Annotated in this window: 64 protein-coding genes (1 of these 64 running past the window's edge); 14 read left to right on the forward strand and 50 right to left on the reverse strand. The window is 48.6% G+C overall.

Annotated features, from left to right (window positions below; all coding sequences use genetic code 11):
• From KNO95_RS04755 to KNO95_RS04780, 6 genes are all read right to left on the reverse strand, one after another.
• Window positions 1–726, reverse strand: partial view of a pyrimidine-nucleoside phosphorylase gene (locus KNO95_RS04755; protein ID WP_214698869.1) — the 5' portion only. 576 nt of this gene lie to the left of the window's left edge; only the first 726 of its 1,302 coding nucleotides appear in the window; the start codon lies at window positions 724–726; its stop codon lies beyond the left edge, outside the window.
• 28 nt (window positions 727–754) lie between these two features.
• Complete coding sequence (locus KNO95_RS04760) at window positions 755–1,564, reverse strand: purine-nucleoside phosphorylase (protein ID WP_026825812.1); 810 nt, start codon at window positions 1,562–1,564, stop codon at window positions 755–757.
• A 13-nt stretch (window positions 1,565–1,577) separates the two neighbouring features.
• A complete protein-coding gene (gene deoB / locus KNO95_RS04765; RefSeq protein ID WP_026825811.1) occupies window positions 1,578–2,744 on the reverse strand; it encodes a phosphopentomutase in 1,167 nt (388 codons plus the stop codon).
• Window positions 2,745–2,767: 23 nt separating this feature from the next.
• Complete coding sequence (gene xerD, locus KNO95_RS04770) at window positions 2,768–3,652, reverse strand: site-specific tyrosine recombinase XerD (protein ID WP_026825810.1); 885 nt, start codon at window positions 3,650–3,652, stop codon at window positions 2,768–2,770.
• A 181-nt stretch (window positions 3,653–3,833) separates the two neighbouring features.
• Window positions 3,834–4,313, reverse strand: a complete 480-nt coding sequence (fur, locus tag KNO95_RS04775) for a ferric iron uptake transcriptional regulator (protein ID WP_012726507.1) — start codon at window positions 4,311–4,313, stop codon at window positions 3,834–3,836.
• A 112-nt stretch (window positions 4,314–4,425) separates the two neighbouring features.
• Entirely contained in the window at window positions 4,426–4,956 is a 531-nt protein-coding gene (locus KNO95_RS04780) for an NUDIX hydrolase (RefSeq protein WP_026825809.1), read from the reverse strand.
• Between the two features lie 72 nt (window positions 4,957–5,028).
• Between KNO95_RS04780 and KNO95_RS04785 the strand changes: the two genes are divergently transcribed.
• Window positions 5,029–5,859, forward strand: a complete 831-nt coding sequence (locus KNO95_RS04785) for an aldo/keto reductase (RefSeq protein WP_214701909.1) — start codon at window positions 5,029–5,031, stop codon at window positions 5,857–5,859.
• 5 nt (window positions 5,860–5,864) lie between these two features.
• Here KNO95_RS04785 and KNO95_RS04790 read toward each other — a convergent pair whose 3' ends face one another.
• Complete coding sequence (locus KNO95_RS04790) at window positions 5,865–6,407, reverse strand: PadR family transcriptional regulator (protein ID WP_026825807.1); 543 nt, start codon at window positions 6,405–6,407, stop codon at window positions 5,865–5,867.
• 129 nt (window positions 6,408–6,536) lie between these two features.
• Between KNO95_RS04790 and KNO95_RS04795 the strand changes: the two genes are divergently transcribed.
• On the forward strand, window positions 6,537–6,851 hold the full coding sequence (locus KNO95_RS04795; protein ID WP_026825806.1) for a thioredoxin family protein: 315 nt from the start codon (window positions 6,537–6,539) through the stop codon (window positions 6,849–6,851).
• A 36-nt stretch (window positions 6,852–6,887) separates the two neighbouring features.
• On the opposite strand, the gene KNO95_RS04800 is transcribed toward KNO95_RS04795, so the two are convergent.
• The 9 genes from KNO95_RS04800 to KNO95_RS04840 all read right to left on the reverse strand — a co-directional run bounded on the left by KNO95_RS04800 (window position 6,888) and on the right by KNO95_RS04840 (window position 15,182).
• The gene (locus KNO95_RS04800; protein ID WP_214701907.1) at window positions 6,888–7,814 is read right to left on the reverse strand and encodes an NAD(P)/FAD-dependent oxidoreductase; all 927 of its coding nucleotides are present in this window, start codon (window positions 7,812–7,814) and stop codon (window positions 6,888–6,890) included.
• On the reverse strand, window positions 7,811–8,392 hold the full coding sequence (locus tag KNO95_RS04805; protein ID WP_026825803.1) for a CDP-alcohol phosphatidyltransferase family protein: 582 nt from the start codon (window positions 8,390–8,392) through the stop codon (window positions 7,811–7,813). The genes KNO95_RS04800 and KNO95_RS04805 overlap by 4 nt, the downstream gene beginning before the upstream one ends.
• Before the next feature lies 1 nt (window position 8,393).
• Window positions 8,394–9,272 (reverse strand): ABC transporter ATP-binding protein, encoded by an 879-nt coding sequence (locus tag KNO95_RS04810; RefSeq protein WP_214701905.1) that lies wholly within the window; start codon window positions 9,270–9,272, stop codon window positions 8,394–8,396.
• On the reverse strand, window positions 9,269–9,976 hold the full coding sequence (locus KNO95_RS04815) for an ABC transporter permease subunit (protein ID WP_026825801.1): 708 nt from the start codon (window positions 9,974–9,976) through the stop codon (window positions 9,269–9,271). The genes KNO95_RS04810 and KNO95_RS04815 overlap by 4 nt, the downstream gene beginning before the upstream one ends.
• A complete protein-coding gene (locus KNO95_RS04820) occupies window positions 9,973–10,746 on the reverse strand; it encodes an ABC transporter permease (protein ID WP_214701903.1) in 774 nt (257 codons plus the stop codon). Before KNO95_RS04820 ends, KNO95_RS04815 begins: the two co-directional genes overlap by 4 nt.
• Entirely contained in the window at window positions 10,733–11,908 is a 1,176-nt protein-coding gene (locus KNO95_RS04825; protein ID WP_214878404.1) for an ABC transporter substrate-binding protein, read from the reverse strand. Before KNO95_RS04825 ends, KNO95_RS04820 begins: the two co-directional genes overlap by 14 nt.
• A gap of 14 nt (window positions 11,909–11,922) precedes the next feature.
• Window positions 11,923–12,666 (reverse strand): SDR family NAD(P)-dependent oxidoreductase, encoded by a 744-nt coding sequence (locus KNO95_RS04830; RefSeq protein WP_026825798.1) that lies wholly within the window; start codon window positions 12,664–12,666, stop codon window positions 11,923–11,925.
• On the reverse strand, window positions 12,663–13,637 hold the full coding sequence (locus KNO95_RS04835; RefSeq protein ID WP_214878406.1) for an MBL fold metallo-hydrolase: 975 nt from the start codon (window positions 13,635–13,637) through the stop codon (window positions 12,663–12,665). Before KNO95_RS04835 ends, KNO95_RS04830 begins: the two co-directional genes overlap by 4 nt.
• 108 nt (window positions 13,638–13,745) lie before the next feature.
• Window positions 13,746–15,182 carry an NADP-dependent glyceraldehyde-3-phosphate dehydrogenase gene (locus KNO95_RS04840; RefSeq protein WP_026825796.1) on the reverse strand — a complete coding sequence of 479 codons (1,437 nt, stop codon included), beginning with the start codon at window positions 15,180–15,182 and terminating at the stop codon, window positions 13,746–13,748.
• Window positions 15,183–15,404: 222 nt separating this feature from the next.
• On the opposite strand from KNO95_RS04840, the gene KNO95_RS04845 reads away from it, so the two are divergent.
• Window positions 15,405–16,286 (forward strand): chemotaxis protein CheV, encoded by an 882-nt coding sequence (locus KNO95_RS04845; protein WP_026825795.1) that lies wholly within the window; start codon window positions 15,405–15,407, stop codon window positions 16,284–16,286.
• Between the two features lie 38 nt (window positions 16,287–16,324).
• Here the strand turns inward: KNO95_RS04845 and KNO95_RS04850 are convergent, their stop codons facing one another.
• Entirely contained in the window at window positions 16,325–16,687 is a 363-nt protein-coding gene (locus KNO95_RS04850; protein WP_214702828.1) for an Hpt domain-containing protein, read from the reverse strand.
• A gap of 156 nt (window positions 16,688–16,843) precedes the next feature.
• On the opposite strand from KNO95_RS04850, the gene KNO95_RS04855 reads away from it, so the two are divergent.
• Complete coding sequence (locus KNO95_RS04855) at window positions 16,844–17,779, forward strand: magnesium transporter CorA family protein (protein WP_026825793.1); 936 nt, start codon at window positions 16,844–16,846, stop codon at window positions 17,777–17,779.
• A 37-nt stretch (window positions 17,780–17,816) separates the two neighbouring features.
• On the opposite strand, the gene KNO95_RS04860 is transcribed toward KNO95_RS04855, so the two are convergent.
• Window positions 17,817–18,929: a PP2C family protein-serine/threonine phosphatase gene (locus KNO95_RS04860; RefSeq protein ID WP_026825792.1), complete on the reverse strand. Its 1,113-nt coding sequence runs from the start codon at window positions 18,927–18,929 to the stop codon at window positions 17,817–17,819.
• A gap of 144 nt (window positions 18,930–19,073) precedes the next feature.
• Between KNO95_RS04860 and ytzI the strand changes: the two genes are divergently transcribed.
• Complete coding sequence (gene ytzI / locus KNO95_RS04865) at window positions 19,074–19,265, forward strand: YtzI protein (protein WP_214701900.1); 192 nt, start codon at window positions 19,074–19,076, stop codon at window positions 19,263–19,265.
• Window positions 19,266–19,331: 66 nt separating this feature from the next.
• Here ytzI and KNO95_RS04870 read toward each other — a convergent pair whose 3' ends face one another.
• The 3 genes from KNO95_RS04870 to KNO95_RS04880 form a co-directional block, all read right to left on the reverse strand.
• On the reverse strand, window positions 19,332–21,458 hold the full coding sequence (locus KNO95_RS04870) for a DNA topoisomerase III (protein WP_214701899.1): 2,127 nt from the start codon (window positions 21,456–21,458) through the stop codon (window positions 19,332–19,334).
• Window positions 21,459–21,769: 311 nt separating this feature from the next.
• Window positions 21,770–22,012, reverse strand: a complete 243-nt coding sequence (locus tag KNO95_RS04875) for a hypothetical protein (RefSeq protein WP_152538883.1) — start codon at window positions 22,010–22,012, stop codon at window positions 21,770–21,772.
• Window positions 22,013–22,078: 66 nt separating this feature from the next.
• A complete protein-coding gene (locus tag KNO95_RS04880; RefSeq protein WP_214878408.1) occupies window positions 22,079–22,780 on the reverse strand; it encodes a hypothetical protein in 702 nt (233 codons plus the stop codon).
• 196 nt (window positions 22,781–22,976) lie between these two features.
• Between KNO95_RS04880 and KNO95_RS04885 the strand changes: the two genes are divergently transcribed.
• Window positions 22,977–23,840, forward strand: coding sequence for a DMT family transporter (locus tag KNO95_RS04885; RefSeq protein WP_214701897.1), 864 nt, complete (start codon window positions 22,977–22,979; stop codon window positions 23,838–23,840).
• Here the strand turns inward: KNO95_RS04885 and KNO95_RS04890 are convergent, their stop codons facing one another.
• The 3 genes from KNO95_RS04890 to KNO95_RS04900 form a co-directional block, all read right to left on the reverse strand.
• On the reverse strand, window positions 23,841–25,238 hold the full coding sequence (locus tag KNO95_RS04890; protein ID WP_214698898.1) for an MATE family efflux transporter: 1,398 nt from the start codon (window positions 25,236–25,238) through the stop codon (window positions 23,841–23,843).
• A 78-nt stretch (window positions 25,239–25,316) separates the two neighbouring features.
• Entirely contained in the window at window positions 25,317–26,558 is a 1,242-nt protein-coding gene (locus tag KNO95_RS04895) for a peptidase U32 family protein (protein WP_214878409.1), read from the reverse strand.
• A 9-nt stretch (window positions 26,559–26,567) separates the two neighbouring features.
• Window positions 26,568–27,464, reverse strand: a complete 897-nt coding sequence (locus tag KNO95_RS04900) for a peptidase U32 family protein (RefSeq protein ID WP_353047581.1) — start codon at window positions 27,462–27,464, stop codon at window positions 26,568–26,570.
• Window positions 27,465–27,615: 151 nt separating this feature from the next.
• Here KNO95_RS04900 and KNO95_RS04905 point away from each other — a divergent pair, with 151 nt between their 5' ends.
• The gene (locus KNO95_RS04905; RefSeq protein ID WP_214701891.1) at window positions 27,616–28,410 is read left to right on the forward strand and encodes an SDR family NAD(P)-dependent oxidoreductase; all 795 of its coding nucleotides are present in this window, start codon (window positions 27,616–27,618) and stop codon (window positions 28,408–28,410) included.
• Window positions 28,411–28,440: 30 nt separating this feature from the next.
• On the opposite strand, the gene KNO95_RS04910 is transcribed toward KNO95_RS04905, so the two are convergent.
• From KNO95_RS04910 to rnz, 7 genes are read right to left on the reverse strand one after another with little or no spacing between them, the layout of a single operon-like run.
• Window positions 28,441–28,773 carry a hypothetical protein gene (locus KNO95_RS04910; RefSeq protein ID WP_026825782.1) on the reverse strand — a complete coding sequence of 111 codons (333 nt, stop codon included), beginning with the start codon at window positions 28,771–28,773 and terminating at the stop codon, window positions 28,441–28,443.
• A 41-nt stretch (window positions 28,774–28,814) separates the two neighbouring features.
• Window positions 28,815–29,360 (reverse strand): hypothetical protein, encoded by a 546-nt coding sequence (locus tag KNO95_RS04915; RefSeq protein ID WP_026825781.1) that lies wholly within the window; start codon window positions 29,358–29,360, stop codon window positions 28,815–28,817.
• On the reverse strand, window positions 29,333–30,289 hold the full coding sequence (locus KNO95_RS04920) for an ATP-binding cassette domain-containing protein (RefSeq protein WP_214701889.1): 957 nt from the start codon (window positions 30,287–30,289) through the stop codon (window positions 29,333–29,335). Before KNO95_RS04920 ends, KNO95_RS04915 begins: the two co-directional genes overlap by 28 nt.
• Window positions 30,267–30,953 carry a hypothetical protein gene (locus KNO95_RS04925; protein ID WP_251125028.1) on the reverse strand — a complete coding sequence of 229 codons (687 nt, stop codon included), beginning with the start codon at window positions 30,951–30,953 and terminating at the stop codon, window positions 30,267–30,269. The genes KNO95_RS04920 and KNO95_RS04925 overlap by 23 nt, the downstream gene beginning before the upstream one ends.
• Window positions 30,904–31,314 (reverse strand): DUF4430 domain-containing protein, encoded by a 411-nt coding sequence (locus KNO95_RS04930; RefSeq protein ID WP_026825778.1) that lies wholly within the window; start codon window positions 31,312–31,314, stop codon window positions 30,904–30,906. The genes KNO95_RS04925 and KNO95_RS04930 overlap by 50 nt, the downstream gene beginning before the upstream one ends.
• Window positions 31,311–32,195, reverse strand: coding sequence for a hypothetical protein (locus KNO95_RS04935; RefSeq protein WP_214878411.1), 885 nt, complete (start codon window positions 32,193–32,195; stop codon window positions 31,311–31,313). The genes KNO95_RS04930 and KNO95_RS04935 overlap by 4 nt, the downstream gene beginning before the upstream one ends.
• Before the next feature lies 1 nt (window position 32,196).
• Window positions 32,197–33,102 (reverse strand): ribonuclease Z, encoded by a 906-nt coding sequence (gene rnz / locus KNO95_RS04940; protein WP_214701887.1) that lies wholly within the window; start codon window positions 33,100–33,102, stop codon window positions 32,197–32,199.
• Window positions 33,103–33,174: 72 nt separating this feature from the next.
• On the opposite strand from rnz, the gene KNO95_RS04945 reads away from it, so the two are divergent.
• Window positions 33,175–33,348 carry a hypothetical protein gene (locus KNO95_RS04945; RefSeq protein ID WP_167330581.1) on the forward strand — a complete coding sequence of 58 codons (174 nt, stop codon included), beginning with the start codon at window positions 33,175–33,177 and terminating at the stop codon, window positions 33,346–33,348.
• Between the two features lie 46 nt (window positions 33,349–33,394).
• On the opposite strand, the gene KNO95_RS04950 is transcribed toward KNO95_RS04945, so the two are convergent.
• Window positions 33,395–34,522: a M20/M25/M40 family metallo-hydrolase gene (locus KNO95_RS04950; RefSeq protein ID WP_026825775.1), complete on the reverse strand. Its 1,128-nt coding sequence runs from the start codon at window positions 34,520–34,522 to the stop codon at window positions 33,395–33,397.
• 173 nt (window positions 34,523–34,695) lie between these two features.
• Window positions 34,696–35,694 carry an aromatic acid exporter family protein gene (locus KNO95_RS04955; protein ID WP_026825774.1) on the reverse strand — a complete coding sequence of 333 codons (999 nt, stop codon included), beginning with the start codon at window positions 35,692–35,694 and terminating at the stop codon, window positions 34,696–34,698.
• A gap of 77 nt (window positions 35,695–35,771) precedes the next feature.
• Between KNO95_RS04955 and KNO95_RS04960 the strand changes: the two genes are divergently transcribed.
• Window positions 35,772–36,842, forward strand: coding sequence for an N-acetylglucosaminidase (locus KNO95_RS04960; RefSeq protein WP_251125029.1), 1,071 nt, complete (start codon window positions 35,772–35,774; stop codon window positions 36,840–36,842).
• 47 nt (window positions 36,843–36,889) lie between these two features.
• On the opposite strand, the gene KNO95_RS04965 is transcribed toward KNO95_RS04960, so the two are convergent.
• Window positions 36,890–37,519: a hypothetical protein gene (locus tag KNO95_RS04965; protein WP_214701885.1), complete on the reverse strand. Its 630-nt coding sequence runs from the start codon at window positions 37,517–37,519 to the stop codon at window positions 36,890–36,892.
• A gap of 180 nt (window positions 37,520–37,699) precedes the next feature.
• Between KNO95_RS04965 and fadH the strand changes: the two genes are divergently transcribed.
• The gene (fadH, locus tag KNO95_RS04970; protein WP_214701884.1) at window positions 37,700–38,464 is read left to right on the forward strand and encodes a 2,4-dienoyl-CoA reductase; all 765 of its coding nucleotides are present in this window, start codon (window positions 37,700–37,702) and stop codon (window positions 38,462–38,464) included.
• Window positions 38,465–38,499: 35 nt separating this feature from the next.
• On the opposite strand, the gene KNO95_RS04975 is transcribed toward fadH, so the two are convergent.
• From KNO95_RS04975 to KNO95_RS05010, 8 genes are all read right to left on the reverse strand, one after another.
• The gene (locus KNO95_RS04975; protein ID WP_214878413.1) at window positions 38,500–39,075 is read right to left on the reverse strand and encodes an HD domain-containing protein; all 576 of its coding nucleotides are present in this window, start codon (window positions 39,073–39,075) and stop codon (window positions 38,500–38,502) included.
• 2 nt (window positions 39,076–39,077) lie between these two features.
• Window positions 39,078–39,752, reverse strand: coding sequence for a metal-dependent hydrolase (locus tag KNO95_RS04980; protein WP_214701882.1), 675 nt, complete (start codon window positions 39,750–39,752; stop codon window positions 39,078–39,080).
• 30 nt (window positions 39,753–39,782) lie between these two features.
• A complete protein-coding gene (locus KNO95_RS04985) occupies window positions 39,783–40,505 on the reverse strand; it encodes an amino acid ABC transporter ATP-binding protein (protein WP_026825768.1) in 723 nt (240 codons plus the stop codon).
• On the reverse strand, window positions 40,502–41,161 hold the full coding sequence (locus KNO95_RS04990; RefSeq protein ID WP_026825767.1) for an amino acid ABC transporter permease: 660 nt from the start codon (window positions 41,159–41,161) through the stop codon (window positions 40,502–40,504). The genes KNO95_RS04985 and KNO95_RS04990 overlap by 4 nt, the downstream gene beginning before the upstream one ends.
• 59 nt (window positions 41,162–41,220) lie before the next feature.
• Complete coding sequence (locus KNO95_RS04995) at window positions 41,221–42,012, reverse strand: transporter substrate-binding domain-containing protein (RefSeq protein WP_214878415.1); 792 nt, start codon at window positions 42,010–42,012, stop codon at window positions 41,221–41,223.
• A gap of 184 nt (window positions 42,013–42,196) precedes the next feature.
• Window positions 42,197–42,538 carry a DUF952 domain-containing protein gene (locus KNO95_RS05000; protein WP_026825765.1) on the reverse strand — a complete coding sequence of 114 codons (342 nt, stop codon included), beginning with the start codon at window positions 42,536–42,538 and terminating at the stop codon, window positions 42,197–42,199.
• Window positions 42,539–42,594: 56 nt separating this feature from the next.
• Entirely contained in the window at window positions 42,595–43,023 is a 429-nt protein-coding gene (locus tag KNO95_RS05005) for a BrxA/BrxB family bacilliredoxin (protein ID WP_026825764.1), read from the reverse strand.
• A gap of 34 nt (window positions 43,024–43,057) precedes the next feature.
• Window positions 43,058–44,242 carry a class I SAM-dependent methyltransferase gene (locus KNO95_RS05010; RefSeq protein WP_214701880.1) on the reverse strand — a complete coding sequence of 395 codons (1,185 nt, stop codon included), beginning with the start codon at window positions 44,240–44,242 and terminating at the stop codon, window positions 43,058–43,060.
• A 99-nt stretch (window positions 44,243–44,341) separates the two neighbouring features.
• Here KNO95_RS05010 and KNO95_RS05015 point away from each other — a divergent pair, with 99 nt between their 5' ends.
• From KNO95_RS05015 to KNO95_RS05025, 3 genes are all read left to right on the forward strand, one after another.
• On the forward strand, window positions 44,342–45,115 hold the full coding sequence (locus KNO95_RS05015) for a sporulation protein (protein WP_214878416.1): 774 nt from the start codon (window positions 44,342–44,344) through the stop codon (window positions 45,113–45,115).
• A 119-nt stretch (window positions 45,116–45,234) separates the two neighbouring features.
• A complete protein-coding gene (locus KNO95_RS05020) occupies window positions 45,235–45,603 on the forward strand; it encodes a hypothetical protein (RefSeq protein ID WP_214878417.1) in 369 nt (122 codons plus the stop codon).
• 28 nt (window positions 45,604–45,631) lie between these two features.
• Entirely contained in the window at window positions 45,632–45,847 is a 216-nt protein-coding gene (locus KNO95_RS05025) for a hypothetical protein (RefSeq protein WP_214701877.1), read from the forward strand.
• 37 nt (window positions 45,848–45,884) lie between these two features.
• On the opposite strand, the gene KNO95_RS05030 is transcribed toward KNO95_RS05025, so the two are convergent.
• From KNO95_RS05030 to KNO95_RS05065, 8 genes are all read right to left on the reverse strand, one after another.
• Window positions 45,885–47,201 carry a dihydrolipoamide acetyltransferase family protein gene (locus KNO95_RS05030; protein ID WP_214701876.1) on the reverse strand — a complete coding sequence of 439 codons (1,317 nt, stop codon included), beginning with the start codon at window positions 47,199–47,201 and terminating at the stop codon, window positions 45,885–45,887.
• A gap of 12 nt (window positions 47,202–47,213) precedes the next feature.
• Entirely contained in the window at window positions 47,214–48,191 is a 978-nt protein-coding gene (locus tag KNO95_RS05035) for an alpha-ketoacid dehydrogenase subunit beta (protein ID WP_214698947.1), read from the reverse strand.
• Window positions 48,191–49,198 (reverse strand): thiamine pyrophosphate-dependent dehydrogenase E1 component subunit alpha, encoded by a 1,008-nt coding sequence (locus KNO95_RS05040; protein ID WP_483297731.1) that lies wholly within the window; start codon window positions 49,196–49,198, stop codon window positions 48,191–48,193. The genes KNO95_RS05035 and KNO95_RS05040 overlap by 1 nt, the downstream gene beginning before the upstream one ends.
• 12 nt (window positions 49,199–49,210) lie before the next feature.
• Entirely contained in the window at window positions 49,211–50,620 is a 1,410-nt protein-coding gene (gene lpdA / locus KNO95_RS05045; RefSeq protein WP_214701875.1) for a dihydrolipoyl dehydrogenase, read from the reverse strand.
• Complete coding sequence (gene buk / locus KNO95_RS05050) at window positions 50,604–51,695, reverse strand: butyrate kinase (RefSeq protein ID WP_214701874.1); 1,092 nt, start codon at window positions 51,693–51,695, stop codon at window positions 50,604–50,606. Before buk ends, lpdA begins: the two co-directional genes overlap by 17 nt.
• A gap of 1 nt (window position 51,696) precedes the next feature.
• Window positions 51,697–52,818, reverse strand: a complete 1,122-nt coding sequence (locus KNO95_RS05055) for a Glu/Leu/Phe/Val family dehydrogenase (RefSeq protein WP_026825754.1) — start codon at window positions 52,816–52,818, stop codon at window positions 51,697–51,699.
• A gap of 25 nt (window positions 52,819–52,843) precedes the next feature.
• The gene (gene yqiS / locus KNO95_RS05060; protein ID WP_026825753.1) at window positions 52,844–53,740 is read right to left on the reverse strand and encodes a phosphate butyryltransferase; all 897 of its coding nucleotides are present in this window, start codon (window positions 53,738–53,740) and stop codon (window positions 52,844–52,846) included.
• Between the two features lie 121 nt (window positions 53,741–53,861).
• Window positions 53,862–55,499: a sigma 54-interacting transcriptional regulator gene (locus KNO95_RS05065; RefSeq protein ID WP_214878418.1), complete on the reverse strand. Its 1,638-nt coding sequence runs from the start codon at window positions 55,497–55,499 to the stop codon at window positions 53,862–53,864.
• Between the two features lie 134 nt (window positions 55,500–55,633).
• Between KNO95_RS05065 and KNO95_RS05070 the strand changes: the two genes are divergently transcribed.
• Window positions 55,634–55,882, forward strand: a complete 249-nt coding sequence (locus KNO95_RS05070; protein ID WP_026825751.1) for a DUF2627 family protein — start codon at window positions 55,634–55,636, stop codon at window positions 55,880–55,882.
• Window positions 55,883–56,336 lie beyond the last annotated feature (454 nt).

The following is a 56,336-nucleotide window of genomic DNA, read 5'->3' on the forward strand; positions in this document are numbered from 1 at the left end:
TGGTTGGTCCATATCCGTGATGACAGCGACCGTCTTACGGCCTACGTTCTTCCCAATCGCGACCATCTCTTCTGCGAGTGCTTTCGCATCATCAAACGACTTCATGAATGCACCAGAACCTGTCTTGACATCAAGGACGATACTGTCTGCACCCGCTGCGATTTTCTTCGACATAATTGAGCTTGCAATGAGTGGAATCGACTCGACTGTAGCCGTTACATCACGAAGCGCATAGAGACGCTTGTCCGCTGGCGTCAAGTTTCCAGTCTGACCGATGATTGACATCTTGATATCGTTCACTTGTTTCGTGAATTGTTTTTCTGTCAATTCAACGTCAAACCCCGGGAATGATTCGAGCTTATCAATCGTTCCGCCAGTGTGGCCGAGTCCACGACCGCTCATCTTCGCGACCGGGATACCGATTGATGCGACGAGTGGTGCCACAATCAAGCTGATTTTATCCCCGACTCCGCCTGTTGAGTGTTTGTCGACTTTCTTCCCTTCGATATTCGAAAGGTCAATCGTGTCCCCTGACTTGACCATTTCCATCGTCAAAGCTGCCGTCTCATTTTCAGTCATCCCATTGAAGTAGATGGCCATTGACAATGCAGACATTTGATAGTCAGGAATCGACTCGTTCGTGAATCCTTCGACCACAAAGCGAATCTCCTCTTCGTTTAATTCTCCACCGTTACGTTTTTTCAAAATCAAATCGACCATACGCATAACTGTCGTCCTCCTAAAATAAAGTTACTTACATGTTTTTAATCGTGCCACGAACGAGTGACAGGAAGTCTTGACGAACACGTTCTGTTGTCTCGATGACTTCTTCATGATTGAGTGGTTGATCTAAAATTCCCGCAGCCATGTTCGAAACACATGAAATCCCGAGGACACGCATATCCGAGTGACGCGCGACGATCACTTCCGGGACCGTCGACATTCCGACGACGTCTCCACCGAGATGACGTGCCATTTTGACTTCCGCTGGCGTTTCGTATGTTGGACCCGTATTACCGAAGTAAACACCTTTTTGTACAGAGAGCCCAAGGTCTGATGCCACGCGTTCCGTCAATTTCACAAGTTCCTTATCATACGCTTCTGACATATCCGGGAAGCGTGTCCCGAATTCGCTCGCGTTCTTCCCGATGAGCGGGCTAGTCCCAAAGAAGTTGATGTGATCTGTGATAATCATCAAGTCTCCTGGGTTGAACGTTTCGTTACATGCACCTGCTGCGTTCGTGACGATGAGTGTTTCGACTCCGATCAATTTGAGGACACGGACCGGGAACGTCACCTGTTCCATCGAGTATCCTTCATAGAAGTGGAATCGTCCTTGCATCGCGACGACGCGCTTTCCTTCAAGCTCTCCGAACACGAGTTGTCCTGCATGTCCTTCGACAGTCGATACTGGGAAGTGCGGGATTTCCTCATATGGAATTGCGACCGGGTTCTCGATTTCGTCCGCGAGGACTCCAAGCCCCGACCCGAGAATGAGTCCGATTTCTGGTGTATCGCCCATACGCTCTTGCAAATACGCTTTTGTTTCATTCCAATTTACCATGAATATTGCCTCCTCAAATTTCGTTTAAGAAACTCTTTCCGTTTGATGGTGCCGCGACGTCAAAGTTTTCAGCAACGGTCGCGCCGATGTCTGCGAACGTACCACGAATGCCTAAGTCCGCTGATTTCGCCCCGTTATGGTGAACGATGAGCGGCACGTATTCACGCGTGTGGTCTGTCCCAGCATGAACCGGGTCATTCCCGTGGTCCGCTGTGATGATGAGTAAGTCATCTTCCCGAAGACGCTCCATCACTTCAGGAAGTCGAGCATCATATTCTTCAAGTGCGACCGCATAGCCTTCTGGGTCACGACGATGACCGAACAAGGCGTCAAAGTCGACCAAGTTCAAGAAGCAAAGTCCTTCGAAGTCTTCTTCGAGCGAATCGACCAATTTGTCCATTCCGTCCATGTTCGATTTCGTACGAATGGCCTTCGTTACGCCTTCCCCATCATAAATGTCACTGATCTTCCCGAGGGCGATGACGTCTTTACCATCCTCTTCAAGTGTGTTCATGACCGTCTTCCCGAAAGGTTTGAGTGCATAGTCATGACGATTTGCCGTACGGACCCACGCTCCAGGCGTCCCGATGAACGGACGGGCGATGATGCGGCCGAGCATGTACGGGTCTTCACGCGTGATTTCACGCGCGTATTCACAGATTCGATACAACTCATCAATTGGCACGATGTCTTCATGTGCAGCGATTTGAAGGACCGAGTCTGCAGATGTATAAACGATCAGAGCTCCCGTATTGACGTGCTCTTCACCGAGCTCGTCAAGAATCTCTGTACCTGATGCCGGTTTATTCCCGATTACTTTACGGCCACTGAACTCTTCTAGGCGATGAATCAAATCGTCCGGGAACTTTTCAAAGACACGGAACGGTGTCTCGATATGAAGGCCCATGATCTCCCAGTGACCCGTCATCGTATCTTTACCAGCTGAAATTTCTTCCATACGACCATATGCACTTGGTGCATCAGATACATCGATCCCTTGAATCGGTTTGATGTTTGAGAGTCCGAGTTTACCCATATTCGGCATATTCAATCCGTTATGCTCACGTGCAATATGTCCGAGCGTGTCGGCTCCTTTGTCACCGAACTGTTCAGCATCCGGTGCTTCACCGATGCCGACCGAGTCCATGACTACTAAGAAAATACGTTTAAACTTCTTCACAAAAAATTCCTCCTTTTCGATGTCTAGGCACGAGGGTGATGCTTGCGATACACATCATGCAAGCGCGACTTGTTGACGTGTGTATACACTTGTGTCGTCGCCAGGTCCGCATGACCGAGCATCTGTTGAATGGCACGTAAGTCCGCTCCATTCTCGAGCAAGTGTGTCGCAAAGGAATGACGGAGTACATGAGGTGTGATCTCTTTGTCAATTCCAGCAAGTTTGGCACGTCGTTTGATTATCTTCCAAAATCCTTGACGACTGAGCCGGCCTCCTCTGCCATTTAAAAAGAGCGCCTCTGTCTCTCTGCCGCCGAGTCCGTTACGAGCTTGTTGAATATAGCGCTCGACAAACCCTTGGGCGACCGAAGAAACCGGAATGATTCGTGCGCGCTCGCCTTTCCCTTCACATTGTAGATACCCCAATTCGAACTGTAAATCATCCAAATCAAGACCTAAAAGTTCACTGACCCGCATCCCGGTCCCATACAAGAGTTCAAGCATCGCCCGGTCTCGTAACGAGAGCGGGTCGGATGTCGGGACACTATCCAATAGACGTTCGACTTCCGCTTGTGACCAAGTATCCGGAAGTTGTTTCTCTGCTTTTGGCGTCTCTAGATAGAGGGACGGATCGGTCGTCGTGATCCCGGTCATCTTTAAATGATGATGGAACATGCGGATTGAACTGACAGCCCGTCTCAAAGACGAGGAAGCACGTCCGGCTTGAGACAATTCTTCGATATGTTTGACGATATGCGAACGCGTCACTTCATTCCAATCTTCCACCCCGAGTTGGGTCAAAGTCGATGCGTATTGCGTTAAATCGCTCGCATACGCCTGTCTCGTGTTTGCGGACATCCGCTTTTCAACAGTCATATATTGAAGAAATGACTCGATATGCGAACGCATCATACCCTCCTCCTTCCTCGTTTCACCTGAATACGCTTACAGCATATCACTTATGTAAACCGTTGTGAAGATGTCTGACCTCATTTTTTTATCACTTTTTTGTGACAAAATAACAGTGACTATTTTTTCTTATGATGACAATAAAAAACCATCCTCATTCAAGGATGGTTTGCATGTAAGGTTAACCGTTGATGACTGCTTTATGACCTTCAAGCGTGACGCCTTTTGCTTGGCATACTTTACAAATGCCATGAAACGTCAAGCGATGGTCTTTAATCAAAAATTCATATTTGCTCTCGACTTTCTTCTCAACGTCGACAAGCAAGTCTTCCATGATTTCTTCAACCGAGCCGCATTCGACACAGACGAGATGATGGTGCGAATGGTTCGCCCCTTCCGGTCTCAGGTCAAAACGCGCGACCCCGTCACCGAAGTTGACTTTATCGACGACACCAAGCTCAGTTAACAACTCAAGTGTCCGATACACAGTAGCAAGTCCGATCTCTGGCGCGATGCTCTTGACGAGCATGAACACGTTCTCCGCACTCAAATGGTCGCTCTCATTCTCGAGTAAGATGCGTACCGTCGATTCACGCTGTGGTGTCAGTTTATATCCTTTGGCGCTCAATTGCTGTTTAATTCGTTCAATTCGCGTTTCCATAAGGCGCCCCCTCTTTACATAGTTCACTACTCAAAGCATACCGAAGTTTTAGGCAATTTTCAATTTAAAATCATTACTATGTAAGTTTACCATATAAAATTACAGATTAGAATTATTTCAATCTGGACAATTGCCACCATTGAATCGCCATGATTGTCTTCGCGTCGGTAATGATGCCTCGGTCAAGCAAATCGACAGCTTCGTCAAAGGTGTATCGTTTCACATTTAAAAATTCATCTTCGTCCAAGTTCATCTCACCCGCAGATAGTCCTTTTGCGACAAACACGTCAACTCGTTCACTACAAAATCCCGGTGCCCCGTAGAACGAAAAGATTTTTTCAAGCGACTCGGCGGTATAACCCGTCTCTTCTTCTAATTCTCGCTTGGCACTCGCTAGAGGTTCCTCTCCTTTTTCCAATTTACCGGCAGGAATTTCGAGTGACATCGATTCGAACGCCTTTCGATATTGTTCCACCATGACGATTTTTTCTGATTCATCGACGACGAGGACGGCGACCGCCCCGTTATGATAGACGAGTTCTCGCACAGATGTGTTTCCATTCGGAAGGGAGACGACATGTTTTTCTACGTCGAAGATTTTGCCTTGATAGATGACTTCCCGCTCAATCGTTGTTTCTTCCATATGATTACTCCTCACTTTTCGATATACTCTGATTATGAGTCAAACCTACATTTCGAACAAGGAGGAATCTAGATGAGCGAACTCGGGCTCGGGACGATGACGATTTTAAAACATGGTGAGAACGAGGCGAAGCGAATCCTCGAGACGGCCATTCAATCAGGGATTCGCCATATCGACACAGCAGATGTCTATGCACGACAAGATGTCGAACGCGTTATTGGCGAAACGTTAGGTCACGAACGAAAGCACCTCTTTTTGACGAGTAAAGGGGGGAATGAGCTGACTGAGGAGGGGATGCGCTGGAATCCAAATCCATCCTACTTAGACGTAGCACTCCACGGGTCGCTTGAGCGATTGCGTACAGATTATCTCGATTTGTACTATATTCACGGTGGTACGCTCGAGGATGACCTCGACGCCACGATTGAATGGGCACAAAAACAAAAGCGAGACGGTGTGATCCGCCAAATCGGCCTCTCCTCGATTCGGCCGAACGTCATCAAACGATGGGTCGAGTCAAATGCTCTAGATATGCTCATGACCCCATACTCGCTTCTCGATCGGCGTCCGGAAACGCTTGACTACTCCATATCGATTGTCGGTCGTGGCGTGCTCGCCAAAGGACTTTTGACAGATGAATGGGAGGCACGCCTTGGTGACAAAGGTTTCGAGGCATGGCGAAAAGAGGACCTTGCAAGCGAGCTTGCCATGATGCCTAAACCGATTCAGGCATATGCACTCGGAGCCGCAAAGCGGTTTTGCGACGTCGTCTTACCTGGCGCATCTTCAGTCGAACAGTTGCAACAGACGATCCGTGCATTCGAGACTGAAATTGATGAGGACGTACTTGGCCGATTACTCGCCCGTTTACCGATTCATCCTTATACAAAACACGTGACCTGATTCATTCAGGTCACGTGTTTTTCACTGCGTGCTTTTATCTGTTCGATTGCCCAGTCTGCCCATCCGGCATAGTTTTCCATCATTCGAATGGCATATTCACTCGTCAATAAGTAGCCGAGCGTATCTTCGTCTGATTGATGTTCCTCCTGAAACATCCGGATCTGTTGCGCGACTTGTTCGTGATGAGCTTTCGTTTCTTCGATATACCGGACCGCTTCCTCGACTGGCAACAATTGAAGCAAACTGACTCGTAACAAATTCTCATCCTTCATTTTCGGCTGGAAAGACGTCGGTTGACGCAGCCAATTGATCAACTCTTCTCGTCCTTGATCCGTGATGGAGTATATTTTTTTATCCGGTAACTCTTGCTGTGAAATGTGCTCCGCCGAGACGAGCGCGTCGTCTTCCATCTTCAACAGTTCCCGATAAATCTGTGTATGATGTGCGTTCCAAAAATGAATCATCTGCGCCTTGAACGTCGCGTTCAGGGCATACCCGGTCGCAGGCTGATGGGTCAATAACCCGAGCAATGCGTGACGTAACGCCATATCCATCACCTTTTCCTTATCATACTATTTTTATAAGTGTATCACATTCTCTCACGGATTCGAGAATGCCAATCTGTTGACGACTTGTTTAAAACCCGACAAAATAGATAGAAGAAAGGAGAGTTGTCTATGCAACCGATTCATTCATCACAACAATTTGACGAAGCTACAAAAGATCATGGAATGGTGGTCTTCACCACATCATGGTGCCCGGACTGCAAACGTCTGGACATGTATGTCGACGAGCTCGTCAAAGACTATCCACAGTTCAACTGGCATGTCGTCGACCGCGACGAACTCCCAGATTTATCTGATGCACAAGAAGTTCGCGGCATCCCTTCACTTCTCTACTATAAAGACGGGGCAAAACAAGAACACCTCCACTCGGCAAACGCCAAGACGGAGATGCAAATCCGTTCATTCCTCGATACGATTCAAGCATGAACTGATTCCTGCAGACCATTCGGCTGCAGGAGTTTTTCAATTGTAATGACGTACATACCGCGAGTCGATGAATCGCTTCAAATAATATGGAAGTCGTCCATGCCAACTGAAACGTCCGAACGTCAACAGTGCGTGTCCCGTTGTCGTCAATAAAATGTTCATCGATTGACGTTTCCGAAACGGTCGCGTCGTTTCACCGAGCAATCGTTCCGCAACGTATCGACCAGATCGGACAGCATCGACCCCACCGTTTAAAGTGGAGGACATGTCTCCCGTCACATAAATCGTTGAGAACTGATGATGACGCAAATACGCGTCTGTCTCAATAAATTGATCCTGTTTTGCGAGGCCCGATTCAGACCACCAGTTCACTGGAACGACCCCTGTTGCATCAAGCACAAGTCCTTCAGAGGACTCATCGTTTTTCCTTTGTTTTATGACCACTACTCCAGACCTTACCAATAAGCGTTCCATCTGTTTCTGTCGGCGGGTCGACACGTCGGGTAAGACTCGCTTCGCATACAGCGTGACTTTTTTCGTCCGGACGCACGTAAATGCCAATTCAACGCCCGCTTTTCCACCGCCGACGATGGTTACTTGTGAACTCGAATCGATGCGGTCAAGTAAAGCTTGTGACATCGGTTTAAGCGGGGTCCCGATTCCTCGGCTCACTGCACCAGTTGCCAGCACAAGTCGGTCGTAATGAAACGGCCCCTTTTCTGTTTGAACGGTCTGTAAATGAGGATCGATCGCGAGAATCCGTTCTGCGGCCGGTTCAAGTTGAGGCAGTCGGACCGTTGCGGAATTCATGAGTCCGGCGATCACTTGCGGAAACGCTCCTGTGTACACCGTTTGACATTTTCCAATAAAGAGAACTTCATAATGTTCACGAATCTCCTCAATCCGATCGAGAATTTCAAGCTGACCATGACCGAGCCCGGCCAATACCAATGTCGGTTTCATCGCAAAATCCTCCGCGCCTCAATGAATCGTTGTGTAATCGTCATCACTTCGAGTAGGAGAAAAATGAGGGCAATCCCACCGACCCAGTTCGGGAAGAGAATCATCAAGGTAAATAGGATGAAACATTCCGTCCGTTCAATGATTCCAGGTTGGTAATAAAACGTCTTTTCCGACCGCCTCGAACTACTCGCTCCTACTGCGAGGAATAGCGTCATTGCGATCACAAAAGAAGCGATCAGAATGAGAAAGATCGGCATATATTCCGGATATCGAAGTGCAAGCGCAATCACTACAGACAACTCGACGAATCGATCGAGCACAAGATCAAGCACTGTCCCAAACCCACTCGTTTTCGACTTTCTAGCCATCGTTCCATCTAAGACGTCAAATAGTCCGGAAATCCACAGTAGAATCACGGCTGTCCAGTGCATATCGTTGTAAATAAAGATGCCTGTTGAAATCCCAATAATTCCCCCTAGAATTGTTACCTCGTTCGGTGTGAAATTCCACTTGAGCAATCGGTCTGCTCCTCGTTCAATGACCGGTTTGACGTATCGACTTCCATAAGTATCGAGCATGTTATCCCTCCTTTCGTTTAATTCGGTACATCGTCCCGACTTGGAATGATTCGTGCGTCGGTAACATGACCGAACGTCCATCCTCGAAATGATATTCACCAAAACTTTGACCGAACCGATAGATTTTTTTCATCAATCGTACGGGCTCACCGACCGCTTCCGACACCATGACGTCGGACAGTGGCCGCAATTCCCCATCAATCATGAGAAAGTCACCAAACCCTGGTGCGCTTTCATACAACTCTTTCGCCGTCCCTGTTGATGTCACTTTACCTGACTCAAGTAGTGTCACTCGGTCAGCCATCAGCATCGCCTCTTCACGGTCATGTGTGACCAAAACCGCCGTGAGGTCGAGCTCCTTGACCAAATCACGAATGAACCGTTGCAGGTCGAACTTCAGGTTTGGATCGAGGTTCGTGAACGGTTCGTCCAATAAAAGGACTTCCGGCTCAGCAGCCAGCGCACGTGCGAGACTGACGCGTTGTTGCTCACCACCTGATAATTCGTGAACTTCCGCATCGTAACGGTCACCGAGACGGACAACGTTCAACCACCTCTCTGCCTGTTCCCGGGAACGCGAACGGGTCGCGAGTGTGACATTCTCACCCACTGTCAAATGCGGAAACAATAAAGCGGACTGGGACAACATCGTCACACGCCGCTTGTGTGCAGGAACCTTTAACAAAGAACGGTGATTCCAGAACACTTCTCCTTCATCACTCGTATCAAGTCCTGCAATGATTCGTAGAATGGTTGACTTCCCAGAGCCGCTGACTCCAACGATGGCGTGGATGTCATGTGGAATGACTTCAAAATCAATACCATCTAACACTTGTCTCGTTCCATACCGTTTACGTAATGCTTGTACTTTCAAACTCATTGAAGACGTCCTTTCAGGAAGCGCACCGTCCACTGACTCAATCCTGAGAGCAGGAAATAGAGGAGAACAGGGATAATGATGAGCATCCAAGTGTTCGAGAGCGCGAGGTTTCGGTTATTCCCCGCATAAGATTGATACAGTTCAGTCGTTACCGTCGGAATCAATCCTGCACCAATCAATTGGACTAACGCGAATTGACTGAGCAGAATGACCGTCGTAAATAATACGATGGTTCGCATCGTTTGTGAGAAAAGCGGAAATAGTACATAAACGAGACGACGCTTTACCGTCAAAAGCCGTGCCTGTTCTAAGAGTGGACGACCGATGACCGCCATCCCGTTATAAGCGAGACGGATTGAATACGGCAATGTCACGATAAGTAAGGCAATCACGACACCGATATACGTCCCAATCAAACCCGCTTCCGCCAAGATCAAGTAAAGACCGAACAGCATCGCGAGCATTGGGATGAACAGTGGTAAAAAAACGAGCCACTCTAGAACGTGACGCCATCTCGATTCTGTCCAAAGAAGCCACCAGGCGAATGCCATTGATAACCACACGTTGACCGCGGATAAGATGACCGTCAACCCGATCGTATTTAGCATCGTCATATCGTTCCCGATTTCAGCTGTCGGTACCGCTTGGAATAGGGTGATGAACGGAATCAAGATGAAACAGATGATGATAAGCTGACGAATCATCGTTTCACCCCGCGTTCAATTCGACGACGAATGGAAGAGGTCAGCCAATATGAAATACACACACCACATCCGACAACCCATGTCCAGACAAGCGCCACAGCATACGGCTCACTCGCTTCCAAATAGAGGCCTGTCGACAGCCGTTCATATGCGAGTACTCCAAGTAGTTTTGGATAGGTCACTCCAAGTAATGCAGGTACTTCATACGCGAACGAAACGAACGCAATCATAATCCAAGTCGCATCAAGCAGTGGTTTAATCAAAAATGGAAATTCTGCATGCTTGAATTGTTCGACTGGGGAGAGTTGGAGCGTCTTCGCCGTCTCTAAATATCCCCGATTCAATTGTTCATACGTACCGAGCATCATCAAAAAGACAAACGGGGTCTCCTTCCATATGTATGTCAGGATGACCGTCACATAGTCTCTTTCATTCGCCTCGATCCAGCCACTGCCGAACGGTCCACTGAAAAATAATAAGATCAAATAAGCAGCGGCAATATGAGGGACGAACATCGGGATTCGGATGACCGACGACGTGATGCGCCACTTCTGTTGAACGGCGGTCCTCGCAAGCCATGTCCCGATGATGAGCGACAGGATGGTCGATACACTGACGACGTATAGCGTCATGAACAGACTGTCCCGCCACGTCTCATCCGTCAGAAGCGATGCCCAATCTGTACCAACCGCTTCCATTCCCAAAAAGACGATGGATACGAGTGATAAAAGTGATAGGACAATCGTCAATGCGACACTACTTCGCAACACGTGACCATTCCTCACGTACGGCATCAATCACGTCCGGTCCATAGTCTGGAATGGAACGTTCCTGTAACTGCTCTGTGTCCGGATACGTCTTGCCATCTCCAAGTGCTTCGAATGCTTGTTGGTCCGCTTCATCCAGTTTGGTCAAGTCAAGCGATGTCCCGTCTCCCCAATAGTCAGGCCCTTGTTTCACGAGTTGGGCTTCCGGTGATAGCAGTTCTTCGATGAGGACGAGCGCTCCGTCCGGATTCGGCGCATTGAACGGTATCGCTAAGAAGTGTGTCGACGCGATCGAGTGATCGAGGACGAGGGCACGTGTCTCTTTTGGGAAGATGCCATTTGCCACTTCTGCTTCGGCTCGGCGTTCATTAAATCCCATCGTCATCCACACATCCCCCGAAGCGTAGAGCTGATCGAGCTGCTCAAGCGTTTTTGGATATGTCCGTCCTTCTTTCCATAAATTCGGGTACCACGCTTTCAAGTCATCCCAGAACGACTCCTCAATGGTCGCATTCTCTTCTAATTCAGCACCGTAGCGTTCAAATAAAAGATGACGAATAAATGCATTACCGGTGAAATCAGTGACTTCAGGATACGTGAAACGACCCGGATTGTCTTCGGTCCAGCGACGTAATTCCTCAAACGATTGTGGAGGATTGTCAACTTTCGCTGCGTCGTAATGCAAGATGAATTGAACATTTCCCCAAGCGAGTTCCATATCATCCGTAGGGGTGCCGGCATCTGATTGTTGAGCCGTCTCATTCAACAACTTGGCGTTCGGGATACGTTCCATCAATCCATCACGGAGTAATTCAGCTTCTTTTGCATTTCGGAAATTGTCACCGTTGATCCAAACGACATCAATCGTCCCGACCTCTCGATCCGCTTTTTGATCGAGTGACAGCTGGCGCACGAATTCGGCCGCATCCATCGCGACCCGGTTCAACTCAACCTCGTACGATTCTTCGAGTCGTGGTGCCACATAGTCATCAATATAGCTATTGATCCCCTCGTCTCCACCCCACATATATAGGTTGACGGTCGATCCTTTTGCCGACTCAGTCGCAGCATCGAATGAATCCGAGAACTCAACCGCCTGTTCGTTACCACATGCTGCAACAAAGATCAGTAAAGCTGTCGTTATAAATAATTTGATTGCCTTCATCGTTCTCCCCCTTTTTACTTTTTCTCAAATCCCCGTTTCGCGAGCATTTCGAACATATTTGGGCAGATTGCATACACATTCGCCCCGATATTCATCCACCATGGGGCATTGATTTCGCGTTTGCGCGTAAAACTCCCTTTGACAATCGCGTCGGCTAATCGTTTCGGATTGAGCATGATTCCCTGAACACTTTCGGCATATGTACCACTCTTGTCGGCCCGATCGAAGAATGGTGTAGCAATCGGTCCCGGATTGACGGTCATGACGTGGATTCCACGCGGTTTCAACTCTAGCCTAAGCGCATTCGAGAACTGTAAGAGCGCTGCCTTTGACCCCGCATAGACGGCAGACTTCGGTGTCGGTACTTTAGCTGCTTGCGAACATATATTGACGATGACATCTCCTTGTTTCATGATGCGGGCACAATCTCTCGATAAAAGCATCGGGGCGACTGCATTTATCCGCATCGTCTCTTCCATCACATCAGTCGATTGATCGGTGACCGAGTCGAATTCGGCCATGCCCGCATTATTGATCCATATGTCAAACGTCCCAAATTGCTTCAACACATTTTCGACTAGGGTATCTGAATTCGCAACATCTGCGCACATCCAGTCGCCACCGCACGTTTCCGCAATCTTCTTCAATCGTTCTTCATTTCGTCCAATCAATAAAATTTTATTTCCTTGTTCATAAAAAGAATGCGCCAATGCGGCCCCGAGCCCACTTGACGCACCTGTAATGACTACCCGTTTCATAACATCGCTTCTTTCTTTACGTAAATCCATTTATTGTCATCGCGGCGTCTCTCGATGTCGCCTCGCTCTTCGAGTAAGCTGAGGCGCGCAAACACCTCACTGAAGACGAGCGGCATCCCTCGTCGCATCTTTCTTCCATATAACTTCATCGACCAATCAAACACGCTAAGTCCGTCTTCCCAATCGACGAGCAATTGCTCACTACGCTCATACCGTTGACGAATCCGGCTCTCAATTAAATCGTTCGGGTGGTGAATTGGTTCACCGTGTCCACTGACGACAAGTTTCAAATCGACACCCTGCAATTTTTTGAGCGAGTCGATATAGAGAATGACGGGTGAGGCGAAACCTTCATCTTCATACGGTTGCTCGATAAGAGGATTTGGTTCAACTTTGTCAATCAAATGATCACCCGCAATCAAGACACCCCCAGGTCCGATCAATCCAAGTTGATCACTCGCATGACCCGGCAAATGAATCGTCTGCCACGCTCCGTCTGGTGTGATATCCTGACCGTCATTGAAAGTCGTCGTGACGGTCGTCGGTCCGATCCAACGAAGCGCTTCACGGTAATCCGGTAACTTTTCTACAAGTGGAGCCGGTGCCCCGAACGAGACGGCCAATTCATGTAAAAAATGGTTGCCGCGTTTCAAAAAATTCGGAGTTTGTTCTAAGTATCGAACAAGCTTTTCGTGTCCGTATACCGGGATCGATGCGTCACGAAGACGCCAAGCCTGCCCCGCATGATCGGCATGATGATGTGTCAAAAATAAAAAGTCGATGTCAGACAACGAGAGTTCAAGCTCTTCAAGTTGCAGATTCAACGCGGTCCATGCTTCTTCTGTATCCGGTCCACAGTCGACCATGAAAAATCGGTTCATATGTTCGACGATATAGACGTTCACGTTCCCTACTTCGAACGGTGTCGGAATATCGAGTCTTGCCAGTTGACTTGAAATCCAGTTCGCCACGTCATCACCACCTTTTCATCCATTCTTTCTTTATTATACCCGTCTGAAAGATGCGTTTTCAATCAAACAAAAAAAGAGGGGGACATCTCCCCCTCACAAAAATGATTCTTATAAGTTGATGACCGTCACTTTATCTCGCGTCATCGTCTCGAGACTACGGCCGATTCCTTGAACGCCGAGCCCTGATTGTTTAACTCCGATGAACGGGAAGTGGTCTGGACCACGTTCCGTACGTCCATTCACTTGAACCGTACCGACTTCTAACTTGTCAGCGACTGTGAAGGCGCTATTCACGTTTTGTGTGAATACGCTCGCTTGGAGACCAAACTCTGATTCATTCGTGAGCGCGACCATCTCGTCGAGCGATTTCACACGAATCACTGGAAGGACTGGTCCGAACGGTTCCTCCCATGCGACGCGCATGTCTGTCGTCACGTTGTCAAGTAGCGTCGGGTGAATCAAGTTTCCGACACGTTCATTGCCGTTTATGACGGTTGCGTTTTTGTTGACCGCATCGTCAATCAAACCTTGGACATAATCCGCTGATTTTTCGTCGACCAACGGCACGATGAAACTGTTGTCTTCCGGTGAGCCGACTGAGAGTTTCTCGACACGTTCTTTCAACATGCCAACGAGCTCATCTGCTTGGTCTTCGAGCACGAAGACGCGCTTGATTGCCGTACAACGTTGACCCGAGTATGAGAACGCACCACTGATGATTTGCTCTGCAGCCAACGTCAAATCCGCATCCTCTAAGACGAGGGCTGGGTCTTTCCCACCGAGTTCGAGCACGACCGGTACCATCGACGCTTGTTGCGACAAGTGTTGACCCGTACCTGTCCCACCTGTGAACGTGATCATGTCGATACCAGGGTGTGAAGTCAAGTAATCTCCAATGACCGAACCACGTCCTGTCACAAGGTTCAAGAGACCTTTCGGAAGACCTGCATCATGTAATGCCTCGACCATCTTGATTCCACTGATTGCACCTTGAGTCGCTGGTTTGAAGACGACCGCATTTCCTGTAACGAGCGCAGGTGCAATCTTCGCAGCCGCTAAGTTCACCGGATAGTTGAACGGTGAAATAGCGAGAACGACACCGAGTGCCTCTTTCTTGATGATGGCCATCTTGTTTTTCGAGCCACCAGGGAATGAGTCCCCTTGCATGAATCCACCGTTGAAGCGAATTCCTTCTTCTGCCGTGTAACGAATGATTTCAGCTGTGCGAACGACTTCTTTCTTCGCGTCGTTCAAGTTTTTCCCGACTTCCTGCATGATGATTTGACCGATCTCATCAACGCGTTCTTCGAGTTTTTCTGCCCATGCATACAACAGTTCAGCGCGCTTGTTGACCGGAAGCGCAGCCCATTCCTGTTGTGCGCGTTTGGCGCCATGGATGGCTTCGTCTACTTCGTCACGTGACATCGCTTGAACGCGACCTACGACTTCGTCTTTATATGGTGAAACGAGTTCAATCGTTTCCTGACTTGAAGATTCCTGCCATTGACCATTCAATAAATAAGGATACGTGTTCATACTCATCATCTCTATCTGCCTCCTGAGTAAGCTGTAATATCTCGTTGCCAACCCCATTGTATGCAGATTTTTTTGCGTTGGACAACTATAACGATTCAGTTTATGAGATGTAAACGGTTACTATGAAACTTTTTGTGAATTCTGACGTGAGTTCGACATATTTTTACTGTAGATTTGATGATTCGAAACCGATAGTAAAGAAGAGAGTACGTGAAATAGGAGGGACTACCATTGAACAATGATCATAATATTTTACTTGAAGCAGGAACGAACGAACTTGAGATCGTGATTTTCCAAGCTGGCCCATTCTTATTCGGCATCAATGTCATGAAAGTACGCGAAATCATTACGATGCTCCCACTGACTCCGCTCCCAGGTACACCGGAGGCCATTATGGGTCTCATCGAGTTACGTGGAGAAGTCATGACCGTCATCGACCTTCCGATGGTCATCAGTCATCCGCGTGAAGTCGGCAGTGACGACCGCTTGATTGTCTGCGAGTTCAACGGTGAGAAATCGGTTCTTCGAGTCGACCAAGTGACCGAGATTAAACGTATCTCATGGGAACAGATTGACACGCCTTCAGATCTCGCCCGCGGTGTCCAAGGTATCACGAACGGTGTCGTCAAAACAGGTGATCAGATGATTATCTTACTTGACTATGAGCGCATCGCGTTAGAACTTTCTCGTAAAGACATCATGGCGCGTGAGTCAGTGAAACGTCTCGGTGCTCGTGAACGTTCGAACAAAAACATCTGGATCGCCGAGGATTCGGAGATGCTTCGGACACTTATTCTCGATACGTTAGATGATGCAGGCTACTTCAACACGACCGTCTTTAATAATGGTAAAGAGGCGCTTGATGCATTTGAACAGGATGGTGTCGAATGTGATCTTCTCATCACGGATATTGAGATGCCACAGATGGACGGACTCCATTTAACGAAGCGTCTTCGCGAGATGGAGCGCTACGCAACACTTCCGATTATCATCTTCTCGTCACTCATCTCGGACGACTTGAAACATAAAGGTGAAGCGGTCGGAGCGAACGCCCAAATTACGAAACCAGAGATCGGTCTCCTGATTGCGACACTTGACGAATTTGTAGGCTAATAAAAAAAGTTTGCTCCCAAACTGGGTGCAAACTTTTTTTACGTCAACTGTTCGAAGTGGTTGGTCCATTCGGCTAAAAAGCGCTTACTGTGGGACTCAATTGTCGCCAACGTCTCGTCTGCTCCGTCCAGATGGGCGTTCTCGCCTGCGACTTCAAGATCGTGGAAAAGAAGGGCAGTCTGTTCTAAGCCGACCGAATACGAGGCCCCTTTTAGTAGGTGGGCGAGCTGTTCGATCCGCTCATAATCCTTCAATTCGACAGCTGCTTTTAGTTCGGGATATTTCGCCTCGAACTGCTGAATATATGTGGTTGCAATTTTATTTAAAAAATCCATGTTTCCGTTTGCGATTTGGTGGAGCTCCGTTAACTTATCTTCATTGAACAGAGCGTTCTCGGGCATTCTTGTCAATATAACCCCTCCTCAATAAACAATCATCCAATCATTCCCTCTCACTGTAACACGTTTTCGAGAGAAAACAAAAAAACTCCTGCTTTGGATTGCACTCTAAGTTTTGGCTACCTATAATAAGATTGAGTTAAGGTAGGAGGAAGATGCATGCTGACGATTTACCGTACTGACGCATCGGGCCATGTGGATGAAATCGAAGACTTTGATAAAGGGAGCTGGATTCAACTCGTGAATCCGACAAAAGATGAGGCCGATCAAGTCATCGAGGCGTCCGGCATTCCAGAAGACTTTGTTTATGACCCACTTGATATCGAAGAAAAACCGCGTTTTGAAAAAGATGATGAAGGGCTTCTCATGATCATCGACGTTCCATATGTAGAAGAAGATGACACAGGTCGTGCCTATAATACGATCCCGCTTGGTATCATCGTGACCGGAAGACATTTCATCACCGTCTGCTCACGTGACCTTGATGTCTTGAATCTATTCGCTAACGGGAAGGCACGATTGTTCCGAACGAACTATCGGAGCCGTTTCGTCTTTCAGATTTTACACCGGGTGAGTATGACGTATTTGCGCTTCTTGCGCCAAATCGACCGAAGAATGGATGAGCTCGAGCAAGAGTTGCAGCGTTCGATGCGAAACCAAGAGATTTTTCAATTGATGAACCTACAAAAATCGCTCGTCTATTTCATGACTTCCTTGAAGGCGAACGACAGTGTCCTTGACCGAATCGTCAAGACGCCGAGTTTGGAGAAACATGAAGAGGACGAGGAGCTATTAGAGGACGTCTTCGTCGAGCATCGGCAGGCGATGGAAATGGCATCGATTTATAACGACATCATCAGCATCAAGATGGAGGCGTTCGGGTCGATCATCTCAAACAACGTCAACTTCGTCATGAAGTTTTTGGCATCGATCACGATCGTCCTTAGTATCCCGACGATGATCTCTGGAATCTTTGGGATGAACGTCCAAGTCCCATGGGAAGGGGATCCGTTCGGATTCATCATGGCGATTGCGATGATGATTGGATTTTCCGGTCTCGCCTTTTATATCCTTTGGCGAAAACGATATTTCTAACGAACAAGAGCCTGACGCAGGGTGCGTCAGGCTCTTGTCATGTGATTTTGACGGTGACGAGACACAGGTCGTCATCGATTTCAATTTTAGGTACGAGTTGTTCGGCAACATGACGACTATAGTCAAGCCCGTATGTGGCGACATCTTTTTCAAGCCATCGAATCCCGTCATCGATATCTTTGCTGTAACATTCCATAAGCCCATCTGTATACATATGTAGCTTCATATCTCGTGTGATGGCAATCTCTTTCGACTCATAGTTCGGTTCATCGAACATGCCGACCGGCACCCCTGTCGTCTCAAGTCGGCAATTCCCCGCTTCAGACGTCACGATGACCGGCGGATGACCTGCATTCACATATTCGATTCGACGCTTCGTCGTATCGATGTAGCAATAGACCGCCGTAAAGTAGCTATGCATATCGTCACCCGAGAACAGGAACGTCATCTGACGGTTCAACTCGGTCATGACGTCTACCGGATATTGCACGTTTCCGACAAGACCCGGAAGAATCGACCGGATTCCCATCGTGATGAGTGCCGATGAGACCCCGTGTCCCATGACGTCAAAGATAATGACCCCGTAACGGTCCGGGGCGACCTGAAACCAGGCGTACATGTCCCCTGCCAATTTTTTTGATGGCAAATAAAGGGCGCGAACATCAATCTCTTCGTTACTGATGGGAGGAGTGAGTGCACTTTGTTGAATCTTTTGGGCAAGGTCCAAATCATACTGGAGACGGGCCTCATAAATCTTCCGCTCGTCGACCGCTGCCTTATAGCGAAGCGCAGAGCGAATTCGGGCCAGGAGCTCCGTCACTTTAATCGGTTTGGTCGTATAGTCAGATGCTCCTGCGTCAAGTCCTTCAGCAATTTGCTTCTCATCTGTACGTCCGGAGACCATGATGACCGGCAACTCTTCATATTCTGCCATCTGTCGAATCCGTTTACACGTCTCAATCCCTGAAATCCCGGGCATCTCGACATCCAATAGGACGAGATCATACAGCGATGCGGCTTGTGGTGCCATCAGTAAATCGAGCGCTTCTTCCCCACTTGAGACCGAAATCGTCTCATAGTCGTGCTGGTGAAGCAATTGCTCGAGTACGAGCGTATTGACCGGTTCGTCGTCCACAATCAAAATCGCCATGACTATCCCTTCCTTCTCTATGTAGTAATCTATATCGTATTGTACCATATCTTCTTGACCTTACACGACACAACCGTCCGTTCATTCCAGTTGATGAACCGGACCATCATTTGGCATACTTAAGTTAGAAAGTGGGGGATTTTTATGGCCTGGATCTTCGCCGTCAGCGGCTTGATTATTTTACTCGTCCTTATCGCGTCCATCGTCGTCATCCAAAAAGGGTACGCGTATAAAGACAATAAAGATGATATCGTCCTCGACTATGACGAAATCAATCGTCGGATCGAGTCCGAAAAAACACAAGAAAAGACAGACCAGTCAGAAGGGGCACGCTGAACTCCCTCCATAAAAGTTGGATTGTCATGTCCGACTTTTATGGGGTGTTCACTAAGACCCTTCTTTTTATTTGAACTCGAATCGGAGCTCACCTTTTTCTAAATATAACGAAGCGTTAAACGTTTTCTCGCCTTTTTTAAACGTATGGACGTTCGATTGCCCCCCGTTGATCATCTGTCTCAACTCATCCTTGACGAGTCCGACGCCGAGCACCTGCTTAGAGACGGTGAAACGACAGCCTTCACGATATCCGCTACAGCCGATGAATTTAGGATGTTCGACAAGTCCTTTGCCACAGCTCGGACAGACCCCGAACGACGCTTTCGGCCGTGCCGCCCCTTTCTTCCCATATCGCTTCGCTTCAATCGTATATCCTTCAGGATTCGCCGCCTCAACGCGCGATTTCGCTTCCTCGACGAGATGGATCGACATTTTTTTGGCTTGTTCGATAAATTCTGCGGCAGATGCGGACGCCTGTCCAATCTCATGGAGTCGCTTCTCCCATTTCGCGGTCATGACGGGCGAGGCCAAAATGCTGTCTCCGAGTACATCGATTAAAAGACGACCCTTGTCTGTCGGGACGAGCTCTTTTTTCTGAAGCTGGACATATCCGCGCTTTTTCAACCCGTCAATGATATTGGCGCGTGTCGCCTCGGTCCCGAGACCCTCTACTTCTTTCATGATGTGAATCAACGCCTCATCATCAAGCTGTTTCCCGGCGACTTTCATCGCCATGATGAGTGCCCCTTCTGTATAGCGTTTGGGCGGTTCCGTCTGTTTCGACAGCACATCGACAGTCTTCTCCTTCAACACTTCCCCGACAGTCAGTAAAGGGAGCTCGACGTCTTTGGATTTCATTTCGACGACATCCCGATAGCCTGGACGTACGACGACGGTCCCTTTCGCTCGATAGAGATCCGTTCCATCTAACAGGTCGACCGTCGTCTTTTCAAGCGTCGCAGCAGGTGCGAACGCCGCGAGGAAACGCCGAATGATGAGATCATACAGTTTTGCCTCATCCCCAGCGAGCCGATTGACATCGCCACATGCTTCCGTCGGGATGATCGCATAGTGGTCACTCACTTTTTTTGCGTTGACGTAACGACGATTTTTGGACGGGTCCTCGGTCAACAACTCACGGAGTCCGCCGTAGGCATCCGACTTCAGCAGCCTCGCCTTCGTTTGAGGGAACAGAGTCGCTTCGTCCGGTGTGACAAATCCAGAATCGGTCCGCGGGTAGCTGATCCATCCTTTTGTATATAACTTTTGCGCGATATCGAGCGTTTTTTTCGCCCCGAAACCGAATCGTTTCCCCGCTTCTGCCTGCAATCCGGATAGACTGAACCAAAATGGAGGTTGTTCGATTTTTTCTTCTTTGTCGATCGCTTGGACTGTAGCGGTGCCGGAAGCGCGCCTGACGACCGCATCTGCCTCATCGCGCGTCTTCAGTTTCGTCGTCTTTCCGATGGTGTACTTCGCCTTGAACGTGCTTCGACCTTTAAGTAACGTCGCCTCGACTTCGAAGTACGGTTCCGGTACGAACTGTTTGATTTCCCGTTCACGATTGACGATTAGAGCAAGTGTCGGTGTCTGCACACGACCGAGCGAGAAGACATCTTCGATTCCGATCGTCTTCAATAAGGTCGTATAAGCGCGTGAGGCATTCATCCCGACGAGCCAATCGGCACAGGCGCGGCTCATCGCCTCATGGTAATACGGGACCGTCTGCTCACCCGGCAGTAGTTCAGAGAACCCACGGTCGACCGCTTGTTCCGTCAAGCTTGAAATCCATAGCCGAGCGAGCGGTTTTTTGTTTCCCGCGAGCCTTAAAATCAGACGGACAATCGCCTCCCCTTCCCGTTCGGCATCCGAGGCGATGATGACGTCTGTGATGGAGCGATCGTGCAACCATTTTTTGATTGCATAAAATGGCTTTGATTTGCCTTTTGAGATACGGTAGTCGAACCGCTCGGGTACGATCGGGAGCGCATCATATTTCCATGACTTCCACTCCGGTCGATAGTGTGACGGTTCCTGGAGCTCACAAAGGTGACCGACCGCCCATACGACGATCGCCCCTTCAGGAAAACGGGAGCACGGAGAGATTTCGATCTCCTCTTTTCGCTTTTTAGATGGATAGGGAGCGGCCAGTTTTTGTGCTTGTGATGGCTTTTCCGCGATGATTAGTCTCATAATAAGAACTCCTTACTTCGCCTCTTAATTCGAGTCAAGACGTACCTGATTCGATTGCGTCTTCAATATATTTTACTATATCAAGTCATAGATGGACACATCGAGAGAGGATTCGAACGGATCGAAGACGCGAGACTGACCCACAACATGTCCCGGGTCGGACGTTGTCCCGAGTACGACTCATTCGAGGCTTTTGAGATACCCTGAAAGTGGAGATGTACAACTTGCGTGAGCTCTAAGCCTCTAGCGGACTCACATCGTCCTTCGAGACCTACGTATCGCTTTACAGCCACGACCGTTTCTAGAAATGACTAAACGCCGTAATGGCCGACATAGCGATACGGGTTTTCTTCTGCCACCTCTTGACCGAGAGGCGTCAGACCCTCAAGCGCAATCAAATTCCCCCACTCGTCATAACTGTAGCGGGCAATCACTTCCTGAATCTCGTTCGTGATTGCAACAACGTCACCACGTTGGTTGAAGACGTAGTCGAAAGTCGTCCCTTTATACTCAAAGTTAAGGAGCTTACCACTTGCATCTCGATAGAAATTCATCGTGTTCTCAAGCAAATCGTCTCCCGTTTTGCGCGATACAGAGACGAGATCCCCGTTTGAATCGTACTAGTAGAACTCAAAACGGTCGCCTTCAGCGTTCGTCACTTTCTTCGAAGAACGATTGTCCTCGCTGTCGTACGTATACTCGATGCGTTCGGTGACTTTACTTCCTTGCTTCGTTGTGATACTCATCAACAGGTTGAACGAAGAATAGTGATATTCTTTCACCACATCGACCGCAGCCTGTTTCGCGCTACTCGATGTGCTTGACGGTTTACGAATCGTTTCTTTTGCTAATGATCCATTCTCTCTAAAATCATAGCTGATGTGGCGATAAGTGTTCGTCTCTTTGTCGTACTGAATTGAAGTATCGATACGGTTTCCTTGTAGGTACTTATTTTCAGAGATCAATTTGCCGGACTGGTCTTCTGATTTCAGCATATTCCCGCTCAAGTCATACGTATAGTCTATCGTGTCGCTCCCTCGAGTGACAGATTGCAAGAACCCTTCCTTCGTATAGGTATATGTTTTTTGCTCGGAATCATTGTTTGTCGCCTTGATGATTTGCTCATCTTTGTTATACTCATACGTTTCAGAGAAAATGACCGTCTCCGTGTCCTTCTTATTCGTCTGGATCTGGGTCATCTTCTCATTCGGACCATAATTCATCTCATGAGTCAGTCTCGGTCCCCTGATTTTTTTGATTAACTCCGACGTGGTATAGGAGAACTGGAACTCTTCATTGCACGGTGTAATGATTTTCTTCACTAAATCATTTTCATTATAGTATATCGTTGCCTGACCGAGAGCAGATTGAATGATTTCGGCATTCTCGTCATCTTTATACGTTAAGCTAACAATCCCATTTTCATTCTTCTTTCATGTATACGAAATATGAAATTCCCGTGTATACTATTTTCCGCTATCATTAGACTAAGAAATACATAAGTGAAGGAGTGTCGCCATGTCTTATCTCATTTTGTTCGCCGCTGTCTTTTTCTTGTCGACGAGCGTCCTATTCGTCAAATGGACGTCCGCTCCGGCCGAGACGGCCGCCTTTTACCGCATGCTTATTACGTGTCTGATGCTATTGCCGTTCGTTGACTTCAAATCACTCATCGGAACACGTCTCATGACTCGATATGCCTTACTCCTTAGCGGGACGCTTCTCGCGTTTCACTTTTGGCTCTGGTTTTTATCGCTCGATTATACGACAGTCGCCAGTTCGACTCTTTTCGTCACATCGAGCCCAATCTTTGTCTTGATTGGAAATGCCGTCATCTTCAAAAAAAATCCGACCAAACAAGGACTCACTTACGCACTCGTCGCTGTCCTCGGGGGTATGCTCGTCGCCGCAGGAGATGTTCAACTCGGTCGTGAAGCGCTCTTTGGGGACATGCTCGCCTTGCTCGCCGCTCTCCTCATCGCCGGATATTGGCTCGTCGGACAACACGTCCGTACCGAGATGAAGACGAACACGTATTCATTTAGCGTCTACCTTGTTGCGACGGTCGTTCTTTGTTTCATGTTGCTCGTACGCGACACGTCGTTCACGGCATTCGAATCGGTCAACTGGTGGTACTTCCTCGCACTCGCATTCTTTCCGACGATCCTCGGGCACAATCTGTTCAATTATGCGCTCGCACGGGTCAGTGCGACAGTCGTCAGCATCACGATTCTCGGTGAGGCACTATGGGGAATGCTGTTCGGGTACGCCTTTTTCGGAGAACGGCTCGGTCCGTTGCAGTGGACCGGTGCCATCATCCTCCTCGCAGGGATCTATCTGTTCCTAAAAGAAGACGCCCGCTCGACTCGAGCGGACGTCTGATTATAGATTCGTAGCTTTCGGGTCCCCCGGACGATCTTCTGCATCCTCTTCTGAAGGACGGAACAACAGCTTACGGTCCCAAAACGCCAGAGCGACCGCCGTCAAAAACGTCATCGCATCCGCAATCGGGAATGCGAGCCAGACGCCGAACACCCCGAGAAACGATGGTAGGATGAAGACGAGCGGAATCGTATAGAGCGTCTGACGGGAAAGCGAGAGGAACATGGCGACTCGCGCCTTTCCGAGCGACTGATAAATCCCGTTGACGAGCATCTGCACGCTCGGTAAGAAGGAGACCGCGAACAGGATGTGAATCGCGGTCACGCCTCCTGCGATTAATGCATCATCCGTCGAGAACCATCCCATGAGCGTATGCGGGAACAACTGCAAGACGAGCCAGATGACCACGGCGATTGCAATTCCGGCACGCATCGCCGTCCAAATCGTCTCACGCATGCGATCAAACTGGGCGGCTCCATAGTTGTACCCGACGATCGGTTGCATCCCTTGGACAATACCCATGATCGGCATACCGACGAGCGCCATGAACTTATTGATGATGGCGAAAGTCGCCAACTCATCCGTCCCACCGTACGTCCCAAGCATCACGTTGACGCCGACGAACAGAATCGATTGGGATACCATCATGATGAACGAGGACGAACCGATTGCCATGATTTCCTTGATCTCATCAAACCGAATCCGGAACTGTCGCCATTTGAAGCGCAGTTCCGTTTTTGGTTTACGGGCAAAAAAGAAGCGAAGCATCAATATGGAACCGACGACTTGTGCGAGTGCCGTCGAAATGGCTGCCCCGTACATTCCCCACCCAAAGGTGAAGATAAAAAGAGGGGTCGTCACGAGATTGACGAGGACGGTCGTCAACATGACCTTCATTTGATACGGCGCCTGTCCTTCAGCACGTACCATCGCACTTGAAGCAAGCGTGAACATAAAGAAGGGTGAACTGATCAATACGACCGATAAGTATTGTCGGCTAAGTTCCATGATTTCGGATGTCGCCCCGAACACCATTAATATCTCATCCAGCATAAAGAAGGCAGAACTGACCGCGAACGCCGCAAACAGACCGACGAGGACGAGCACGTTTAAAAACGTGACGGCCGCACCGGCATCGTCCCCGCGCCCGAGCTTCCTCGAACTGATGGACGCCCCGCCGAGTCCGACCGCACTGGACACGGCCATCAAGATCATCTGAATCGGAAACGCAATCCCGATGGCGGCGACGGCTGAGGCGCCGATCCCACGGGCGACAAAAATCGTATCAATGATGTTATAGAGCGCCGTCACGAGCATCCCAATCATCGCCGGAAGCGATAATTTGAAGAGGAGTCGGCCGATGGGCTCAGTCCGTAATTGCTCTGTGTTTTGGTTCATCCTTCCATCCCTCCGTCTCTACCTCTTAGGGTAGCAGGATTGGACGGTCCGGGCGACTATGTTGGCTCGAAGGATGTGTCAGACGACTACGCGTGCGGGTACGCTTTTTCGCTTACGCATAATAAAATCGGTCGCGACCGGTTCATCTACTTTCACGCGAATCGTCATCATCGCTTGATTGGCTGACTCGAGCGGCTGTCCGTCCACATTTTCAATCGCCTCGATGACTTGCGAGAAGCGTTTAAATCCGGGGCCAAAAAATTCGACCTCTTCCCCGACCGAGAAATGGTTTCGTTGCTCTAGTGTCGCCATCCCGCTCGTCGGGTCGTATGAGATGACCCGTGCGGCAAAGGCGTACTGCGGAATCGAACGCGGTTTCCCGAACAACTGCTCTTTTTCGGTTGGAATGCCGTAATAGAATCCGCTCGCCAGTTCACGTTGGGCCGCTTTCCAAATCTCTTCTTCCCATGCCGGGTCGAAGACAAAATTCTCCGGGTCCTCACAGTACGCGTCAATCACTTGACGATAGACGTTACATACGGTCGCGACGTAATGAATCGACTTCATCCGCCCCTCGACTTTCAAACTGTCGACTCCCGCGTCCACGAGGTCGGGGATATGCCGGACCATCGATAAGTCGACTGAACTCATTGTGAACGGTTCTTCGTCGCGCGCTTCCATCTCTTCTGTCAACAGTGCACCCTCTTCGAAGAATCCATATTTCCAGCGGCATGACTGGGCGCAGCCTCCACGATTGGCATCACGTAGTGTCATGTGGTTAGACAACGTACAGCGTCCTGAATAAGAGATGCACATCGCTCCATGGACGAACGTCTCAATCTCGACATCGACTTCTTGTTTCATTTGCACGATTTCATCCATCGATACTTCACGAGCCAAGACGACCCGTTCAAGGCCCTCGTCTTTCCAAAAACGAAGTGTCTCATAGTTGGTCGCCGAGGCTTGAGTCGACAGATGGACCGGCAGTCCTTCAGCTTCCCTGAGACACGTCTCGATCATCGCCGGGTCGGAGACGATGACCGCGTCAATCCCGATATCTCGCAATGTCTGAAAGAATTCACCGGCACCTTCGATATCGCCTTCATGCGTCACCATGTTCGCGGCGACGTATACTTTCGCATTGCGAGCATGGGCGAACGCGACACCTTCTCGCATCTCCTCATAACTAAAGTTACCGGCACGTGAACGCAGACCAAATTGCTGTCCGCCGATATAGACCGCGTCGGACCCGTAGTGAATCGCCATCTTCAATTTTTCTAAGTTACCTGCTGGCGCTAATAATTCTGGACGTCGTTTCATGTTTATCCCTCACTTGATCTCTTCTGGCTTGCGTAGCAACAATCCCGTTCCGAGACGGAATCCTTCCGGTTGCAGGTCGTTGAGACGAGCTTCCATCTCAACACGGTCAAATCGACCGTTCAATAGATTCGCACGGGCGAACGTAAACAATTTAACGATTTCGACAAACTGGTCGCCCGCATGCCATCCGTCAAGTTTCCACGTATGAAGCCCGTGTTTGACTAGCGTTGGCAGCTGCCCCATGAGTGTCAGATCTTCAGAGAAAATATGCGTCCCGTTCTCGTCTTCATAGATCGGGTATCGGCTCGATGCATCAGCAGGCTCGCTCATGTAAAACTCGCGTTGTTTCGCCTCTTCAGAAGTGCGACCGAGTTCGTTGAAATAGTTCGTCACGAGCGGACGCTTGGAGTGATGGATACAAGTCGGACCATACACCTGTACTTCTACCGGCAGTCCGATTTGTTGCTGGATGAGAGCGAGTTCCTCGAGCGTCACTTCGCGTGCGACGACCGCTCCGATTGCCTCCCGTTTGCCCCAAAACTGAATTTGTTTGGCGGACGTGACGAGCGTTTGGGCATCGTACCAATAAGGAATCTTCGCTTGTCGAATCAGACGGATCGCTCCAGGGTCTCCAGCCGTCACATCATCGACTCCGATCGCCCTCAGTTCCTGTAAATATTCGGGCAACTCATCAATCTGGTCGTTATGCATCAAATTATTGACGGCCACCGTCACTTCTTTCCCGTATCGATGGGCAAGTTGTGTGACTTCCCTCACAGCATCGATAGTCCACTCTCCTTTTTGTCGTAACCCGAACCGTGAATTCCCGATATACAGTCGGTCAGCGCCCGCTTTAATTAACGCTTCTGCTTGATCGACGCTTTGTGCCGTAGTGACGAGCTGAATCATCATGATTGTTTTTCTCCTTACTTTGTGAGTCTAATCACATTTTCTTGCTATACTTTAGCATACGTTTCAATGTGTAAACGAGGCAGGATTTTAACAACTCGTGAAGAATTCAGTAACAATGTATGACTTTTCATCAAAGGAGTGGATCATGTTGTCAAAGACAGCTTTAATCACCGGGGCCTCGATGGGCATCGGTTTAGACTTGGCCGTACTCGCCGCACGAGATGGGTACGACTGTATCCTCGTATCTCGAAACGAGCCGCGCTTACACGAATTGAAAAAAGTACTGGAGACGAGATATCGCATCAACGTCCATGTCTTCGCGCTTGATTTGGCAAAGCATGACGCCGCAGCCCGATTGACTAGTATGATCGCCGAGGCGGGACTTTCCGTCGACTTTTTAATCAACAATGCCGGTTTTGGTACATCCGGTGCATTCGCCGACCTCGATGCCGAGACGGAGGCGGACGAGGTCCGATTGAACGTCAACACGTTGACCGAACTGACGAAAGCCTATCTACCTGGCATGCTCGAGCGTGACCACGGTCATGTATTAAATGTCGCCTCCGTCGCCGCGTTCCAACCAGGACCGTATATGGCCGTCTATTACGCGACGAAGGCATACGTCCTTTCCTTCACCGAGGCGATCCATGCCGAAGTGAAAGGAAGCGGTGTTCACGTCAGTGTCCTCTGCCCTGGCCCGACTGACACGAACTTCTTCGATCGCGCCGGAAGTGAATTGTCATTCTCAAAAATGCCATCTCACCTCGTCGCCTTTTTCGGATATAAAGGTGTCATGAGCAACAAACGGGTGATTGTACCTGGCCTCTCGAACCAGCTGTTGGTCGGGTTCGCGAAGTTGATGCCACGGGCTCTCAGTCTCGAAGTATTACGTCGTGTTCAAAAGCCAACAGACGGTAAAGCCGCTGAATCGACGACATGAAAAAGGAGCGACCCGCGTAGGTCGCTCCTTTTATAATTCAGAATGCAATCGAGACACAGTCACAAGCCGATGAAGAAAGACTCCTGCTGGAATCATCGTCATGAGCGCAGTCGAGAGGACGACCGCCCACGCGATCACAGCGTTTAACGTCCATTCTCCCGAAGTGAGTTGATCCATCACATTCAATTGATTTACCGAAAGAACAATCATGAGTGCCGGCCACACGCTTGTTGCCAGAATACTCAGCATTGCAAAACGGGCTCTCGTGTAACGCTTCGCTAAAAGAACAAGGTTTAACACGATAAACAATAACCCTACGAGTAGAAACATACCGACTTCCGTGACATTGACATAAGCATCCATCCGTCGTTCACCTCACTCAACATGATAGGAATATTGTATATTTACCCGAGTTGACGAAGGAATATGCGCTCAAATAACGGACGAATCAATAGGAGGAAGACGACGTTAGAAATGCCGTGGACGAAATCAAATGGGAAACTGAGCAAAAGTAATTTCAAAAAGTCTGCACCAATCACTTCGATAAACGCGACGTTCGTCGTCCATCCGTATAAAAAACCAGATAGAAATCCTAGTACGAGGAAGAGTACGGGCGACTTTAATAAAAGCGGTCGAAACAGGCTGACGAGCAATACGACAAGGAGCCACCCTAAAAATTGATAAAGGACGAACGGTCCAATCCCAAGCAAGAGTCCTGACAAGATCGGCACGAAGAGTGCGAGGATGGCTGCACCGTTCAAGCTGACGAGTAGAGCGGTCAACATCAAAATCGCCGTCGTCGGTTGAACGTTCGGGATTGTCATAAAGAGCCAACGACCAATCACCGCGAGCGCTAAAAGTTGGACAAGTGGTTGAATCGGAAGCGAGGATTTCTCGAATCGATACAAGACGGCGATGGCAATCAAGATGGCGAGGACGTAAGTGACCATAACGTACTCCGTTCTTGGAAGAGTGAACGTGTCCCATGAAAGACGACCCGACCGCTCGCAAGGTAAATGACATCTGTCGATCGGTCAATCAGCTCCATGTCGTGTGTCGCACAAACGACCCTTGCCGTCTCAGCCTTCTGTCGTACTGCTTCAACGAATGCTTCACGTTCCTGCCCCGTTAAATCTACAGTCGGTTCATCGAGCAAAAGGACGCTCGACGGATCATGAAGCACGCCTTGCAGTTGCGCGACCCGTCGTCTTTCTTCCTTCTGGCTTGGACCGTATTCTGGTTCGGCAGAAAGATAGACGGCTCGTTCGCCTCGCTTCACCCGTCCTTTGAGCGGGCGTCTGCTTTTAGCCAACAACTCGAGCAAGGTCGACTTCCCGCTCCCGTTCGTCCCGATACATACCGTGAGTCCTGGCTCGTTCATCTGAATGGTCACATCCTCAATCGCATACACCGCTTGAAGCGGATGCCGATAAGATACATCTTGCGCATCGATTATTGGTGCTCTATTCGATTCGGTGAATGTGAACGTCACATCGCCTGACTGCTCACGCGCCCTTTCCGTATAGCCGATTTGAACACCGAGCCCGGAGATACGGCGGAGCAACATCTCAAGGTGTTCTTTACGAAATTGATCAAGATGCCGAAACGGTTCGATGAGAACGATTGATTCTGGTCGGTCCACTAGTGCAAAGGCAACACGAACGATCTGTTGTTCACCACTCGAACATGTGTCGAACCGCTTCGGATAGAGTGCATCGATTTGTAACAGTGTAGCAAGCTCTGCCCCTCGAAACGGGTCCCCACTCGATAATAAATGCCCGACTTTCCCTGAGAACGGTTGGTTCATCTCGATGACGCGTGGTCGGTAGCGTTCGACATATTCTTCGAACGTCCCGTCAGCGGTAGAGAGCCATTGCATCACGCAAACCTCCTTTCGTAACGTACGGATAAATGAGCCAAAGTATAATTGTCCACTGGAGCGCTACCCAGCAAGTCACTACAATCAAGATAATCTGAAGAGCATCCTCTACTCGAAAGGGACGCATCGGTTCAGAGGCAAATCTCGGCTCCTGTTGCTGACTCTCGATTCCAATCCGTACCCCTTCTCGCCATAATTTTTTCGGATGACTCCTAATCGATTGGCGCACTGCTTGTTCCATCGATGGGATGAGTGCCCACGCCCCATACAATAGCGACGATGATCTAGGCCACTTGGATAACAGTGGAAGCAGGCGCTCCAGACGAATAATGCGAGCGATCCACAACATGCCTAGTAAAAAGGCGGCCAAGCTCACTAGTTGACGCCATATGTACGAGAGTGAAATGTCCCATCCGAATAATCCAGGCAGTACCGAGACCAATCCGAAAGCAATCAATACCCCTAACATCGCCCAAGGAAAACGGCGTTCGAGAATAAGTAGAATGACAAGGGCGATGACAAAAATAATGATGTCATCGACATTCGTCAGCACGTATAGGTGGCTAAGGAGAAAGAAAAAGAGCGTGACAGGATGTCTCCGCTCCCAATCTGCCTCATTCGAAGAAAGCAATCGCATCTTCTTCGAACCGCCACTGAATGACATCGGTCGATTCTACTTCTTTCGCACCGGCACCTTCATCTCCCGGAGCACCGTTAAAAGCAAATACCCATCCTGACGATTGTCCTTCTGATTTTTCTTCGATTCCCTCGATTGCCGTCACGTATGACATGTCACCGCTTCCTGTCACTTCGAGGTCAAGCCCAGTCGCCTTCAACGCATCGAGCACGGTCGCGTCCTCTTCAAGGCAGACGCTTTTTTCCTGATAGATCGTCTCTTCGGTCGCTGCATTGTATACTGAGATGGTCGGACTTACATCACATGCCTCACGTTGCGCTTCTTCACCGCCACATCCGACAAGGAGTGCAGTCGTTAATAGAGAAATGCTTATATATGGTTTTATCATTCTGTCAAATCCTCTCGTTGATGTATCGAATAATTATATAGAATCGCATAACGTTCCCCAGAACTACGCCCTTCTTGTGTCAGTCCAACGAGTTGAATGCTGTTGGCAAGGACTGGTTCCCGCTGTAGCCAGAACTTGACGAGCTCATCGTCCCGATTGAGCATGAGCATCGACTCGTTTTCGAACGTGTACATATCGTACAATCCATCATAAGAGAGTTGTAAGATTGGCGCAGCTACAACTTCAGTGTATTCCTCCCATGACGGTTCTCGTAAAGTCGACAACATATGGTCAAATTCAACGAGTTTTTCAAAGAACGCCTGTCCAGATTCTTTTCGTAGTTCATCAACCTGCTCATAGGCGAGTTGTCCAGACTCGTATGTCACACGAATCTGTTGGAACGACTCGGCTCTCTCCACCATCAGTAAGTATTCAATGGACTTGACGTTTCCTACCCGGTCAATTTGTAGCTTGCCCCGGTCTAATTTAATCGAATCACTGTTGATCCGCTGCAATAATTTCTCTGTCATGTCGTCAAATGATTCGTCCGCGACGGAGACGGCACCAATCTGTCGGGATTCGGCTCGGAATCCCGATTGATCAAACAACGGGACAAAGAGTAAGACGATAAAGAAGAAGAAGCCTATTAGCGCCCCATACCATTTATAGCGGCTGTTCTGCTTTGGAAAGAATAAAAAAGACAATAAGAATCCGATCGGGATGTGAAAACCGCCGATTGGAAAGGAGACGATTCCAAGCAAAGAATAAAACAAGAACTTCGGAAAGAAATTGGCTTCCGGCTCTTTTAATTGATTCAATCGAATCCCTAACAGAATGCTGATTGCTAAAAACGCGGCCCATACATAGAGTTGAATGGTCACATCAATCCCCCACTGTATATTCTAAAAAGTCGGTCGCAACTAAACTCGATGGAAAATCCGATACGACTTCTCGTTCAAACTCTTCTTCTCGTCCGACGTAGCGAGCGGAGATGTGCGTGACGATCAGCTTGCCGACGGAACACGCTTTCGCGAGCGCTGTCGCTTCACGTGTCGTCGAGTGCCCGTATTTGCGTGCGAGCGCCTGTTCATTTTCCATAAATGTCGCCTCATGAACGAGAAGGTCCGCACCTTCCGCTAAGATTCGAGCGTTCTCACAAGGGGTCGTATCACCGAGAATTGCAACGACTTTACCCGGAATCGGTTCAGTGACATATTCTTTAGAATCATACCATTTTCCTTCATATTCAAACCGTTCTTCTTCTTTGATTGTTTTATAGATGGGTCCACTCGGGATTCCAAGCTCCCTCACCTTGTCAACGCGTAACGTTCCACGTTTTTCTGGACCGTTGATGCGAAAACCGTAAGATGGGAAACGATGCTCTAATTTTCTCACAGTGACGAGATGACCGTCTTGTTTTAATGTATCTCCATCCGTGAACTCGACAACGTTCAACTCATAACCGAGATGAGAACCCGTGATACGAAATGTCGCTTCAAGCCATTTTTTCAATCCTTTCGGCCCATAAACAGTCACAGTGTCCGTTCCATCTAGGGCAGAGCGAGTCGATAAGAATCCAGGTAAGCCGAAAACATGGTCTCCGTGGAGATGGGTCACCCATACCGCCGTCACTTTCCTCGGTTTGGTCTTCGTGTAGAGCATTTGATGTTGTGTCCCTTCACCACAGTCAATCAACCAGGTGACTTTCGGTAAATCGATCGCGAGTCCCGACACATTGCGCTGTTTCGATGGCATTCCTGAACCAGTTCCTAAAAACTGTAACTTCATAAATATTTTAGTCCTTTCTCCAAGCCGTTCCATGCTATAATAAAGTAATCGCTGAAAAGGATGTGATTTGTGATGACCAAGGCAGAACAAACCGAATCGATCTATGAAACGATTCGAGAACGTGCAGCTTTGATGAATCGCTTGCACCAAAAAGAACAAGGCACCTCTATCCGCATTCACGACATAGCGATCGAACTTCATTGCACAGACGAATTGATTTTAGAATCATTGGAGTTCGCAGCATAACGAGTACGAACACATACGAAGAGCCGACGAATGGTCGGCTCTTTTTTTATTGCTCGGTTGATGCGACTTCTTCGACGATTGTCACGACATATTCGATAAGTTTGTACAACTCTTCGAGCGGCATCCGTTCGTTCGTCGTATGAATCTCTTCATAGCCGACCGCTAAGTTGACCGTTGGGATTCCGCCACCCGCAATCACGTTGGCATCCGATCCGCCACCTGAATGTAAGATACGTGTCGGGCGTCCGATTGCTTGAGCCGCGCGTTTCGCGACTTCAACGACCTCGTCGCCTTCTTCAAACTTGAATCCAGGATACATGATATGGATGTCGACCTCAGCACGAGCACCAAACGACTCAGCGACTTCAATGTAGGCCTGCTTCATCGTTTCTGCCTGCTTCTCCATCTTCTCGTGGATGAGCGAGCGTGCCTCTGCGAGTACTTCGACGTAGTCACACACGATGTTTGTCGCGCGTCCGCCTTCGAAGCGCCCGATATTCGCAGTCGTCTCTTCATCGATTCGGCCGAGAGGCATCTTCGCGATGGCTTTAGCTGCGATTTGAATCGCCGAGATGCCTTTCTCTGGCGCGACACCCGCATGAGCCGTTTTTCCGTAAATCTTCGCGTTTACTTTCGCTTGTGTCGGTGCCGCAACGATGATGTCACCGACCGGTCCATCCGAGTCAAGCGCAAAGCCGAACTTCGCATCGATCTTCGACAAGTCCAACACTTTCGCACCGACGAGACCTGATTCTTCTCCGACCGTAATCACGAATTGGATTTGGCCATGTGGAATCTGTTTTTCTTTCAACACACGAACGAGTTCAATCATTGCCGTGAGTCCCGTCTTATCATCTGCTCCGAGAATGGTCGTGCCATCTGTGACGACATACCCATCTTTAATACTCGTCTTGATTCCTTTACCTGGTGTCACAGTGTCCATGTGAGCCGTGAAGTAAATCGGATCGATATTTTCTTTCGTTGCAGGCAACGTGATGATCAAGTTGTTACCAGAGTGCGCCGTCTTCGTTGATGCGTCATCCTCATAGACGTCGCAACCAAGCTCAGTGAAGACACCTTTCAAGTGTTCACAGATGACCGCTTCTTCCTTCGTTTCTGAATCGATGCCGACCAACCCTAAGAAAGTGTCGAGCACACGTGTCTCGTTTACCATAAACAACATCCCTCCATCCAAACATTTCTTGACCATTATAACAAACTCCCTTAGATTGCACGAATCTTTTCCATTCTGTACAATGATGGCAAACACGTTTCTGGAGGCAAGCCATGAAGAAAAAACAGAAAAAACGACAACGCATCATTCAAATCGGCGTCGTCGTCATCGTCTCAATCTTTTTGATCAGCACGTTTCTCTCGAGCATGACCATGTTCTTTTAAGAGCAGGATATATCGCTCTTTTAAGATCAAGTAACTTTTCACATCAGATAAAATATTCAATAAGGATGAGCGTACCTCAAATTCCTCACGAGTCGTGGGGAGAGGTACGTTTTTTCGATAGTGCTCAATCATCTCTTCAAGTTCTTGCAGGAAGACCGAGGCGTCCGCCTGTTCGTTCACGTGGTCTCCGACCCGACGCAAAAACGTCGCAACTGGTTTCGCTTCATTGACGACCATCGTGATCTCTCTTGCGTTATCGGCGACACGCTTCAAAATATCATATTGTCGCTCACGCATCCGGAAGTATAGATAATCCATGTCTTCGTTACGCTTCCCAATCGAGTTACCCATACGTCGAAGGGATAAGTCCTTCCCTTCCTTCAGATAGTCTCGCGTCTTGATGAGCATCATCGAATGATTGTTATACACACCGGTCTCGACACACGCCGCCACATCGTAAAACAGTACCGCGAGCGAGCGGTCGATACTATCTTTGATGCGCTCGATTTCACGGTCGAGCGTCGGCATATACATGTTGACGACGAGCCCGACACCAACACCGATGACAATCAATAAGAGCTCGTTAATGAACAGCTCTACTGAAAATTGTGCTTCGGTATAAAGATGCGTCAAGATGACAACACTCGTGATCAATCCGTCCTGCAGTTTCAATTGTTGTACAAGCGGAATGAAGATGACAAAATAAAGAGTGAGTGTCACTGGCGAATAACCAAGTAAGGTGAACATCGCCGCGCCCATTCCGATAGCGAGGAGACTCGCCATGACGCGCTCATAGGATGCTCGAATCGATTTTTTTCGTGTTTCTTGAATACTCAAGATGGCAATAATGGCTGCGAATACAAAATAATCAAGATGGATCGTCTCGGAAATGAGCATCGCGATACCCGCTGCGACCGCGGTCTTCAACGTCCGCGTTCCAATTTTCATATTCATTTCCCCCTTCTTCATCAAATTGTTGACTAAATTAACTCGTTTGGCAATTCAAAAGTTTGGAAGTGATCTAATTGAAACGAAAGAAAAAACGTACAATATGGCCGATGGTCGCGACACTAAGTATCGCAGTCGCCGCATTTTTATGGATTCAATCCGGACATGAAGACATGTATACCGTCGAGACCATGACGAATGGCGATCGCGTCACGCGGTCATTCGAATCTCTCGATGAAGCGAAACGATACATGACTTCTGGTAAGAACCGCACCCTGTTCTCTCCTTCCGGTGAAGTCCTCGATTTCACGGGTACCGGGATCGTCGTCACCCCAAGTGATGCAATCACAAATTTATATGAAGATGAGGCGTTTAAAAAGCGACAATCATATGTCGCCGGCGGTACACGACTTCAGTTAATCGAACGAGGAAACGGTCATTTAAAAGTTCGCATCTCAGGAGCTGACGTCTATGTCAAACCGGATCAGATGGCGTTATTCCCTGAAGCAGTCGTGGAAAGAAGGGGATATTATGAAATCCGGGATGGTGATGTCTACCATTCGGTCGAAGCGAACGGTCATCTCGCCGGCAAGTTCCTCGTCGGACCAACGAAAAAGCGCTCGGATGATCGTTACTATACGGAACGCGTCCAAGACGTCTTCGACTCTCCTTATCAATTTGCATCGATTCGTTCGTCCTCTCCGTATACCACGAAAGAGTTTGATCAATATTTACGGTCCATCGATTCTCCGCTCGCAGGGGAAGGAAAGGCCTTTAAACGGGCAGAGGATACGTACGGAATCAATGCTCTGTTCTTACTTGCGGTTGCCGGGCATGAGTCAAGATTTGGAACGTCCGACATCGCACGGGAAAAGCGAAACCTATTTGGATTCCGGGCGACGGACGACAACCCGAGTGAGAATGCCACAATGTTTAAAACAATCGATGCAAGCGTTCAGGCTGCTGCAGAACTGTTTGCGACTAAATATGTCAAAGGTCCATACGCTCGCGGAGATTACCCCGGTAACAAACAGGAAGGCATCAATATCTTCTATGCTTCGGACCCATACTGGGGCGAGAAGGTCGCCGGTACGATGTATACGATTGATCGTGAGCTCGGTTTGAAACAGTTGAAGCAAATCCAATGAATAGTAGCCCGGCTCATATGAGTCGGGCTACTTGACGCTTCGTTCGATTATAACGTGTTTTCCACCTCTTGCTCGTACAATTCGATGAGTCGATTGTTGTCGAGCACTTGCTCACTTGACGCTTCGTACCGTTCTGTGACGAGCGGAATCAAATCTTCCCATACGACCCATTTGACGTATTGATCGCGATAATAATCATGATTGAGCTCATACACGCTCATCTCTTTTGCCTCGGCATATCGTCTTTGTGACTCGACTACCGTCGCATCCGGTCCTTTTTCAATCCATTCATCGACTTCGTCACCCGTTACTACGATGCCATAGTCACTTTTCGCATGGTCCAACCATGCACGTTCAAAATCAGCTTGGTCTTTAGCGCGGATTAGAAGTTGCTTCACATCGATGGTTTCATCAAACATCTTCATCTCCACGTACATCCGTTCTGCCAACTTTCGTTCGAAATCGTTATTGATTCGAGGAGCCACATCGTTTTGAAACGCAGCAAGCATCTCCTTCAGTTCTTCGACCGTCGACTCAGGATAAACCTTCGTTTCCGTTTGGGTGAACATCTCATTTTCGACCTGTTCAGACATTTTCTTTGAATCAGACCGATCGATGAGTACAAACATCCCGACAATGATAAGAATGAATAGGGTCAATCCTGTAATGCGCTTCATATTCCATCATCTCCTATTGTAGATACACGTCATGGTTTTGAATATCAATCGTTACATCTTGTGTATACGTCTCGAGTTAAAAGAATGTTTCAACATCGAATGACACTTTGTAGAAGGAGTTTTACATCATTAGACGAATATGTAAAATGAACGATCATTCATTTTTGAGGGGGAAACAGGATGAAAACGATTTGGATTACCGGGGGATCATCTGGCATGGGGAAAGCCATGGCATTAAAATTTAAACAGGAAGGGTGGAACGTCGCCATCAGTGGTCGAAACGAGGAACGGCTGCAAGAAGCGATGAGCGAATTGAATGCAATCAATGCGGGTCAGGCGATGAGTGTGCAACATGACGTTCGTGACTATGAAGGATGCGCTCAAGCACTCGCTGACATCGTATCCGCCTACGGTCCGGTCCACGCACTCGTCAACAATGCTGCTGGAAACTTTGTGTGTCCGACCCTTGATTTATCTCCAAACGGTTGGGCGAGTGTCATCGACATCGTCTTGAACGGGACATTCAACTGCACCCACGTTCTCGGGAAACATTGGGAAGCAGAAGAACTCCGTGGCGGGTCAATCATCAACATGGTCGCCTCGTATGCGTGGCAGGCCGGCCCTGGTGTCGCACCGAGTGCTGCAGCGAAAGCGGGGGTCTTGAACTTGACACGAACGCTCGCAGTCGAATGGGGTTATCAGTTCGGCGCTCGCGTCAACGCGATCAGTCCGGGACCGATTGAACGGACAGGCGGCGCTGAAAAGCTCGTCTCCCACGTGAAAGAAGTGGAGCGCATTCGCCGTAACGTCCCACTCGGACGGTTTGGAACACCGGAAGAGATTGCGGACTTGGCTTACTGGATGGCATCAGACGAGATGCGCTATTTAAACGGGGATTGCATCTCTCTTGACGGTGGTCATTGGCTCAATAAACATCCGTTCTAAGCAAAAGGACGACCGAATATACTCGGTCGTCTTTTTCATGTATCGATCCCGTCCCATTCTGCATGAAACTGTTCTAGGAACTGCTGCATGAAAGTATGGCGTGACATCGCCAAGCGTTTGGCTTTTTCCGTATGCATATTTCCCGCCAATTTCAACAACTTATCTTGAAAATGTTGAATGGCACTCGTCTCTGCCAAATCAAGCGGCGTACCGAGAGAACCTGCATATTGGAATGTCCTCGCAATTCCGATAGCACCAATCGCATCAAGACGGTCGGCGTCTTGCAAGATTTCGCTTTCCCGGGTCGTCGGCGTCTTTCCTTTTGAGAAGGAGACCTCATCAATCACCGCCATCACTAAATTCGCTTGCTCCTCAGTGATATCAATTAAGGACAGATGCTGTTTGACGAGACCCTTCGGACGACCGAGCTTATGATCTTCCACGTCGTGTAAATATGCCGCCAGGAGAAGAACTGTCCGATTGACCGGTTCATTCTCCATTAAACGCTCCACCATTCGAACGACACGCTCAACGTGAGCAACATCATGACCTGAAGAGTCATTTTCATGAATCGTTTCGATGAACTGCTTCGTCTCCTGAATCACATTCATGATTAAATCTCGATGGTCGTATTCGGTTCAATCAAGAGACCGCGACGGTGCAGTTGGTCACAAAACGCCTGAGCATCCTGTTTAATCGGCGGAAACGTATCAAAGTGGATCGGGACGACACGTTTCGCTTGTAGCCACTGTGCCGCATCTAATGCGTCTATAGGTCCCATTGTGAAATTGTCCCCGATCGGAAGGAAGGCGACATCGATTTCAAAACGTTCACCATACATCTTCATATCTGAGAAGAGACTCGTGTCTCCTGCGTGATAAAGCGTCAACCCATTCGTTTCAATGATGAATCCAGCTGGCATCCCCATGTAGACCGGCGTGTCTCCCATATCCAAACTTGAACTGTGGAAGGCTTGCGTCATCGTGACGTGGCCGAACGGGAAATCGTGTCCGCCGCCGATATTCATACCGTGTACAGAATACCCTTTCTTCTCATAGTAGCTCGCAAGCTCATGCGTCGCCACAATCGTCGCACCCGTCTCTTTCGCAATCAATTCGACATCTTCGATATGATCAAAATGAGCATGCGTGAGCAACAAATAATCGGGCCGCAGTGTAGAAGGGTCTACTTCGGTATGAGGATTACTCGTCAAGAATGGATCAATCAACACGTTCACACCATCTACCTCAAATCCTACTGTCGCATGTCCATAATACGTGATTTTCATGTGCATTCATCCTTCCCTCGTGAGATCAGATTACAACACTTTCTCCAAGAAGCGTTTTGCCCGGTCTGTTTGCGGGTTTAACAACAGGTCAGCCGGCTTGCCCTCTTCCATGAGGATCCCTTCGTCGAGGAAGAGCACGCGGTCCGCCACTTCACGAGCGAAGCCCATTTCATGTGTGACGACGACCATCGTCATTCCCGTCTCAACCAAGCCTTTCATGACATCGAGTACTTCGTTAACCATTTCCGGGTCAAGTGCTGACGTCGGTTCATCGAACAACATGACGTTCGGTTCCATCGCCAAGGCACGAGCAATCGCGACACGTTGTTTTTGTCCACCTGAAAGTTGGCTCGGATAGGCATCGATTTTCTCAGAAAGTCCGACGCGTTCAAGTAATTTTTTCGCACGTTCGAGTGCTTCAGCTTTACTCACCTTCAACACATTGACCGGCGCATACGTCAAATTATCCAATACGCTCATATGTGGGAACAGGTTGAATTGTTGAAACACCATCCCGATATTTTGACGAGCCTTGGCGACGTTCGCACCTTTTTTCGTTAGCTCGAACCCGTCGACACTGACCGTCCCGCTCGTTGGAATCTCAAGCATGTTCAAGCAACGTAGAAATGTCGATTTACCAGACCCGGACGGTCCGATGACAGCGACCACTTCACCACGTTCGATCGTCGTCGTGATTCCTTTCAATACTTCTAAGTCACCAAATTGTTTGTATAGGTCTTTTACCTCGATCATCTTCCATCACTCTTTCTTAACCGTTTTTCAAGACGTTGTCCAAGATACGTCAAGATCATCACTATTGTAAAGTATATCACACCGGCAAATAGAAGCGGTTCGAAGTAGATTGCCTTCTGCCCACCGACGATTTGTGCGCGGCGCATGATGTCAAGCACTCCGACCGTCGAGACGAGGGCAGACTCTTTCGTCAACGTGATCATCTCGTTCACTAAAGCAGGCAAGATATTCTTGAATGCCTGCGGCAAGATGATGGAACGTAATTGTTTCACATAAGGGACACCGAGGGCATCCGATGCTTCCCATTGACCTTTGTCGACTGCTTGGATACCGGCACGGATGATTTCTGAAATATACGCCCCCGAGTTCAGTGAGAAGGCGATAACCGCCGACTGATAAGGTGTCGTGATATAGCCGGTCAGTTGCGGCAATCCGAAGTGGATGATGGCGAGTTGTAAGATGAGCGGTGTTCCACGAAACACGGCCGTATAAGCATGACCGAGGAAGTTAATCAAGCGGTTCGGCACAATCTTCAACGTAGCAACAACAATCCCAAGCGTGATCCCGATCAATGCCGAGACGATGACGACTTGGAACATGACTGGAATCCCTTCGAGTATGTAAGGGATAGAATCATAAATCCGACTAAAATCCATTGTAAGTTCCTCCTAAAAAAGGCTGACCGAGTTCTCTTCAGTCAGCCCCGTACGATTCATTATTCGGCTGGTGCAGCCTCTTCTTCAAACCATTTTTGTGCTAACTCGTCAATGTCTCCATTGTCGATCATCTTCTTCAACTCTTCATTGAATTGATCACGGAGCTCATCGTCTTTACGGAATGCAGCAGCAGAACCCGCTTCTTCTTCGTCCACGATTTCAAATGTTGTCAACTCACTGTCTTGATCGAGGTATTTCTTCGCGACCGTGTCTTCAATGACCATCGCGTCAATACGTCCCGTCTTGATTTCTTGAATAATCTCAGGAATCTTGTTCAACGATACGATTTCTGCGTCTTGAATCTGGTCTTGTGCGATTCCTTCTTGAATCGAACCGAGTTGGACACCAATCTTTTTGCCTTTCAAGTCTTCAAGAGATTGAAGTGAGTCATCTTTCGATAAGATTAAGTTCACCGCAGTGAAATAAATATCCGAGAAATCAGCATTCTCTTTACGCTCTTCAGTCGGTGTCATCCCAGCCATGACGAAATCGACACGCCCTGCATTGAGTGCTCCAAGTAAACTACCAAAATCCATATCTTCAATTTTCAATTCATATCCCATGTTTTCCGCCACTTTTTTGGGGATATCGATATCAAATCCAACGATGTCGTCGCCATTCGCCGTATCGACGAACTCATATGGGAAGTAATCGGCACTCGTTCCCATGACAATGACATTGTCATCTTCCCCATCGGTCGATGACGATCCTCCTTCGTTCTCGTCTGTCCCACATGCGACCGAAAACGCGGCTAGTCCTGCTAAACATAATGCTAGAAAACCTTTTTTCATCTCCATCTTCCTTTCGTAGTTAAATGACAATTATCAGAACTTTAAAAAAATTATGACATATGTGTCATTGCAGCTCAACTGTTTAATGACACATCAGTTGTCCAACTTGTATCTTCAACCACTATATACACATAATTATTAATTGTAAAGTATATTCATGCATTTCATTTTTAAAAAAAGAAGGTCACATCCGCTCGAAAGCGAAATATGTGACCGTTCCATTGTCGCGAGACCCGTATGGTTGAACCTGTTTAACAGAAGACATAGGGATGGCACTATACACGTGCGGATAGCGCTCCCCGTCTTCATCTAGTTCATAATGTAACAGCTGTCCTAGTCGGTTAACGTGGAGCGAGACGAGCACGACCGACTCTCCAAAAAAAGATTGTTTTACCACTTTTCCTATTTGCTGCGGTGTACAACATTTGATTGTCCCTTCGGATTGAAGTGATGGTTCATTGATTTCACCGCGTGACAGGGCAATCATATATTCTGCCTCCGTCATAATTTTGATGACTGGTTCCATATGCATTGCCCCTTTTTGCAAAAACGCAAAGGCAGGGCCTTTGCGCCGATGTGTGATTATGAGAAATAGATGTCAAACAATGTTTGCAACTGATCGACGAGTTCTTCAGCAGTAGCTGACTCGATTTCACTGCGTTCTACCATCGTCACGATGTTGCCATCCTCAAGAAGAGCAATTGACGGTGAAGACGGTGCATATCCTTCAAAATACTCCCGTGCACGGTCAGTCGCTTCACGGTCTTGACCGGCAAACACAGTAACGAAGTGGTCAGGTTTTACACCTTCCATCTTGTTCACGTACGCAGCGGCCGGACGCGCGATGCCGCCTGCACAGCCACATACCGAGTTGACGAGGACGAGTGTCTTCCCTTCTTTTTTGAGTGCCCCGTCCACCTCTTCCGGTGTCGTGAGCTCTGTGTATCCTGCAGCACGTACTTCGTTACGCGCTTGTTCGACTACATCTTGAAAATATAATTGAAAATCCATGTTGTTTCCCCTTTCGACATTCGTCTATACTCTCCTATTTTACGTCTTGTTCCACCTCGAGGACAAGTCTATCGCTCAATTCTCGTTCTAAGAACGGATCGGCATGTATCATTTGCTTGAAGGCGAGATAACGCGCTTTCGTCTCAGCGGTTGCCACGCGGTTCGTCAAATAGGCACGAATCATAATATTTTTTGGTGTGTGTTCGAGATCGATAAATTCGAGCAGTTGTGCATCATACCCGACAAGTCCAAGCAGTTCTGCCCGAATCGAATCTGTCGCGAGGGAGGCGAAACGTTCCTTGATCAGTCCATGTTGGAGCATCACGTCCAAGTTCGGTGCTTGGATTTGACGATTCAATTCTTTTTGGCAACACGGGACGCTTAAGATGACGTTTGCGCCCCAACGGACGGCACGTGCCAATGCCATATCGGTCGCCACGTCACATGCATGGAGCGTCACGACCATATCGACGGCCGTCTCCCCTTCATATTCATTAATGTCCCCGACTAAAAACTCCAGCCGTTCATAGCCAAGATCCTTCGCAATGGATGCACACTCTTCGATGACTTCTTTCTTCAAATCGAGTCCCGTGATGTGGACGTCATACCCTTTCATCTCATGTAAGAAGTGATAGAGCGCGAACGTCAAATACGATTTGCCCGAACCGAAATCGAGAATACGGACAGTGCGATCCGTAGGTAAATGTTTGAGTGAATCCTCGATGAACTCGAGGAAGCGGTTGATTTGTTTGAATTTGTCGTACTTTTGTCGTTTCACTTTCCCGTCTGTAGATTGAATTCCTAGGCGAATCAAGAATGGGACCGGTTCGTCAAGTGGCAGCACGTACTGTTTTTCTCGATTATGGCTCAATTGAACTTCTTTTTGAGCCGTATGTTTCTCTTTCAATGTCACTTTGAACTTTTTCGATAACTGGAACTGAAGATCAGATTCTTTTAATTGAAACTGACCTTGTCTGAACGTTTCGAGGAGCTCGATTATTTCCGATACGGCCTCGTCTGGTGTCAAATTTTTATGATTCATCACACGCTCATACTGATACTCGAACTGGATATGATATGCATTCCGAATCAGGACCGGTTTCAATTTGACCCGTCTTAAATCACTTGATTTTTGGCGGGGTTGACTGATGGTCGCTGACACGAGATGATTTGATTGAATAACGTCTTCGAGACGTTCTAATAATGCTGTATATTCCAATGGATTCAATCCTTTTTAAGAAATTTTGAAACATATCGTTTCACCTGTCCGTACATACTATTACACGAAGACGGCGTTACGTCAAAGGAGGACACACATATGTTTAAAAAGATTTTATCTTCAATCGGAATCGGTGCCGCAAAAGTTGATACGCGCCTGAATGAAAGCCACTGTACGCCCGGCGGGGAACTGAACGGGGTCGTCCATATCGAAGGCGGTTCTGTCGAACAATCGGTTGATAGTATCTATCTGTTCTTCAACACGTTATATAAACATGAAGTGAACGACAAAATCACACACTCGACGTTTACGATTGAAAAGATTTTATTGAATGAGGCGCCGTTTATGATTGGACCAGGGGAAGTGAAAGAAATCCAATTCACAGTCAACGTCCCGTTCAACACACCTCTTTCTGTCAGCCAATCGAAATCATGGATTGAGACGGGGCTAGATATCGCCCAAGCCGTAGACCCGAAAGATGAAGATGCGATCACCGTGCAACCGAACGCCGCCCAACAAGTCATTTTAGATGCGATGGACGAGCTCGGTTTCCGCCTGAAGAAAGCCGATACAGAGATGCTTCCGGCACGCCACCGGTCCGGTCGCCTTCCGATTGCACAAGAACTCGAGTATTCAGCGAACGGTTCGCGTTTCGGTCGCCAGTTAGATGAGGTCGAAGTCGTGATGTTACAGAACGAGGACACGATTGAACTTCTCATTCAAGTCGACCGCAGTGTCCACGATCTCGGAAGTCTCTTTGCCGACTTGACGGGTTCAGACGAATCGACTCATCGTGTGCGCTACGACGTCGCACGTTTATCATTAGCTAAAGTTCGTCGTGACATCGAAACGATGATCGAACAATCGATTTAAGGAACTAGCCGACACGTCATTCATAGGAATGGCGTGTTTTTTTAGTGGGACGTTGAGTTCTTACATCCAATATCTTACAATCGTTATAAGGAGTCAAATTTTCAGGAGGTGACTACATCTTGTTCGCTTTAATAATGATCGGGAGTTTCGGCCTTGCGCCATTTGCCTTACCCATTCTAGAGACTAGTTTTACTGATTCACTCGCCTATTTCACGCTTGGTGGGCTCGAGGTGTTGATCGGTTTGATTGCAATGGGTTTAATGCGTAATCCGTCGACAAATGCCTTATCATTCCTGAAGTTCGTACCTTATCTTGTACTCTTCCTCCATTTCCCGGCCTCACTCGTTCTTCTTTGGATTTCCTCAGTCAGACATGATGGGATTCCTGCGTTTGCAATAAACTATATATTCGTATATTGGGTGCTCCTTCTCATTTTCGTGCTGATTACCAGATTAACGTACCGTGTCCATCAACGACGATTTCAGTAGGCGCTTGATTAGAAAGGATGATTCAACGTTGCATTTACTTCAGTTACTAAAAGACCGAGCAATCCCGCTTACACTATTCGCGACGCTTGGCCTATTCAGTCTCGTGTTTGCATTTTCACTCTATAAATCCAAACCACGACTCTCCAAAGGACTCGTCACAATGGGCATGTCCTTGTCGTTCCTTCTCCTATTGATCTCAGCCGTCAGTTTCTTTTTCACGCTATTCATTGGCTATAACTCATAAAAAATGGAGGCACTCGATCGAGAGCGCCTCCATTTTTTCAATATACGGTATATGTGTTCGGGTCAATCGACTCGAGCGATTGTTTGATTGCTTGCAAGAACTGACCTGCGACGAGACCGTCAAGGACGCGATGGTCGACCGACATGCAAAGGTTGACCATATCGCGTGCCGCAAACATTCCATTCATCCATACCGGACGCTTCACGATCGACTCGACCGATAGGATGGCAGCTTGTGGGTAATTCAAAATCGGTGCCGACTGAATTGAGCCGAACGCACCTGTGTTGTTGATCGTGAACGTCCCGCCACGCATCTCTTCTGCCTTCAAACGGTTCTCACGCGCTCGCGTTGCCACGTCTTGAAGTGCAACAGCAAGTCCTTTGATGTTCTTCTCATCCGCTTGACGAATGACCGGTACATAAAGGGCGTCGTTTGCCGCGACAGCCACAGAAAGATGGATGTCTTGGTGAACTTTGATATGATCGCCCGCCCACTCTGAGTTCATCATCGGATATTTCTTCAATGCCTCGATCGCCGCTTTCATGAAGAACGGCATGAATGTCAATTTGACACCTTCCCGTTTCATGAACTCGTCTTTCAGTTTTGCCCGGGCGTCGACGAGATTCGTCACGTCGACTTCAATCATGAGCCATGCGTGCGGGGCCTCGTGTTTTGAGCGGACCATATTGTTCGCAATCGCTTGACGTACACCTGCTGTCGGAATGGATTCATAGCGTCCAGAAGAAGTGGATGTCGATGCGACCGGTTGCGACGGCTCGACGACAGGACGTGGTGCCTCAGTCGGAACGTCCATCTTCGTCTGTACCATCGTCTCTTGAACGGGTGCCTGCGTCGCTTGATCTGGAGTCGAAGGGCGGCCATCCGAAAGGTAACGTAAAATATCTTTACGGGTAATACGTCCACCTAGACCGCTCCCACTTAAGTCATTCAAGTCAATGTCGTTCTCATTGGCGAGTCGGATGACTGCAGGAGAGAAACGCCCGTTGCCACTTTGTTTTTTCGGAGCGACAGCGACTGCTTGCTTCGCCACGGGTTCTGCAGGAGTCGTTTCTGCGATCGGTTCGGTCTTCGTCTCAACCGCTGATTCCTCGGCACTTTCGACTTCCATCGTCAGTACCGGTGTCCCGACGCTGACCGTCTCCCCTTCTGGAATGAGGAATTCTTTGATGGTTCCCGCACTAGTCGCCGGAATTTCAGCAGTGACTTTATCCGTCATGACCTCAGCGAGTGGCTCGTATTCTTCCACACGGTCGCCCGGTTTGACGAGATAAGTCGTAATCGTTCCTTCTGTCACACTCTCCCCGAGTTGGGGCATTGTAATCGTTTGTTCCATGGAGAAGCCTCCTTAAAACGCCGCGAGCTGGCGTGCCCGCTCGGCAATTTTTTCTGGGGATACGATAAAGAATTTTTCCATCGGTGGTGCGTACGGCATAGCTGGAACATCAGGCCCCGCTAAGCGTTCAATCGGTGCATCGAGTTCGAAAAGCGCTTTCTCTGCAATAATCGCCGCGACTTCTCCAATGATGCTTCCTTCTTTGTTGTCCTCTGTCACGAGTAGCACTTTACCAGTCTTCTTGACCGACTCAATGATGGCTTCTTGGTCGAGTGGGTAGACAGTACGAAGATCGAGAATGTGCGTGCTAATCCCTTCCTCTTCGAGCGTTTTCGCTGCCTCTTGTGCCATGTGTACACAGAGACCGTATGTGATGATTGTGATGTCATCGCCTTCACGTTTGACTGCCGCCTTACCGATTTCGACCGTATATTCGTCCGTCGGCAAATCTGCCTTCAAAAGACGATAGGCACGCTTATGTTCAAAGAAGAGCACCGGGTCGTTTGAACGAATCGCCTCTTTCAATAATCCTTTCGCATCGACCGGGTCTGATGGAATGACGACTTTAAGACCTGGCGTCGAACTAAACATCGCCTCGACCGATTGCGAATGATAGAGGGCCCCGTGGATTCCTCCACCAAAAGGCGCACGGATGACCATCGGACATGTCCAATCGTTATTCGAGCGGTAACGAATTTTCGCAGCTTCCGATACGATTTGGTTCACTGCTGGCATGATGAAGTCTGCGAATTGCATTTCTGCGATCGGTCGCATCCCATACATCGCAGCTCCGACACCGACACCCGCAATCGCACTCTCGGCGAGCGGTGCATCGATGACACGACCTTCCCCGTACTTCTCAATCAACCCTTGTGTGGCACGGAATACCCCGCCGCGAACGCCGACGTCTTCTCCGACGACGAAGACGTTTTCGTCGCGCTCCATTTCCTCATGAATCGCTTCGTTGATCGCTTCGATAAACGTTTTCATCATTTTTCCTCCTCGTAGACGTAATCCATTGCAGATTCAGGCGCAGCGTACGGTGCCTTATCCGCATACGTCGTCGCTTCGTTCACTTCTAAATCAATCTTCTCGTCAATTTCCGAGAGCGCATCGGACGTAGCGACCTCCTCGTTAATGAGGCGTTGACGGAACAGTTTTATGCCGTCCCGTTCTTTCAATCCAGCCAATTCTTCCGCTGAGCGGTAGGCCTTGTCATCGTCATCTGATGAGTGAGGTACGAGGCGTTCCACTTCTGCTTCGATGAGTGTCGGTCCCTCTCCGCGCAGAGCACGTTCACGCGCTTCTTTCACGATCGCATAAACGGCAATCGGGTCGGTCCCGTCGACTGTCACACCTGGCATCCCGTAACCTTTCGCCCGGTCAGATACTCTTTCACATGCCAACTGCTTCGTGAGTGGAACCGAGATCGCATATTTGTTGTTCTCACAGAATAAGATGACCGGAAGCTTGTGGACACCGGCAAAGTTTGCACCTTCGTGGAAATCTCCTTGGTTGGAAGACCCTTCACCGAACGAGACGAACGTGACGAGCTCTTCTTTTTTCATCTTCGCCGCGAGTGCGATTCCGACAGCATGAGGGACTTGTGTCGTAACCGGAGATGAACCCGTCACGATGCGATGCTCTTTCGAGCCGAAGTGTCCAGGCATCTGACGACCGCCCGAGTTCGGATCTTCCGCTTTCGCGAACGCCGACAGCATCAAGTCTCTTGAAGTTTGACCGAAGTGCAGGACGACCGCCACATCACGATAGTAAGGGAGGACATAGTCGATACCTTTTTCGAGGGCGAACGCCGCCCCGACCTGGGCAGCCTCTTGACCTTGACACGAAACGACGAACGGGATTTTCCCGGCGCGGTTCAATTTCCACATCCGTTCATCGATTTTACGGGCGCGGACCATCGTTTCGTACATCGCCAATAAATCTTGTTTTGTTAAGCCGAGCTCTTCATATGAGTTTACAGTCATCTGTTCCATCCTTGTTCCTCCTTAGGCGTGAATCGGTAATCCATCGACGGCGAGCGCCGCCTCCTGGAAAGCCTCACTTAGTGCAGGGTGTGGGTGCACGAGTTGCCCCATCTCCCAAGCCGTCGCGTTCAAGACGAGTGCGAGCCCGCCTTCAGTGATGAGTTCAGTCGCTTTCGGTCCGACGATATGGACACCGAGCAGGTCATCTGTTTCTTTGTCCGAAACGAGTTTGACGAATCCGTCGGCTTGCCCTTCAATGCGCGCTTTCCCGAGACCGTTGAAGCGATACGTCCCTGTCTTCACGTCATGTCCCGCATCTTTTGCTGCTTCTTCTGTCAGACCGACCGAGGCGACTTCAGGGACACTGTATACACAGCGTGGGATGAGCATATAATCGAGTGGTGTCGGCTCAAGACCAAGAATCGTCTCGACGGCCTTCACTCCTTCTGCTGAAGCGACGTGGGCGAGTTGTAGCTTCCCGATACAGTCACCGATTGCGAAGATATGACGTTCTTTTGTCCGATATTGACTATCGACTTGGATGATTCCGTTCTCGACGACGATGGACGTATTTTGTAGCCCCAGGTCTTCTGTATTAGCGACACGACCCACTGAGACGAGGACACAGTCAACGTTCAACATGTCTTCCCCAACAGCAAGTTCCACCGCATCTTCATGAATCAATGTCCGTTCCGCATCGACTGTCACACTTTTCTTCACACGAACACCGCGCTTCTTCAATAACCGCTCCACTTCACGGGAGACCGCCTTGTCCTCGAGCGGGAGTAAACGATCGCCTACTTCAATCAACGTCACATTCACATCCAAATCGACGAGCATCGATGCCCATTCGACTCCGATCACACCGCCACCGACAATCGCAATCGATTCAGGTAGTGTCTCGAAATTGAGCAAGTCGTCTGAGTTTAAAATGCGCTCGTGATCGAACGGTAACCCAGGAAGCTCACGTGGAATCGATCCTGTGGCGATAATCAATTGGTTCGGCAAGATGAGTTCCGACTCACCGCTTTCATCTTCAACCGATACGGTCCCTGGTTGTGGTGAGAAGATACTTGGTCCAAGAATGGAGGCTTTCCCCCGAAACACTTCGATCTTTCCTTGTTTCATCAAATGCTCGATTCCCTTTTCTAGGCCAGCGACGAGATCGCGCTTATACGTTTGGGCCCGTTCCATGTTGAACGTCACGTCTCCCGTTTCCACACCATACGTCGCGCTCTGTTTCGCCGTTTGATAAACGTGTGCCGCTTTTAAGAGCGCCTTCGTCGGGATGCATCCTCTATGTAAGCAGGTTCCGCCTAACTTCTTCGCCTCGACGATTGCGACAGATTTTCCTGCCTGGGCCGCTTTAATCGCGGCCACATATCCTCCTGGTCCTCCACCGATGACGACAACATCAAATTCTTGTGCCATGTGTATCCCCCTCATAAACTCGTGCGGTCTCTTCCTTCTCGATGATGCGAAGCGCACCTTCAGCCAACGCTTTTAGTTCATCTTCTCCCGGATAAATGTGTACCGGCGCGAGATAAGTGACACGCTCCTTTATCTTGTCAGTCAGCCAGTCGGAATATGCGATCCCGCCCGTCAGTAAGATGGCATCTACACGACCACATAATGTCGCCCCATGTTTAGAAATCTCTTGAGCGACGCGATAAGCCATCGTCTCATACAAAAGTCTCGCCTCATCGTCACCTGTTTCTAAGCGTTGTTCAATCTCAATCGCATCGTATGTTCCGAGGTGAGCGAACAGTCCGCCCTGACCAACAATTTTTTTCTTCATTTCCGATTCTTTATACCTGGTACTATAACATAGTTCTACTACCTGTCCAACAGGAATTGAACCGGCACGCTCTGGTGCAAGCGGACCGTCCCCGTCCAGTCCATTGTTCACATCAACGACGCGGCCGGCCGCATGTGCACCGACAGTGATTCCGCCACCGAGATGCGCAACAATGAGATTCAGCTCGTTGTAATCGCTTCCATTTTCAGATGCGAATCGCTTCGCAACGGCCTTTTGGTTAAGAGCATGGAAAATACTCCGACGATCAATCTCTGATATACCCGTCTTACGGGCCAACTCATGCATCTCATCGACGACGACTGGATCGACAATGAAACTCGGGACTCCTTCGTGCTCACCAATTTTAGAAGCAATCAATCCACCAAGGTTGGATGCGTGCATCCCGAAACGACCGCTCGTCAAATCCTCACGCATGAGTTCATTGACGGTATATGTTCCCGATGTCATTGGCGCAAGTAAGCCACCACGACCGACGACCGCGGTCAAATCGTTGACCGCGATGCCAGTCTCTTCTAACAAGGCACGTACTTCTTGCTCACGATGAGGCAATTGCTCCGGAAGAGTGAGGCCGGTCACGTCAATCTCATGACGAACCGTGCGAGTCATCACTTCTTCCTTCCCATCAAACAATCCAACTTTCGTCGAGGTCGACCCTGGGTTGATTGCAAGAATTAGCCGTTTCGTCATCTTAGCGTCTCCCTAGAATGCTTTTTTCGACTTTTAGGAATTGACTGCGTGAACGCGACATCATCTGAATACGCTCTTCAGCCATCTTATCGGCCGCGACGTGTGTCGGTACACCGTCACGTTCTGCGATTTCAAAGACGCGCATCATGTTGTCATAAATGAGTTCGACTTTTTTCATCGCGCGTTCTCGGTTGTATCCTTCGAGTTCGTCGGCGACGTTGATGACACCTCCAGCGTTGATGACGAAATCTGGTGAATAGAGGATACCGTTCTCGTCGAGCACATCACCGTGACGATCTTCTGCCAATTGGTTGTTCGCAGCACCTGCGACGATTTGAGCTTTTAACTGTGGAATCGTTTGATCGTTGATGACCGCACCGAGTGCACATGGGGCAAAAATGTCACATTCGACAGAGTAAATTTCATCCGGCTTGACGACAGTCGCACCAAAGTCAGTCTCCGCACGTTTGAGTGCTTCCTCGTTAATATCTGTCACGATCAAATGCGCACCTTCTTCGTGGAGGTGGCGGCATAAATTATAGGCGACGTTTCCGACACCTTGTACAGCAACCGTCTTCCCAGCGAGCGAGTCGGTACCAAACTTCCATTTAGCAGCCGCTTTCATCCCACGATACACACCGTATGCTGTTACAGGTGAAGGGTTACCACTCGAGCCGAATGCTGGGCTAACGCCTGTTACGTAGTCTGTCTCCATATGAATGAAATCCATATCTGAAACTGTCGTGTTGACATCTTCAGCCGTGATGTAGCGTCCGCTAAGTGACTGTACGTAACGACCGAACGCACGGAAGAGCGCTTCTGACTTATCCGTCTTCGCATTTCCGATGATGACAGCTTTTCCGCCTCCAAGGTTGAGACCGGCTGCCGCATTTTTATACGTCATTCCTTTTGCAAGGCGCAAGACGTCTGTGAGTGCTTCTTGTTCTGATTCATAGTTCCACATGCGAAGTCCACCGAGCGCTGGACCGAGTGTCGTATCGTGAATCGCGATGATTGCCTTTAGTCCTGAAGTTTGGTCCTGACAAAATACGATTTGTTCATAGTCCTCAGATTGTAAAACATCAAAAATACGGAAGCGTGGTTCTGTGTTTGTTTCCATCATGGTTAATTCCTCCTGTTAAATACGATTAATTTTTGGCATGTAACAAAGCGAATGCGAGTGAATATAGTTTCGCTTCTGCAGTATCGGCACGACTCGTCAACACGACAGGGGCTGATGCGCCGACGACAATCGCCGCTACGCTCGCCTCTGCAAAATACATGATTGATTTATAAAGGACGTTGCCGACCTCTATGTATGGTACGACTAATAAGTCAGCTTGACCGGCTACTTCACTGTTGATTCCTTTTTGCTTGGCCGCAATCATATCGACCGCATTATCGAGTGCGAGTGGTCCGTCTACGATACAGCCTTTGATTTGACCCCTACGATTCATTTGACTGAGTAACGCGGCATCGAGTGTCGCATTCATCTGTGGATTGACAACTTCGACCGCTCCGATTGCTGCAACTTTTGGTGATGCGTAACCAATGTCATGCATCGCCTCGACAGCATTGTGGATGATTTCAACTTTTTCTTCAAGCGTCGGCGCAATATGAATCGCAGCATCAGTCACACCGATCAGCTTCTCTCGATTCGGAATTTGAAATAAAGCCACATGACTGAGCGTTCGTTTCGTCCGAAGACCAGCCTCTCGATTGAGGACGGCTTTCATGAAAGTAGATGTCGACACCATTCCTTTCATGAGTACATCCGCTTCTTTGTTTTTCACGGCTAGCGCGGCGCGGCGTGCAATCTCTACATCACCTTTCGCATGTAAAATATCGACGTTTGACTCATCGATCTCATACTGCTCACATAACTTCCGGATTTCTCTAGCTTCGCCGAACAAAATGAAGCGAGACAAGCCATGATTCGTAGCAAGTTTTACGGCCCGAATAACTTCTTCGTCCGCTGCACCCGCAATGGACACGGTACAACCTTCTAGTTGTTTCGCGTTCGTCAGCATCCGTTCAAAATTCATCATTGTCCCCCCTTGACCTCTACACTATATCATAAGCAAGTTTAATTCCAAAAATGTAAGCGCTTTATAATGCGGGTGACCATGCAGATTGATGCTTACCATGCAGAAATATTCATGCAGATTATTGCGTGGTGTCTAGTTTGTTATATAATGTCCGAATCGAAATCTTTAAACGGCGGGCTGCTTCTGATTTGTTCCCACCGGCTTCTTCAATCGTTCGTTCAATCAAATCTCGCTCATATTTCGCTACGGCCTCATGGAATGTCCCGGACTCAACTACTTTTTGACTTGTAGACCGATTTGATAATTGTAAGTGGTGAGGCGCGATCCACTGGTCGGTGCTCGCCATGTAAATCATCGCTCGCCCAATCACGTTCTCAAGTTCTCGGACGTTCCCTTTCCAATGCTGACTTTTCAGTAGAATCAACGCATCTTCGTCTACCCCACGTACACTGCGACCATATTCCTGATTCAACTTCCGTACGATTCGGTCACACAGCGCTTCGAGTTCATTCAACCGTTCACGTAAAGGTGGTATGTGGATTGGCATACGATTGATCCGGTAATACAAATCTTCACGGAAGGACCCATCCCCCACTTTTTGCTCAAGATCGGCATTCGTTGCGGCAATAATGCGGACATCGATTGGGATCGCCGTTGTCCCTCCAACTCGCACGATTTCATTTTCCTGTAGGACACGTAACAGTTTCACTTGAACATCGAGCGGCAATTCACCAATTTCGTCTAAAAAGAGCGAACCACCGTCCGCTTCCTCGAAATAACCCGTTTTCCCGCCACGTTTGGCACCGCTGAACGCGCCATCCTCATAGCCGAACAACTCACTCTCAAGAAGCGTTGGCGAGATGGCGGCACAGTTGACCCGAATGAACTTCTTATATTTCCGGGGGGACTCCCCGTGAATGGCATGGGCGAACAATTCTTTCCCAGTTCCCGATTCTCCACGAATCAATACTGTCACAGGGGTCACCGCAGCAAGTTTTGCCTGCTCAATGACAAATCGCATCGCATCACTCGTCGCGATGATATCGGCAAACTGATACTTCGCCTCTAGATTCCGAATGCGTGTTTTCGCTTCCTGTAATTCATCTCGAAGCGCACGGATTTGAGACACATCTCGGATGACCCCGACCGAGCCGCGTAATTTACCTTCCACGATGATTGGTTCCGCGTTCACGAGAATGTCCCGTCGAGTCGCACCGATTTGCATTCTGATGTCCCTGACGCCTTGTCCGGTAGACAATACTTTCAAATGGACACTTTCTTGCATTCCAATGTCAGCCGTTGCCGGCTTATCGACAACGTCTTCTTTTTTAAATCCCGTCAAACGAGTATATGATGGGTTGATCAATATCGTGTTCCCATGATGGTCGGCTACCGAAATGGCTTCACTCGTACATTCAATGATTGCTTCAAGCATTTGTTGATTCTGCTTCAACCGCTCGACAACGATACGAATAAACTCTCCTGGTAACACGACCGCCTCTTTAAAATGGTCTTTCAACTTTTCGAACGTTTGATGCTGTCCGGTTGTTTCGATGACAAAGTCTAGCTTAGCTTCAGCATATTTTGTCCAATCATCTGTCACAGCGATGCCGTAACTTTTCGCAAGAGCGATTCCTTCAGCCGATACATCAGAGTCAACGACTGCCACAATAGTCGCAAGTGGTGAATCCATCAACATATGAAGGACCTCTGACCCGCCTTTTCCGGCCCCGACAATCATCAATCGTTTATTCATACTTATTCCCCCATCATCTCTCTTCTCTTCTTCATGCTACTGAATCCTATGTTGATTCGCAAGTCGCCTAAAAATAGACAGTGTCGAGCGAAATGATTTCTGTTAAAATAATGTATGGTAAAGGAGGAGATTGCATGCGTTTCATCGCACTTCTAATCTTAATCATCCCCGGACTACTAGGTGTCTACGGAATCAAATTGCTCCGCGACAGCTTCTTTTTGAAGACGAGCACACCCTTCACATGGATTGATTCACTCGCTGCCGCCTCTATGTTGCAGGGGACCTTTGGACTTCTGCTCGCCATGGGTGGGATCGGATTTGTAGCTGGCTATATTTTTAACCGCGACAAGAAATCAGGAAAAGTTCAACGATTCGACTCATAAGTACACAAAAAAAAGGTTCCCTAACTTGACTTCATTTCAAGTGCGGAACCTTTTATTCGTATTGAATTGTGATCACTACGGATGATCTCCTTTCTAACTACTTTGCTTGCTTTGACATGATATCCAACGTCTTCTTAATGAAGAAGTATGAAAGAATTTTAGTAACTGCCGTCTTGCGTGAACGGAACGCTTCCATTCGAGTTACTAACTTTTTGATTATCGGATCATGTCCAACCATCCATTGTGAAGTCGAGCGCTTGCCATAAACTGTTCAACGGTTGACAACACTCCTTTTGGTTAACTGAACGATTCGTTTTCCCTATACCAACCCCTAGCTTCGAGCTGATGATAGAATCGTCTCGCAAATGAGCGACTGTCGCGACCTCACGTCGGGACATTAACGACTTGAGGTGTCGTCCCCACCTCTGAGCTATAATCGGATAGCGAACCGAGA

This window comes from Exiguobacterium sp. ERU653, assembly GCF_018617775.1.
GTDB classification, from domain to species: domain Bacteria; phylum Bacillota; class Bacilli; order Exiguobacteriales; family Exiguobacteriaceae; genus Exiguobacterium; species Exiguobacterium marinum.

Coding starts and splice junctions, on each gene's coding strand:
- KNO95_RS04790 (WP_026825807.1), bottom strand. CDS start 6,407: ATGGCGTTACGTCACGCATTGCTCGGGTTATTGACCCATCAGCCTGCG.
- KNO95_RS05055 (WP_026825754.1), bottom strand. CDS start 52,818: ATGATGGAAACAAACACAGAACCACGCTTCCGTATTTTTGATGTTTTA.
- KNO95_RS04800 (WP_214701907.1), bottom strand. CDS start 7,814: ATGAAACCGACATTGGTATTGGCCGGGCTCGGTCATGGTCAGCTTGAA.
- KNO95_RS04945 (WP_167330581.1), top strand. CDS start 33,175: ATGACCAAGGCAGAACAAACCGAATCGATCTATGAAACGATTCGAGAA.
- KNO95_RS04980 (WP_214701882.1), bottom strand. CDS start 39,752: ATGAAAATCACGTATTATGGACATGCGACAGTAGGATTTGAGGTAGAT.
- KNO95_RS04920 (WP_214701889.1), bottom strand. CDS start 30,289: ATGCAATGGCTCTCTACCGCTGACGGGACGTTCGAAGAATATGTCGAA.
- KNO95_RS05065 (WP_214878418.1), bottom strand. CDS start 55,499: ATGAATAAACGATTGATGATTGTCGGGGCCGGAAAAGGCGGGTCAGAG.
- KNO95_RS04910 (WP_026825782.1), bottom strand. CDS start 28,773: ATGGATGCTTATGTCAATGTCACGGAAGTCGGTATGTTTCTACTCGTA.
- KNO95_RS04830 (WP_026825798.1), bottom strand. CDS start 12,666: ATGAAACGGGTAGTCATTACAGGTGCGTCAAGTGGGCTCGGGGCCGCA.
- KNO95_RS04885 (WP_214701897.1), top strand. CDS start 22,977: ATGTCTTATCTCATTTTGTTCGCCGCTGTCTTTTTCTTGTCGACGAGC.
- buk (WP_214701874.1), bottom strand. CDS start 51,695: ATGACGAAACGGCTAATTCTTGCAATCAACCCAGGGTCGACCTCGACG.
- KNO95_RS05035 (WP_214698947.1), bottom strand. CDS start 48,191: ATGAAAACGTTTATCGAAGCGATCAACGAAGCGATTCATGAGGAAATG.
- KNO95_RS04985 (WP_026825768.1), bottom strand. CDS start 40,505: ATGATCGAGGTAAAAGACCTATACAAACAATTTGGTGACTTAGAAGTA.
- ytzI (WP_214701900.1), top strand. CDS start 19,074: ATGGCCTGGATCTTCGCCGTCAGCGGCTTGATTATTTTACTCGTCCTT.
- fadH (WP_214701884.1), top strand. CDS start 37,700: ATGAAAACGATTTGGATTACCGGGGGATCATCTGGCATGGGGAAAGCC.
- KNO95_RS04810 (WP_214701905.1), bottom strand. CDS start 9,272: ATGAGTTTGAAAGTACAAGCATTACGTAAACGGTATGGAACGAGACAA.
- KNO95_RS05015 (WP_214878416.1), top strand. CDS start 44,342: ATGTTTAAAAAGATTTTATCTTCAATCGGAATCGGTGCCGCAAAAGTT.
- KNO95_RS04825 (WP_214878404.1), bottom strand. CDS start 11,908: ATGAAGGCAATCAAATTATTTATAACGACAGCTTTACTGATCTTTGTT.
- KNO95_RS05030 (WP_214701876.1), bottom strand. CDS start 47,201: ATGGAACAAACGATTACAATGCCCCAACTCGGGGAGAGTGTGACAGAA.
- KNO95_RS04995 (WP_214878415.1), bottom strand. CDS start 42,012: ATGAAAAAAGGTTTTCTAGCATTATGTTTAGCAGGACTAGCCGCGTTT.
- rnz (WP_214701887.1), bottom strand. CDS start 33,102: ATGAAGTTACAGTTTTTAGGAACTGGTTCAGGAATGCCATCGAAACAG.
- KNO95_RS04780 (WP_026825809.1), bottom strand. CDS start 4,956: ATGGAAGAAACAACGATTGAGCGGGAAGTCATCTATCAAGGCAAAATC.
- lpdA (WP_214701875.1), bottom strand. CDS start 50,620: ATGGCACAAGAATTTGATGTTGTCGTCATCGGTGGAGGACCAGGAGGA.
- KNO95_RS04915 (WP_026825781.1), bottom strand. CDS start 29,360: ATGGTCACTTACGTCCTCGCCATCTTGATTGCCATCGCCGTCTTGTAT.
- KNO95_RS04975 (WP_214878413.1), bottom strand. CDS start 39,075: ATGAATGTGATTCAGGAGACGAAGCAGTTCATCGAAACGATTCATGAA.
- KNO95_RS04855 (WP_026825793.1), top strand. CDS start 16,844: ATGCTGACGATTTACCGTACTGACGCATCGGGCCATGTGGATGAAATC.
- KNO95_RS04905 (WP_214701891.1), top strand. CDS start 27,616: ATGTTGTCAAAGACAGCTTTAATCACCGGGGCCTCGATGGGCATCGGT.
- KNO95_RS04925 (WP_251125028.1), bottom strand. CDS start 30,953: ATGTCATTCAGTGGCGGTTCGAAGAAGATGCGATTGCTTTCTTCGAAT.
- KNO95_RS04795 (WP_026825806.1), top strand. CDS start 6,537: ATGCAACCGATTCATTCATCACAACAATTTGACGAAGCTACAAAAGAT.
- KNO95_RS04955 (WP_026825774.1), bottom strand. CDS start 35,694: ATGAAAATTGGAACGCGGACGTTGAAGACCGCGGTCGCAGCGGGTATC.
- KNO95_RS04890 (WP_214698898.1), bottom strand. CDS start 25,238: ATGAACCAAAACACAGAGCAATTACGGACTGAGCCCATCGGCCGACTC.
- KNO95_RS04875 (WP_152538883.1), bottom strand. CDS start 22,012: ATGAATTTCTATCGAGATGCAAGTGGTAAGCTCCTTAACTTTGAGTAT.
- KNO95_RS04930 (WP_026825778.1), bottom strand. CDS start 31,314: ATGATAAAACCATATATAAGCATTTCTCTATTAACGACTGCACTCCTT.
- KNO95_RS04840 (WP_026825796.1), bottom strand. CDS start 15,182: ATGATGAGTATGAACACGTATCCTTATTTATTGAATGGTCAATGGCAG.
- KNO95_RS05070 (WP_026825751.1), top strand. CDS start 55,634: ATGCGTTTCATCGCACTTCTAATCTTAATCATCCCCGGACTACTAGGT.
- KNO95_RS05000 (WP_026825765.1), bottom strand. CDS start 42,538: ATGGAACCAGTCATCAAAATTATGACGGAGGCAGAATATATGATTGCC.
- xerD (WP_026825810.1), bottom strand. CDS start 3,652: ATGCGTTCGCATATCGAGTCATTTCTTCAATATATGACTGTTGAAAAG.
- KNO95_RS04990 (WP_026825767.1), bottom strand. CDS start 41,161: ATGGATTTTAGTCGGATTTATGATTCTATCCCTTACATACTCGAAGGG.
- KNO95_RS05040 (WP_483297731.1), bottom strand. CDS start 49,198: ATGGAACAGATGACTGTAAACTCATATGAAGAGCTCGGCTTAACAAAA.
- KNO95_RS04860 (WP_026825792.1), bottom strand. CDS start 18,929: ATGGCGATTTTGATTGTGGACGACGAACCGGTCAATACGCTCGTACTC.
- KNO95_RS04895 (WP_214878409.1), bottom strand. CDS start 26,558: ATGAAACGACGTCCAGAATTATTAGCGCCAGCAGGTAACTTAGAAAAA.
- yqiS (WP_026825753.1), bottom strand. CDS start 53,740: ATGAATTTTGAACGGATGCTGACGAACGCGAAACAACTAGAAGGTTGT.
- KNO95_RS04850 (WP_214702828.1), bottom strand. CDS start 16,687: ATGCCCGAGAACGCTCTGTTCAATGAAGATAAGTTAACGGAGCTCCAC.
- KNO95_RS04965 (WP_214701885.1), bottom strand. CDS start 37,519: ATGAAGCGCATTACAGGATTGACCCTATTCATTCTTATCATTGTCGGG.
- KNO95_RS04805 (WP_026825803.1), bottom strand. CDS start 8,392: ATGCTCGATACTTATGGAAGTCGATACGTCAAACCGGTCATTGAACGA.
- KNO95_RS05005 (WP_026825764.1), bottom strand. CDS start 43,023: ATGGATTTTCAATTATATTTTCAAGATGTAGTCGAACAAGCGCGTAAC.
- KNO95_RS04760 (WP_026825812.1), bottom strand. CDS start 1,564: ATGGTAAATTGGAATGAAACAAAAGCGTATTTGCAAGAGCGTATGGGC.
- KNO95_RS04950 (WP_026825775.1), bottom strand. CDS start 34,522: ATGGTAAACGAGACACGTGTGCTCGACACTTTCTTAGGGTTGGTCGGC.
- KNO95_RS04870 (WP_214701899.1), bottom strand. CDS start 21,458: ATGAGACTAATCATCGCGGAAAAGCCATCACAAGCACAAAAACTGGCC.
- KNO95_RS04815 (WP_026825801.1), bottom strand. CDS start 9,976: ATGATTCGTCAGCTTATCATCATCTGTTTCATCTTGATTCCGTTCATC.
- fur (WP_012726507.1), bottom strand. CDS start 4,313: ATGGAAACGCGAATTGAACGAATTAAACAGCAATTGAGCGCCAAAGGA.
- KNO95_RS04785 (WP_214701909.1), top strand. CDS start 5,029: ATGAGCGAACTCGGGCTCGGGACGATGACGATTTTAAAACATGGTGAG.